Origin of the sequence: Microbacterium candidum (assembly GCF_030315975.1) — a bacterium.
Lineage (GTDB): Bacteria > Actinomycetota > Actinomycetes > Actinomycetales > Microbacteriaceae > Microbacterium > Microbacterium candidum.
In genome coordinates this window covers 1087097-1140969 of sequence record NZ_JASXSZ010000001.1, presented here as the reverse complement: position 1 = coordinate 1140969, position 53873 = coordinate 1087097, and the positions used below count along the sequence as shown (strand labels likewise).

The window sequence follows — 53873 nt, the reverse complement described above, 5'->3', positions numbered from 1 at the left end:
GGGCGGGGCGCCGGGCCCGCCCCCCACTTATCGTGGTGGGGGCGCCCCCCCCCCGCCCCCCCCACTTCCGACATGAAGCAGGACGGGTGGGGACGGAATGAGCCGACCGCCGACGATGAACGACGTCGCCCAGGAGGCGGGCGTCGCGCTCAAGACGGTCTCACGCTACGTCAACGGCGAGAAGAACATCAACCCGGAGCTCGCCAAGCGCATCCGTGACGCGATCGCCCTACTCGGCTACCGGAGGAACCTTGCCGCCGCGAGCCTCCGTCCCGGCCGGTCGAGCCGGATGATAGGCCTGGTCATCAGTGACCTCGCCAACCCCTACTACTCGACCATCGCGCGCGCCATCGAGACAACCGCGGCGGCCGCGGGCTACCTGCTCATTACCGCGAGCTCGGAGGAGAGCGCGGAGAACCACGACCGCCTCATCGACCGGTTCATCGGGCAGCAGGTCGATGGGCTCATAGTCGTCCCACCTGCACGGCCCGGTCGGTCGTGGGCGGACGTCACTCCGCCGGTCCCCCCGCTCGTGGTCATCGACCGCCCTGCCGACGCCACCTGGAGCGACACGATCCTGGCCGACAACGCCGGCGGCGCTCACGCTGCGACGGCCGCGCTCACGGCAGCGGGCGCTGGGCGGATCGCGTTCGTCGGCGACACGCTCGCGCTGTACACGATGTCGGAGCGTCTCCGAGGCTATCGCCTGGCGCTTGAGGATGCCGGAATCGCGTTCGACGAAGACCTGGTCGTCACCGGCGCGCACAGCGCGGACGAGGCGGCGAGTATTGTCTCGCGCCTGCTGCGCGAGCAGCGGCCGGACGCGATCTTCGCGGCCAACAACCGGGCGAGCATCGGGTCGGTCCTCGCGTTCCGCGACGCCGGTACAGCGCTCCCGCTGATCGGCTTCGACGACTTCGAGTCGGCACGCCTCGGCACGCCCGCCGTGTCTGTCGCGACACCGCGAATCGAGGAGATGGGCCGCCTCGCGGCCGAGCGCCTTCTCGCGCGCATCGACGGCGACACGAGCCCCTCGACGACGACGGTGTTGCCCGTCGAGCTCATCTTGCGCGGTTCGGAACGGGAGACGCCGACGAGCTGACGCCGCCGTCTCCCGTCACCCCTTGACCGCGCCCCCGAGCACGCCGCTGACCAGGTAGCGCTGCAGAAAGATGTACGCGGCCACGAGCGGTCCGGCGACGATCATCGTTGCCGCCGCGAGTAGTCCCCAGTGGCTCGTGTACTGACCTTGGAACGCGTACAGGCCCAAAGTGACCGGCGCCTTGTCCGGATCCGGGAGCAGCACCGTCGCGAGGATAATCTCGTTCCAGACGCTGATCGCCTGCAGGATGAACACCGTCACGAGCGCAGGGCGCGCCATCGGGATGACAAACGTCGTCAAGTAGCGGAGGTATCCGACGCCATCGAGGGCGGCTGCCTCATCGATCTCAATCGGGATCGACTTCGCGTAACCGCGCAGCAGGATCGGACCGATCCCCACGGCTACGGACATGATGAGTACGTATCCGATCCGCGTGTCGTAGAGCCCGGTCCGCAGCAGGAGCTGGAACTGGGTGATGATCGCGTTCGGAAGGAACAGGATGAGCACCAGCATCACGTTCCACACGCCGGGCCGCTTCATGTAGCCGCGCGCCAGCGGGAACCCAATGAAAAGGGAGACAACGGTGCCGATCACGGCGGCGCCGCCCGCGTAGATCACACTGTTGATCATGTAGGCGCCGAAGTTTCCCTGGTTCCACGCGTCGGGGAAGTTCGCCCAGTTCGGCACAGTGACGAGCCCGTTCGGGTTAGCGAAGAACTGGGCGTCGTCCTTTAGCGCGGTATTCAGGAGGTAGAGCAGCGGGAACAGGTAGAGGATCGCGACAAGGAGTGCGAGAAGGTAGTTGATCGCGCGGCCCGCGGCCGGTCTGCGAGTCCGACGCGGGCCGTCGGCCACGCCTCGCGTCCCGCGGACGGTCCGACGCGGGCCGTCGGCCACGCCACGGGTCCCGCGGACGGTCCGACGCGGACTGGCGGCCACGCCGCGTTCGTCACCTCTCGTCAGAGTCTCTTGGGTGCGGACGGCGGTCACAGCGTGTTCTCCCTTCTGCGGAGGTACCACATGACCGCGAGAGAGATGATTCCCACGATCACGAACTGGACGACCGAGATGGCCGCTGCGTAGCCCTGACTGCCGCTGACCCCGCCGCCGAACCCCTGGGCGAAGATTGCGAGCGACAGCAGCTGGGTTGCCGGGTTGCTTGGGCCGGTCAGGACGTACGCGAGCTGGTAGCTCTGCAGCGCTCCGATGATCGACAGCAGCACGTTCGCGGTGACCGACGGCGCGAGCAGCGGGAAGGTGACGTGGCGGAGCTTCTGCCACGGGGTCGCACCGTCGATGCTCGCCACCTCGTACAGGTCAGAGGGGATCGCCTGGAGACCGGCGAGATAGATCACCATCGCCACGCCGATGCCCGACCAGATCTGCACGCCGATGACAAGGGTCAGTGCCAGATGGGGGTCTCCGAAGAAGGCCGACGAGGATCCGAAGAGCTTCCAGACGGAGGCCGCCGGGCCGCCACTCGGGTTGAAGACGAGAGACCAGATCAGCCCGATGACGGTGACGCCGAGCACCGTCGGCATGAACACGAGCGCCCGATAGAAGTTGGTGCCGCGCAGTCGCTGGTTGAACAGCAGAGCGAACGCCAGCGCGAGGACATTGATGATGACCGTGGTCGAGAGCGCGTAGACGAGGGTGTTCCCCAGCGCGTTGAGGTTATAGCCGAGGTGCGCTGCCGAGAAGAAGGTGATGTAGTTCTGGATCCCGACCCAATTGATGGGAAAGTTCGGGAGGCCGCTGATGTCGGTAAAGCTGATGGCGATGACGGCGATCGCCGGCACGAAGGCGAAGACGATGATCAGCGCCTGCGCCGTACCAAAGGTCGCCAGCAGTGCCCCTCGTCGGCCGAAGGGGTAGGAGTTGGACATTGATCCTCGAATCATGTGGTCCGTCCGGGAGCCATGCTCCCGGACGGACACGTGGGGGAAACCTAGAACGCGGCCGACCAGTCCTTCTGCGCCGCTGCAGCGGCCTTGTCTGGCGTGTCGGTTCCGAGGGGGGCCACGCCGACGTAGTTGAACGGGAACTTCGCCGCGGGTCCCGCGTTGGCGTTTGCCGTCCAGATGTTGTCCCAGGCGAGGCTGAACGACTTCGTGTAGTCCTTGATCGAGCCGAGGAACGGGGTCGACGCGATGCCCGGCTGCGCAGGAGCGAATCCAGCGTCCGCGATGAAGAGCTTGTAGTTCTCAGGCTGCGAGAAGAAGTCGAGGTAGGCGAGGGCTGCGGTCTTGTTCTTCGACGCGGCGGTCGCCGACAGTCGGATCTCCACCTTGCCGCCCAACGTCGCGTTGTCCGCCGCGTTGTCGCTCGTCGGGATCGGGAAGTACCCGTACGAGAACTTGCCCGCGACCGCGGCGTCGATCGTCGTCTGGTTCCAGGTGCCGTCCGGCGTCATGGCGACCGATCCGTTGGCGAACAGGCTAGGAACATCACTGTAGGCGACCCCCGCGAAGTTCTGCTCGGCGTATCCGTACATTGTGTCGACCTTGCTGAGGACATCCACAAGCTTGGGGTCGGTGAGCTTCGCCTTCTGCTTCCAGAGCTGCTCGGCGAGATCAGCCTTGTCAGACTGAGTCGGATACGCGCCCTGCACGGCAGCGAGCATCGTCAGACCCGCCGGCCAGCTGTCCTTGCCGCCGATTCCGAGCGGGGCCACCCCTGCACCTTTCAGCTTGTCGCAGAGCGCGACGAATTCGGACCACGTCGTGGGAACCTGCAAGCCGTACTTCGCGAAGATGTCCTTGTTGTAGAACGCGCCGGTGTAGTAGCTGAGGCCCGTCGGTACGCTGTAGTCCTTGCCCTTGTATTTCAGGGCATCGATTACGGTCGGGGTCCAGTTCTTCATGAAGCTCTCGTTCGACAGATCGACGAAGGTGCCGGCGTCGGCCGCCTTGGCGTCGAACGATTCCGAGCTCGCCGGGACGTAGGACGGGATTTCGATGGGGCTCGCCACGAGGACGTCGACGTTGCCGGCCGACAGGCGGGAGGACTCGACCGACGCCCAGTTGTTCGTGGGTACCGAGGTGAAGACGATCTTGGCGTCGGGGTACTTCTTCTGGAAGGCGGCGTTGACGGCCTTGAAGCCCGCGTCCGAACCCGCGGCGCTGGGAACCAGAACGTTGAGGGTACCGCTCACCTTCCCGCTCGAGTCGCCGCTCGCGGATGCCGAGCCCGAACAGCCTGCCAAAGCGATGAGCGCTCCCGCGATGGCCATGGCCACGGCGCCGCGCGCCACCGCCCGGCGTGTCGTCGTGATTGCCTTCATGATGCAACTCCTTTGTCACGTTCCGCTCGGAGCCTCCCGAGCGGTGGGGTCGGGTTCCGTCTCGGGAAAGAACGGAACAACGTTGTTTCATCTTATCTTGCCGCCTGCGGAAGAATACTGTCAAGCTCTCTGGACAACGTTGTTCGCAGTCCGTAGTGTTCAACCCTGTCCCCGCTGACCGGCCCCGCCGCAGCGACTCACCTGTCTGGAGGATGTCGATGGAACGACTGTCATCGGAAGGCCTGCGCGCGAGCTACGAGGCTGCCCTCGAGCATTCCGACCCGCTCACCGATCGGATCTCGACCGACCAGTTCTCGCGGCACTACACGCAGCGCCCCGCGTGGGCGATCGGGCCGTTCGCCCGCGACGAGTCGCTGACTTTCCGCCCGCGTGATCAGTGGTCTGACCCGACGGGTATCGGCTGGACGTCGAGTTCCGTCTTCAACCCCTCCCTGATCCTCGACGGCGACGCGTTGCACATGTTCTACCGCGCCTCCCCGCGCAAGGAGTCCACTGCCAGCAGGATCGGCCTTGCGACGTACACCGCCGAGGGCGGCTGGATCGACTCTCCGACCAACCCCGTCGTCTACCCAACTGCGGACGATGAGCTCCTCAGCTGCGAGGATCCCAAGGTCTACCGCACCGAGAACGAGTACGTCCTCTTCTACAACGGAATCTGGCAGGCAGCGGGCAGCATTCAAGCAGAACGCTACCCATCCCCGGGCTACCCGATCGCCTCCCTCGGCTGCGACGTGAAGGTGGCGACGTCTACCGACCTGGTGCACTGGGAGAAGCGCGGCCTCGCCGTCCCCTACGAGGTGTCCCGGCTCTGGGCGAAGGGCGCCGTCATTCCTCGCGACCTCACCGGCCGGGCGGTCCGGGTGGGCGGCCAGTACCTCATGTATCTGTCGGAGGGTTGCGGCGGGAGCCCGTACATCGGCCGATCGGACGACCTCGTGAACTGGACGTTCACGGAGCAGCCTTACCTCGATCTGACTGCGGTCGGCGGATCGCTGCTGGAGGTCTCCTGCGCCGTGACCGGGCACGACGACTCCGGCAGCATCGTCCTCGACTTCTTCTACCGCGACGCCTCCGGGGAGTTCGCGGCCGCCCAAGCCCTGTACAACGTCGACGAGCCGTTCCGGCAACTGGCGTTGAACCGCGGCGGCTCCCTCTCCTGGGGTGGTCTCGTCCGCTACGACGGCGACATCCTGTTCGCTCAGGGCTGGGACGCGCCCTCCGGGACGCGCGAGATGTACCTCTACCGCCAGGTGACGGCGTGAGCGCGGAGCACGCCGACACGGTCGATCTCGCCGGAGAGTGGACTGTGCGCGGATGGCGCCAGAACGACTGGCTGCTCGGCCTCACGCCCGAGCGGGCCAAGGTGTCCACCGCCGACATCGGTCCGATCCGGGCTCCGGTCCCCGGTTCCGTCCGCGGCGCTCTCGTGCGCGCCGGCATCGCTCCCGGCCCTTATCGCGGAACGGATTCGCGCGCCTCGGAGTGGATCGAGAACCGGCATTGGACCTTCGAGCGTGCCATCCCCGCGGAGTCCCTGAAGGACCTGCTCGCCGGCCCCGACGATCGGATCGTTCTTGAGGCCGATATGTTCGACGGCGAGGGGGTCGTCCTCATCGGTGAGACCGTGGTGGGTGAGTTCGCGGATGCGTTCGTCAGGCAGCGCTTCGACATCACCGACAGCCTCGATCGCGACGGCGACTTGCTCACGATCGTGTTCACCCGTGTTCCGGACGCTCTCGGCCAGAACGGTTGGACCTCCCGTATTCGCGACTGGAAGCCGCGCTTCTCGTTCGGCTGGGACTGGACGCCGCGGACCGTGCAGATCGGCATCGCTGACGGCATCCGGCTCCGGGTGGGTCCCGACTGGCGCCTCGACGAGGCCGTCGTGAATGCCGCCGTGAATGGCACGGGTGATGGAACGGTGGCGGTGGATCTGCGTCGCTGCACGCTCACGGCCGGCGCAACGTTTGAGGTTTCAGTGATCGACGTTTCCGGCACTGTCGTCGCGTCCGAGTCGGCAGCGACGGGCGACCGGCACACGCTGTCCGTTCCCCGTCCCCGGTTGTGGCAGGTGCGTCCGACCGCGGAGCAGGCCCTGTACACCGTCCGCGTCGACGTTTTCGCCGAAGGCCGAACGCAGACGACGACCCGGCAGGTGGGCTTCCGGACCCTGGAGTGGCGGCGGAATCCCGGCGCCGCGGCCGACGCGGAACCCTGGCTGTGTGCCGTCAACGGCCGGGAGATCTTCCTAGCGGGCGTCAACTGGGTCCCATTGCGCGCGGACCACGCCGATGTGAGCGACACCGAGGTTCGCGCCCGGGTCCTGACGTACTGTGATCTTGGGTTCAACCTGATCCGGGTGTGGGGCGGCGCGCGCGCCGAACGTGCGGCGTTCTACGACGAGTGCGACAGGCTCGGCATGCTGGTATGGCAGGACCTCCCGCTCAGCTCGTCCGGGCTTGACAACGAGCCGCCCTCCGACGCGTCGATCATGGACGAGTTCCGCCGGATCGCCGCCGACTACGTTACGACGCTCGGCCATCACCCCGCACTCGCACTGTGGTGCGGCGGCAACGAGCTTACGCGCGTGACCGCGCCCGCCGTTCCTGGGTCGCCCTTGACGATCGAGCACCCCACGCTTCGGGCGGCCGGCGATGTGTGCGCCGATCTCGCTCCTGGAACTCGCTACACGGCGACGACGCCGTCCGGCCCTCGCTTCGAGGCCTCCGCCTCCGAGTTCGGTCAGGGCCTCCACCATGACGTCCACGGGCCGTGGGAGTTCGGCGGTGATGAGAATGAATGGGATGCGTACTGGGCGGCCGACGACGCGCTGTTCCGGTCGGAAGTCGGGGTGGCCGGTGCGAGCGGCGCAGACCTGCTCGATGCCTTCGGACTGCTGCCCCATGGCGTGGACGACGCCCAGCTCCGCGCAGTGTGGACGCACTCGTCCGGCTGGTGGCTCGCGGGCTTCGATGCCCGCGACAGTGACGTGCCCGTCGAGCAGTGGCTGCACGCGAGTGCGCAGCGGCAGGCGAGAATGCTCAGCTGCGCCTTCGAACATGCGCTCCGACGTTTCCCCACCACGGGCGGGTTCATGCTGTGGATGGGGCATGACACGTTCCCGTGCGCTGTCAGCCTCGCTGTCATCGACTTCTGGGGGCGTCCGAAGCCGGCTGCGCTGGCGATCGGAGGCCTGCTCGATCAGTTTGGCGCGGCCCTGTCGTCCGCGCCGCACTGATCGCGCTCATTTCGCTGCGGGGACGGCGACGGGTGCGCTCACTGCGTGCCCCGGCATACGGTCGCGCTCGCTCGCGGTCACGGCGACGCTGACTTCGTGCCCGGCATCCTTCTGCTGAACGTTGTAGGTCCGACCGCGGGCCCCCGGGATCTCCTGGCCGTCGCGGAGCCACTGGTACGAGAAGCTCGCGCCGGCCGGCGTCCAGCTGCCAGGGTCGGCGATGAGGACCGACCGCAGCGCCGCATTGCCACCGATTGTCGGTGCGACCGTTGGGATCGGCGACATCCGCGCGGCGATCTGCTGGGGGCTCCCGGTGGTCAGGGTGCCGTCCGAGGCATCCCTCAGCACCGTCACCTTCCTTCCGTCCAGGAGCGCGTAGGTCGCCGTCGCCTGCGCGGGATAGAGGATCACCGCGTCGAGTCCCGCGTCTGCTCCCGGCGGGACGGTCACCGTGAGGGTGGTCGCGCCAGCCGCCAGCGATGCCCTCCCGAGGTTCACGATCGATACCGTTCCCGCGCCAGCCGGCACCGTCGCCGCCGCGCGGAACGCGCCGCCGATGGCGATCGTGGCGGTTGCAGCCTTCGGCTGGCCCACCTCGCTCAGGAAGACCGAGTACTCGCCTGCCGAAGTCACAGCGACCGAGAAGGTGCGGCTGGAGCCTGCCGGGGCGAGCGCGTAGGCCGACCCAGAGAGGCTCGTTGAGCCGTAGCGGACCTCCGGGGTGCCGAGCCGGAACAGGTTCGCCAGCGTGACGGTCGAGTATCCCTCGTAGGCGTTGGGGTTCGTCGATGTGCTCGAGAACTCGACACGTACGGAGATCGTTCCCGCGGGAACCGTCGCCACCGGAGTGGTGTTAACCGACCCGCTTCCCGAGTACCAGGTGCGGGCGTTGTAACGGAATCCGCTGTCGTCGGCCAGGAGCGTGGAGGCACCGGACGCGTCTACTGCGAGCACTCGTGCGCGCAGGGTGGTTTGGAACTGCACCAGAGCGGCGAAGTTGAGTCGGAGGGCGTCTCCGACCTGCGGTTGACCTGCACCGCCCACGGGAAGGTCGAGGCTCAGAGACCCGCCGTCGAAGATGCGGACGTTGTTGTAGCCGACGCCCTTCACGAAGATCGCATGCGTGCCCTGCCACAGTCGGTACACGGGTTGCTGCTGGGTCAGCGGCAGTGCGTCCGCATAGATCGCCTTCTCGTCCGTGCCGGAGGTGGCGCTCTGACTCACCAGCGCCTGAGCCGGATCGTTCAGCGCGCCGCCCGGCAGCTCGAGCGCCGCGTCGGAAGGCCGACCTTGGCGGTAGAGGTCCTCGAACTGGATGGTTTGCGTGGTGTGCTCAGCGGTCTTGGCCGAGGTCATCAGTGCTGCCGCCTCCGGCACGCGCTTGAGCCGGAGGATGGCGCGAAGTGCCTCATCCACCGACTCGGCTCCACTGTTGTTGTTGAGCCCGCCGACGGTGATCCCGTCGAAGGCGAGGCCGAGGGCCTGGTCGAACATCGGAACGCCGATCGCATTCTGGCCCGTCCACCACGTGGCGGCCATCCCGGCCATATCGGCATACTTCTTCAGCCCGGTCACCGAGTAAAGGGTGAGGTAGTTCTCCACGTAGCTGGCGGTGGCGTAGTTGATCGCGGGCAGCCCCGACTTGTTCGGGTTCACCGAGAAGGAGCGCCCGGAGATCAATAGGTCCGACAGGTAGCTGTCCGCCTCCAGCTCGGCCTTCTTCACCAGCGTCTTGTCACCGGAGAGCTGGCCGGCGAGCGCGAGGGCCTTCGCCTGAATGCTGCCCCACTCGTCCCACTGGCCGCCGGTGTTCGTGACCGCGCCGAGGGGATACGTCGTGAAGTCGCCGGATTGGTATGTGCCGATGCCCTTCCCGAGCCGGCCGGCGAGCGCGACGGCCTGTGCCCTGGCAGCGCCTGCGAGGCTCGGGGCGTGGGCGGCGAGCGCCGACACGGCGATCGACGACAGCCACACGTCGTTGCCCGGCAGCGCGGGCGCCGCCGTGCCCCTCGCTCCGGCGATCGGCGCAACGACCTCGCCGAGCCGCTTGAGGCTCAGCGTGAGGTGTGAGGTGAGCTGCGCGTTCAGACTTGTATCACCTTTCTGGATGAGCGGGAGCGCAGTGGCCATGGCCTCGTAGCCTCGCGCCGCCCAGTAGCTGAAGCTGGTCGACGACGATTGGCTGTCGCGCTTGTAGATGACGCCTGCGGCGTCGCGGTCGACGAAGTTGTCGAAGTCGCCGTTGGGGGCCTGCATCCACATGACGAATGCAAGCGCAAGCTTCAACTGCTGGTAGCTGTGCTCGTCCCGGTAGGTGCGGTAGTGCTCGGCCCAGACGAGGGCTGCCCGCGCGACGTCGTCGAGTGCGGCGATGCCCTCCTGCGGGTCCGAGATCCAGGTGTAGCCGCGGCTGAGGTCTGCCGGGTCGACTGGTGCGGAGTAGAGGTGCACGATCAGCATCGGGGTGCCTTCGACGGTGACGTGCTCGCTGAGAAAGTCGAGATGCGCCAGGTTGCCGTAGACCTCGCTGCGGTCGTCGAGGATGAAGCGGGTGAAGTAGGAGACGTCGGCCAGCGTCACCTGCCCGTCGCCGTCGTAGTCGAGCGCGGGGTCGGTGGTGCCAGCTTTGACCTGGGCGGTCAGCCAGGCGGCGTCAGCTGCGTTCACCGCGCCGTCACCGTTCATGTCGTCGTTCCTGGGCGCGCGGGTTGCTCTGGTCTGCACGGAGGCCAGGCGCAGCGGCGCAGCGGCCGTGTTCGTCAGGGCGACGGTGACTGCCGTCGCGCCGAGCGGTACGACACCGGCGCCGACCGCGCTGCTGGTCAAGGTCTGCCAGGTGCCGCGGGAGGTTGGAGACGGCAGGGCGGCGGACGCGATCGCCGTCTCCCCCGAACTCACGGATCCGACCGCACGGGCGACCGTGTCCTCGGGCGAGACGAACGCGCGGAAGGACAAGGTGGGAATGTCTCCGGGAAGCGGGCTGTCCGCGCCGGCCCCGACGGGTAGCGACTGGCTGATGCCCGCACCCGGAGCCAGCATCACGCTGCGCAGGGCGGTCGCGCCGCTGCCGGACCAGTTGCCACTTCCAAGCACCGCGGAGAAGTCGCCGTTCGGGATAGCGTAATCGACCTGTTCACCGGCGCCGCGTATGCCCCACGCGTGCACGGCGTGGAACTCGATGGGCGCGGCGGTGTCGTTGTGCAGTTCGATGTAGAGAGCGCCGGCTCCCGCGCCGATGCGCCCGCCGTTGGAGACGAAACTCGTCTCGGCGGTGATACGGGTGCCGCGCGCGAGCCCGGTCAGGTCGCTCCGCTCGGCGAGAATCGAGCTGCCGTCGGTGAGCCGCACGAGTACGTCGGACTGCGTGGTCACGCCCGAATCGAGAGTCACGTCGACGGAGGCGTACACCACATCACCAGCCTGCGGAGCGCTCCCGGCGCCGACCGGGATGCCTTCCCAAAGCACGCCGCCCGGCGCAAGCAGGACCGAGTTCTCAGCGGTGACCGTTCCTGTCACCGACCAAGGGTCCCCGAAGTCGCCACCGGCGAGAGGGTAGGTGACCGTAGCACCCGCCGCGGTGGACGCCGCCGCGGGCACGGCTTTCACCGCTGGGACGCCCAGCGTACCCAGGACGACACCGAGGATCACCGCCCCCGTCATCCCCGCCCGGATTGGGCTCTTCCCTGCATCGGCCCACGTGGGTCGCACCATCGTAGCCATCCTCATCGATCGTTATCGCCATCCGTCCGGACTGAACAACAGAGTAAGACAACGTTGTTTAGCCGCGCAAGAGTAGCCGGCAGCCTCACTCCTTGGGATTCCTGGGCATCTGTGCAACAGTTGAGGTGCCAGGTAAAAACAACGTTGTCTGATCGGATCTTCACTCAGGAATAGGCGGCTGCATGCCCTCCCGTATTGCCTCTGTCCTGCCCGAAGCGGCTCTGCCGGCGGGCATCTCGGTTCTGGATCGTGCGATCGACCGGTTCTCCCGTGCCCACGACGCATCGCATTACCTCCTCATCCCCTCAGCCGTCGTTCAGCCGGCCTCCGCCGAGGAGGTGAGCGAGGTCTTCCGCGCGTGCTCCAATCAGCAGATCCCGATCACGCTCCGCTCGGGCGGGACGAGTCTGAGCGGGCAGGGCGTCAGCGACTCGGTACTTCTGGACACGCGCCAGAAGTTCCAGAGGATGTCAGTGTCGACCGACGGAACGTCGGTGACCGTCGAACCCGGCTTGACGATCCGTCAGGTCAACGCCCGGCTTGCCCGCTTCCGCCGCCGGCTCGGTCCCGACCCGGCAAGCGAGATCGCGTGCACGGTCGGCGGTGTGATCGCGAACAACTCCAGTGGTATGGCGTGCGGCATCGAGCAGAACACCTACCGGACCTTGCGCTCGCTGGTCGTTACTCTGGCCGACGGGACCACGATCGACACGGGCAGGCCGGGCGCAGACGACACGCTCTGTCAGCGCGAGCCCGGACTGCACGCTGGGCTCCGGGAACTGCGGGATTCGATCCTGCGCAGGCCCGATCTGGTGGCGGAGATCAAGCGCCAGTACTCCATGAAGAACACCATGGGCTACGGGCTCAACTCGCTCCTCGATTTCGAGCGGCCGATCGACATCCTCACCCACCTACTCATCGGCAGCGAAGGAACGCTCGGATTCGTTTCCGAGGCCACCTTCGAGACCGTCCCGGTCTCGCCGTCAATCGCCACCGGCCTCCTCGTCTTTCGCGATCTGCGGTCGGCAACCGCCGCCCTGCCCCACCTAGTCGCGGCGGGCCTTGCGACAATCGAACTGATGGACGCCACCTCCCTTCGGGTGGCGCAGTCGCTGAGTGATGTCCCGGCCGAGATCTCAGCCATCCGGATCCGCGACCAGGCCGCCCTCCTCATTGAGCACCACGCCGCGGACGACTCGGACCTGAATCGCAAGACAGCCACGTTCGGGGAACTCCTCCCGAGCCTCGAGCTTGCCTCGCCGTTCGAGTTCGTCACCGACGCGGCGGCCAGGGCTTCACTCTGGCGCGTCAGGAAGGGACTGTACACAGCGGTCGCCGGAGCACGCCCGTCCGGCACCACGGCGCTGCTCGAGGACGTGGCTGTTCCGGTCGAACGGCTGCTCGAGACGTGCGAACGACTGAATGTGCTATTCGCGGCGCACGGCTACACGGACACGGTGATCTTCGGGCACGCCAAGGACGGCAACATCCATTTCATGATCGGCGAACGCTTCGACGACCCCGACTGCGTCGCCCGCTACGAACGGTTCACGGCCGACCTGGTTGACCTCATCCTGGAGCAAAGAGGAACACTCAAGGCCGAGCACGGGACCGGACGCATCATGGCGCCGTTCGTCCGCCAGCAGTTCGGCGACGAGCTCTACGAGGTCATGTGGCGAATCAAACGCCTGTTCGACCCGCAGGGCATCCTCAATCCGGGTGTGCTGCTGTCCGACGACCCTTCCTCTTACCTCCAGAACCTCAAGTCGAGCGGTACCGTCGAGCCGGAGGTCGACCGCTGTGTCGAATGCGGATACTGTGAGCCGACCTGCCCAAGCAAGAACCTCACACTCACGCCGCGCCAGCGCATCGTCCTCCGGCGAGAGATGCGCGCGGCAGAAGACCGCGGCGACAGTGAGCTGTTGGCCGACCTGGCAGGCGACTACGACTACGACGGCGTGCAGACCTGCGCTGTCGACGGCATGTGCGCCGTGGCCTGCCCGGTCGACATCAACACCGGCGACCTTGTCCGGCGGCTCCGCGCGGAGACTGCTAACCGGTTCGCCGGTGCTGCTTGGGGACTCGCCGCCCACTATTGGGGACCCGTCACGCGGATGGGAGGCGCAGCGCTCAGCGCGGCCGACCGGCTCCCGCACCCCCTGGTGGCGAAGGTCACCGACCTCGGACGAGCTGCGCTCGGCGCAGACCAGGTGCCGCGATACTCCGACGACCTGCCACGGGGCGGGCGCGCCCGAAACCCCGGCCTCCGCGTTCCAGACCCGCAGGCCGTCTTCTTCGCAGCGTGCATCGGCACAATGTTCGGTCCGGGAGGCGACGGCGTCGGCAGTAGTGAGGCATTCAGGCTGCTCGCTCACCGAGCCGGCGTCACAATCGTCGAGCCCGAAGGCGTAGCGGACATGTGTTGTGGGACGCCCTGGAAGTCGAAAGGACACACGGTCGGCTATATGACTATGTCCGACCGTGTGCTGCCGTCCCTCCTGTTAGCGAGCAACGGCGGAAGGCTGCCGATCGTGTGCGACGCTGCCTCCTGTACGGAAGGACTGGAGACCATGGTGGAGCGCGCTCGCGCCGCCGGCCCCGAATACGCATCGCTGCGATTCGTTGACTCGGTGGAGTTCACGAACACGACCCTCCTCCCGAACCTGTCCGTGAACTCACCGCTAGCGTCCGTCGCTCTCCACCGCACGTGTTCGACCACGACACTTGGGGTGAGCGGCCATCTGGTGGGCATTGCTAAGGCAATCAGCGAGGATGTTTACGAACCCGTCGACTGGGGATGCTGCGCTTTCGCCGGCGACCGAGGAATGCTCCACCCCGAGCTGACCGCATCTGCGACAGAGCGCGAGGCAACTGAAGTCAACGCTCGTGAGTATGAGGCGTACGCATCGGCGAACAGGACGTGCGAACTGGGCATGTCGCGAGCAACAGGGCGTACCTATGTGCACATTCTCGAACTGCTCGAACAGGCGACAAGGGCAAGCGCAGGCAAACCTGCACTGTGAGGCGGCGGCTCTGACTTGGTTGAGCTCACCATCACAATCGCCCAGCAGGGCATGGTCGTTCGTGGACGAAGGCGCCGTCCGCGCCTACTGATCCCAACGCGGGACTGGGATCGGCCAGTTCAGCGGGGTTCGCGGATACCCGAGAAGACCGAGGGACGACGTCCCTCGGTCTTCTTTACGCGAACTTACGCGGCTGAGCAACCTGAGCACCCGTCATCGATAGACCTGAGCACATCGCCAAGGCATGCGCGATTCGGAATACCCCAGACCGTGCCATGAATCTGGTCTAACGTGTCTCAGCGCGCGTGAACATCGTCGAATAACGCTGAATGGCGGAGACGGAGGGATTTGAACCCTCGGTCCCCTTACGGGGACTCCACCTTAGCAGGGTGAAATCGGCGATCCCGGCCTCCATAGGCCGGAGGCTCGCCTTACCGCGGAATCATGCGGCATTTCTGACATGATCAGATGATTTCCCCTCCGATGGTGGCCGCTCGTGACGCACTCCATGCACTCGGGACTCGCCGAGAATCGGCGTCCTCACGATGCTCGGGGACACCTGGGGGACACCTGGCCGAACGCACGCCGAACTGGTCAGTAGAGCCTCGATCGGGCGGCGTCGGCGAAGCGCGGGACGCCAGCGCGGGTGAGCGCGAGGAGATAGTCATCGATCTGCATCGTGGGCGAGGCGTATCCGTCGACGAGCTCAACGAGGGCGCGAAGCGTTGGAGCGTGGTGGAGATCGAGTTGGTCGAGGAGGAAGTCGTCCGGGTGCACCACTTCGACATCGAACCCCCTTGTAGACTCCGGCGGGAAGTCCTTCAGGTTGAACGTCACGAGCACTTCCGCGCCTCCGCGGACCGCGGCCGCGAGGACGTGTCGGTCTTTCGCATCACACGTCATCGTCGGGACAAGTGAGGCGTAGCCGTCGACCATGGCATCCGGGAAGTAGCTGACCATGGTCGCGATGCGCTTGTCGATCAGAGCCGCATTCTCACCGGCTTCGATGAGGTTCTTCCGCAGCTCGTTGAGTATGTCCGTAGACCACAGCGGTCGATACAGCCCGCGGTCGGCCAGCTCGAGAATGAAATCGTTGAGCAACGCGCCGTACAGCACGTTCGTGCCGAAGAGTGCGGGAAAGCTCACTCGTCAGCAAACTCCGTTAGCCGCTTCAACCCAACCGGCGATCCGACCTGGACCTTCGCATCGAGGTTCGCATGCGCAAGATCGCGGAGCGCGGCACGACGCGCGGCCCGGAACCTCTCCTGATACTCCACGAGATCCTCCAGCCGGACCCGCCGGTGACGACCCGGCTTATCGAACGGGATCTCCCCTGACTCCAGCAGGCGCACCAAAGTCGGGCGACTGATCCCTAGAAAATCCGCCGCCTGCTGAGTGGTCATCGTCATCCCCTGCGGGATGACCGTGATCCCCTCCCCTGCCGCGAGTGCATTCGCGACCAGATCGAGGATCCGGAAGATCTCATCAGGGATGGGACGCGCCTGACCACCCGGATCCACCAGGGCAGCCTTGCTCGCCCCTTTCGCGAGATACGCCTCAAGCTCCCGCATCAGCTCAGCGAAGTCGAGAAGCTCCTCCCGCGCGGCGGCCTCCGGGAGGTACGTCTGGGCCTTGCGCACGCCACGCGGCACATCAGTCGGAGTGCTCATGCAACTAGGGTACTCGTGGAAACGAAAAAAACGAACAGATTGTCGTCGTGCCGCCACGCAGCATGTCCCGATGTGTCTGGAAGCGCCGCCTGTCGTAGGGGTCGGAGGCCCCGCTAGCTTGATGTACATGGCGGACTTTGACCTCGAAGCGATGACGCTTTCCGACCTTCTCGCACTGCATGGCAGCGTCCAACGCGAGATTCACCGTCGAGGTGTGTCACGCACCGCCGGCAGCATCGAGGGTGAGGTCGGCGAGCGGCTGGCCCTAATGGTCTACGGTGGCACCCTTCCGACAGCCGGTACGCGGGCGTATGACCTTGTCGATGCCGAAGGCCGCAAGATTCAAGTGAAGACGCGCACCTTGCCACGAGGGCACGACCGGATGTTTCAGTTTCACAGCCTCGACTTCGACATCGCGGTCTGCATCCGATTCGAGCGTGGGACGGGACATCTCGACTGGGCACGCGAGTTCGCGGTGGCAGAGCTTTGCGAGTTGGTCTCTCCGCACAGCGCAGGCCCTCGTCTGGCCATGGGGCGGGCACAGGCGAACGGCCACGATGTCACGCCTGGGTTCCGCGCAGCATGGGATGCGCTCGCGCACGCAGGGAGCCTTTCATGACGCCGGCGTTCTGGAGAGGCGTGTGGTGGCTACCCTCGACGCCTGAGACGCAGTCACCAGGTCAACTGAGGGTCGACGCCGATGGGACCTGTCGTCTCGAAATCGTCGGTTCTTTGAACCTGGGTGCGGTGGGGCAAGCCGCCGATGACGCGACCCGACCGAGAGGTGATCGCGTCCCGGAGATCCACGGGATGTCCAAGGGAAAACCGATCACATTGCTCGATTGCTTCACGACGGCCAGTGATGGGTTCTCCGCGAGCACGCGCTCCTACCAAGACATTCACGTGCAGGAGGCGCTCATCGGCGCGCATGTCGCGCGCGACGAGCCGGCGTTCGCGGCGGCCATCGTCGAGATAGAGAATCTGACGAGTTGGCTTGCCCATCCCAACATCATCGAGAGGAGTGACGATGGCGAGGGACAGCATGCCACCACCAGCCGGCCACCGGATCTCTCGTGTGTGATCGACGGTTGGACGATCACCGCCCGGGGGCTGGCGCAGCCGTTCCGCGCGAACCATAAGCACTCCCGTCTCGTGGTCGAAGGTGAAGTGTCGACCTACCTGGTGCTGGCTCCTCCGGAACCGGTCGCGGCTCGCGAGTTCCACGGCTTGGTGCACGAGATCTCCGACCTCATCACACTCGCCGCGGGTGAAGCCTCCGATCAGATCAGCTTGACTCTGATCCACCGGGAACCAACGATCATGCCCGAACGGGATGGGAGCACCTTCGAGATGGACACGCAGGTCGAGTCGTTCGGCGCGCGAATCCACACGGCGATGCCGGAAGAGGCCTCTCCTATGGACTGGCGGCTTCTCTTCAGCTGCAGGGACCATACCTTCCAAGATCTCGTCGTCGATTGGCTTCGTGTTCGTAGACGAGCGCCCGACGCGTGCAACGTCTACTTCGGACTTCGCTACGCGCGCCCGCGGTACACAGAGACACGCCTGCTCCTCACAGCGATCACCGCTGAAGCTCTCCACAAGGGTCTTGTAGACGCGACAGCATTGTCCGATGCGGACATCGAACAGACTCGCCTTGCGAGGCTCCGCGACGAGCAGCGCGAGGTTGCCAAGAAGCTGGGCAAGACCCCGACATTCCGTGAACGTGCGATCGGCCTCGCTGCCAAGCCAGACGCCGACGCTGTTCGCGAACTCATCCCGGACATCGAGGCGTGGGCAGATCGTCTGAAGGATGCCCGGAACAACCTTGCTCACACAGGGAACGAGACTACTGACGACGACATCTTCTACCTCGAGTGGGTGACGTCGTCGTTGCTCGCGCTAGTACTCATGGCTGAGCTCGGATTGTCGCCCGAGACACAACGCCGGGCGGTGCGGGACATCCTCAGCCCGCCTCGGTAGACCCTGGCTCGGCGAAGGATGGGCACCGCCGAGTGAACCGCCTCGCGCACGTCCAAGGAACCTGATTGCGTACGTCGGAGCAGAGGAACGTACAGCACGCCTGGGTGCGGTTCGCCGACCACGAGGCGCTAATGGACTGCGTAGCTGGATCGCGCCGCTCCCAGCGACGTGCGGCCGATCGTTCGTCGTGCGTGCCTCCGATGCACAATTCGACGCTTGAGCAACTCGCCCACAGCCAAGCTTGTGCGTGAGTGTCGATGAACCGCCGGTCAGTCGTTGGTCACGTTGCCGACGCCGCCATCGGGTACCTGCACGGGAGGCTTTGGCGGCCGAACGAAGTTCGTCGGCTGCTGGCCGTGTTCAATCACCCGGTCGGGGTCCGGAACCATGTGCTGAATCCGAGGGTTCTTCTCTTCAGCCATCGCAATCTTCTTTCTCTTGGTCGGCTCTCGCGGGATTTGTCCAGAACACCATGTCGTCGTTGTTGATCATCAGGAACACGCCTGACCCTGGGATAGGACCTTCACCATCGAAGTTGCCGTCGTTGGTCATGCGGAACTGGTGAGCGATGTAGATGCTCCTGGGCTCAGGGTACGTGGTCACGAAGGACCCCTTGGTGAACCAACCGCCGACCCATTCCCCGTTGCTCCGTTTGACCTTCACCCACGCCTGGTGATTCTGCTCACTGGCGTGATCCCATGCGCTCGGCACGGAGTTGTATCCGTGCTTGGACTGCGGCAGACGCACCCACCCGAAGCCGCGCTTCACGTCCCCTCGAGCGTCTTCCGCCCAGTTCGGGAACACCCAGTCGATGCGACGCCGGTGCATGACGATGCTGACAACGGTCGGGACGGCGACATAGAAGACGAGGACAGTTAGACCGAGAAGGCGTGGGTTTGCGATCGCCACGGCATCCGCGTCTGCACCGGGCCCCACTCCGCTGAATAGCCAACCTCCGAGGAGAAGCAGATAAACGGCCGTGAGCGCCACAGAGAAAACCGCTCCACGAGCGATGGTTAGGCCAACATCCCTGTCTGTCGCGGACTCACCGCGAGCCCACCTGCCAACCCCCGCGTAGATGAATCCGGGTAGAGCGAGCACAATGAACGCAGCAATTGCAAGACTTCCCTCAGGAATCCCCACGTCGCTCTTTCCGCTGTTATCAGTAGGTACGGCTACGGTAAGGATGTCCATCGCGTGAGACGCAAGACAGCGCATTCGACCAGCTCCGCGATCGCGCCGAGAGATCTCACCCGCAATACCGTCCTGCTCCGTATGCGGTGGTTGTCATCAAGACGTCGCAACACAATCAGCCTCGGTGACCTGGGACGCTCCGCTCTTGACGGGCCTGAGTCGCGACCTCCGACGAACGTGGGTCATCCGGGAGGACACCACCTGTGAAGAGGTGGTGCACCCCGTGGCGGTCGGCACCGCGAGTTCTGCGCACTCACGCGCCAGAACGAGCCTGTCACCCCAGGGATGTACCGTCGCCACCAGCTCCAGGTGTCCCCCGGCGGTCCCCCAGGGGGACACCTGGAAGACCAAAAGAGGCAGGCATCTCGCAAGACTAGCCCGCCGCATCAACGCGAAAACCCCCGGCTAACCGGGGGTTTTTCTGCGGAGACGGAGGGATTTGAACCCCGCCGTGGGCGTTACGGCGAGAGTCGATTATGTGCGTTTCGATTGATTCAGCGCTGTTCGCCGCTCTCCTCGATGCCGTTCGGCGACGCTCGGCGATCTTCATTTGTTCGCAAATTCTTCGCACGCCAGCGAGTGATGTGCGCGCTCTACGACCCAGTTCGGCCCTTTCAATTGCCCGGCACGCGGTTGGTCTGCGCGTACGCAACGATCCTCGCACGGTAGCCCGCGACGTAGTCGACCAGCCGATAGTGGAACGACTCGATGCGATGTCTGCGGCACGGGATCACCGTCTCAACCCTCAACGCGGGACCACGCGCCGGGATCCTTGGCGATATCGCGAAGCACCGCTTCGAGCCGGAGACTAGGTTCCCGACCAGCGAACGGGCACTCCGGCTCGTCCGCGCGTAGGCGATTCTTGCGCGGGGCGTCGACTCGCATGATCGAGACGATCCGACCACCCCGCATGAAGCGCGCCTTCAACGCCCCGGGTTGGGTTGAAGTGGATTTCTGGACCGGCACCCCTCGCCCGTCGGGGTCAGTGCGTCCCGGTGAGTGCTCGCCGCCGCGAGAGCACGGCGGGGCTGCGGCGCTGCGAAACGTCCCACGCGTTGTTGTCGCGCAGAGGCGGCGGGAGGAGCCCTGGGGCGCACGTGGTAGGCGACGCCTCCTGGAAGCGCGTGATGGCCGCGGTGCCGACACTCGTGGCATCCGTAGTCGCCGCCCGCAAACGGTCCGCCATGCTGCATCGCGCTGGTGACCGACAGTCCCGTTGTGCTCCGAATAACTGCGTGGTTCCGGTGCCTGTCGTCGGTCGCGTGGTAGCAAGGGCTATGGCGCAGATCACCGCGACCAAGCGCACGACGCTCTATCGGATGCTGGCGGGTAGCACGCTGGAGACGGCGCTGACGGAAGCGCGCAGGGAATCGAATGATGACTTCACGGTCACTGACCTCCAGATCGAGCACCGACCTGCCCGGCTTGTCACAGGCTCGATCACGACCAGCGCGAAGTGGTCGACGGATCTGAAGCTCCTCACCGGTCAGTCGGTGTCGCTGTCGAACAGCTCCCCCGGCGCGGCGCTCCTTATCCAGGACACCGGCGACGTGATCTGGGCACTCACGTGGGGAACTGGGTTCCACTTCCTTGACTCCGAGCAGATCGACTTCGGGTTTGGCTCGGGGATCGTCGCCCGCTCAGCGCTCCCTGCGGAGGTGAAGTCGCTCACGAAGACGATCCTCGACCACCGTGCTCGGGTCGATCGGAGCTCGATGCCGAACGGCAGCACGATCCGCGACCTCGGCGTTGACGGATACGGTGAAGTCGTTAGCCGGATCGAGGCGAAGGCACGCATCGCGGAGCTCGCGGTCGGTGACAAGGTCATCCAGCTGCGTGCCGCGGATTCGCTGAACGTGCCGCTCGCGAAGTCCCCGGCCCGGCTTATGGGCGACCTCGGCGTGCTGGAAGACCTCTCGCGTCGACCGGTCCTCCCCGGCCTGGAGAGCCTCGAACAGCTCATCGCCCTCAAGCCGCAGGACAGCCGGGTTCCGGCCCTAGATCAGAAGCTCGTGGACGCGCTGCTCTCCACCGATCCGCATCGACTGGGCGTGTCGTGGCCCCACGAGCGGCTCGATGCGCATGGCCCGGTGATGAGCGTCAAGGTGACCGGATTCGGCGATCGGCAGCGGCGGGTATCGGAACAAGCTCCGGAGATCGGGGACGTGCTCGGGTGGTTCGCCGACGTCCCACGCGAAGAGATCCTGGACCGGCTGAAGATGGTGCGCGTCGAACTGCACAGCGATGCAGACCCGCAGAGCCACACCCTGGCGGCGACGCCGGTCCCGCTGCGTCGCTGGCTGGCTTTCGAGGTCGAGGAGGGCAACCAGCGGTTCTGCCTCCACGACGGCAGCTGGTACCGGATGGACGACCAGTACCTCGCCCGGATCGACGAGCGCGTCAAGGAGATCCTCGCGGAGCCGGCATCGCTGCAACTGCCCCCGTGGGGGCCAGAACCTGAAGCCGACTACAACAAGGAGGCCGCGAGGGTGCTGTCGGGCTACTGCCTGGACCGGAAGTTGATTGCCACGCCCCTGCACTCGCGCGGCGGGATCGAGCCGTGCGACGTGTTCGTCCCACCGGGCGTCCTGATCCACGTCAAGCGTGGCCGAAGCTCCGCCGACCTCAGCCACCTCCTCGCGCAAGGGCTGGTCTCGACCGACGCGCTGGCACGCGACGAGAACGCCCGTGCTGCGTGGCGCGCCAGGATCGACGAGGAAAGCGAAGGCGCCGTCAACAAGGCCGAATTGAAGGAAGTGATCCTCGCGATCGGCAGCGACAAGCCGGTCACCGTCGACACGCTGTTCACCTTCACGAAGGTGAACCTACTTAAGCAGTTCGATGCGCTCCGCTACCTCGGCGTGCAGGTCCATATCGCCACGGTCCCTCCCCGGCCGGCTGCATCATGACTCGGAGGGATCCGATCATCTCGATCCTCTCGAGGCGCGACGCCACCACCGGTTGTTCGATTCCAGTGGCTTTGTCGGTCGAGCGGCTCGAGTTTCCGCGAGATTTCACGGTTAGCTCCAAAGGCCCGGCGGCAAACCAATGCCGCACAACGTGTCACCAGTAGAAGCGCATGCGTCGCCGTTCCGGGATACTTGGGCTCTCCGTCCGCCGCGAAGGCCTCGCCGGTGGTCAAGAGCCTCTGGTCAGGAGGTACTGGACAGTGTCTCGGATGGTCGCCTCCACATCGCGAGTGGTCCAACCCAGGTCCTCACGTGCCTTCGCGCTGTCCGCGAAGTGGGTGCGCCCTAGCTCGGGGCGGATGCTCGCCAACTGCGGGTTCACGAGGGCCAGTGCCCGGATGACCGTGTTGGGCATGCGCCGCGTCGGCACGTTGGAGGCAGCGTCGGGGAAATCGCGCCGGACGATCTCTGCGACCCCCGAGTACCAGAGGAAGGTGCCCGACGCGAGGAGCCGCTGGCCCGCTGCCGCAGCGTTCTCCAACGCTCGGATGTGCAGCTCCGCGACGTCGCGGACGTCGACGATGTTCCAGCCGATGCGCGGTATTGCCGGCAACGCGCCGCTGACGAGGCGCCGCATGATGTCGATCGTGCCGGGCGCGGTCCGCGCTCCGATGGGTGGCCCCTGCATGAATGTCGGCAGGATCGCAGTCACCTCCATCCCGGTCGCCGCCGCGATGCTCCACGCGTCGCGCTCCGCGAGGATCTTCGAATCGGGGTACCGGTGATCGCGAGTGCCGACAGGCTCGGAACGAATGTCCTCGGTGGCGATCGTCGCCGAGTCCTGCGGCATCGCAGTCAACGCGGAGGACGTGACGACCACGCGTCGCGTCCCGGCATCCGCAGCCGCGATGAGCACGCGACGCGTGCCCTCGCGAGCGGTCGCAACGAGGTCCGCCTTCGCGTCGAGCGGGATCGGTGACGCCGGGTGAACAACGAACTCCGTGCCGGCTGCGGCCGCCGCCCAGCCCTCGTCCGCGAGAAGGTCCGCCGTGACGATCTCAAGCGCGGCCAGCCTGTCGGGTCCGACTCGCTCCCCGATCGACGTGAGCAGGAGCGACGCCTTGCCGACATCTCGAACGGTGGTCCGCACTCGATAGCCGCGCTCCAGTAGTCCGGCGATGACCCACCCCGCAAGGTAGCCGGTTCCCCCCCCGTGACGAGGACCCTCCGTGATTCCGTTGCGCTCATGTTGTTGCTCCTTCTATTCAATGAGTAACTCACTGAGTTTAGGGGCTATCGTAAACGCATGGCAAGAATGCAGGATGCCGTTGCCCGGCAGGGTTCGGCGGAAGCCGCGGAGCGGAAGTCGGAGATCATCAGCCTGCTCCTCGATGCTGCAGACGCATCGAGGACGATCGTGTCGGCGGCACTGCTCGAGTACGGCGTACCGGCCTCGGTGGGCGACGCACTCCGCATGATCGCGACGGCGACCGCGCCTCTCACGCCGCGAGAGATCGCGGCCCGACTCGGACGCGATCCCTCCACGCTCAGCCTCACGACAGACAAACTCGTCGAGGCCGGACTGGTCGAACGCTCATCGCATCCCACCGACGGCCGCAAGAGGACACTCATGCTCACAGACAACGGTGCCGAGCTCTGGCACACCCTCACGGAGCGCGTGCACGCCTCGGGAATGCTGAACGGATTGGACCCGGACGAACAGGCAGTTCTGCTCGTCCACCTCCGAAGGCTGCGCCTTCGCTGACTCAGCTCGCCTCACGCGGAACAAGACTCACGTACAGCTCGTGCACGCGATCCATCCCGTCCGCCTGATACCCGACGTCGAGCTTGAATGAGCCGACGACACGACCGTGATCGAGCGCCCAGGACTCGATGCCTCCGAATGAGTCGGCGATTGCCGACCGAGGACCAACATGGGTGAGATGGGCATACTCCCCCGCAGGGACGATCGTGTGCACGAACCCGTCGAGGTGATCTTCGAGGTCGACCAGTATCCCCACGACCTCGTGGTAGCGCCCATTGATGTAGGTGCTCGCCTCCGCGAAAGTCCCCTCGAGATCGGCGAACGCGGCCGCCCAGGCTTCGGGCACGGCAAACGCTAAATGCTCGAACGGTGCGAGCACGGGAATTCCGGCGACGACGAACGCCGGCCTCTCGAGTGTGGTGATCACAGCCTTCCCTTCTTCGGCGGGGTTCGGTATCGGTCAAAGATCCGCCCGCGTGATCTGTTCATGGCGGGTGCGTAGCACCCGCCATGAACAGACGCTAGGTACGCGTTACCGTGCAGATCGCGCCGTTGAGAACGAATCCGGTCGGCGTGCCGTTTCCTCCGGTCGAGGCGCCGCTCATGCCGAACGACGCGCTTCCCCCGGCGGGGATGGCGGCGTTCCACGACGGGCTGGTCGCGGTGACTGTCTCACCCGATTGCGTGGCGATTGCGTTCCACGCCGAGTTGAGGGTCTGGGTCCCGGGGAACGTGAATGTCAAAGACCATCCGTTGATCGCCGCGGATGAGGAGTTCACGATCGTGACGTTCGCGTTGAACGAGCTTCCCCAGTCGTCGAGGTGGTACTGAACACTGCATCCCCCGGGTGTCGACGTGGGAGTCGGCGTGGGAGGCGCGCTCTGCGTCGGCGTGGGGGACGCTGTCGGCGTGGCCGTGGGGGTTGGCGTCGCCGTCGGCGTCGGCGTAGCCGTCGGCGTGGCGGTCGGCGTCGGCGTGGATGTCGGCGTCGGCGTGGGCGTGCTCGTCGCCGTCGTCCCGCTCATCGCCGCCATGTGCTGGGCATGCGTCGCGAAGACCGAGAGGATCGAGTCCCCGTGAAGGATGCCGTACGTGCCGTCTTTGCCTGTGTTCTCATACCACCAGAAGGCGCTCGCATCGCCCTGGTTCTGTTCGATGGCCGAGTAGATCGCGGGCCAATACGTTGAGCGATGCGAGGAGTCGACGTTGAACTCGCCGAGGAACATCGGCTTCCCGACGACATTGTGCGCGTCGGAGATGTACTTCGCTACGAGCGCCGCGGTCTGATCGACGGACAGATTCGCCCAGTATTCCGTCGGGTAGATGTGCGCCGAGCAGAAATCGACGTAGGCGTTCGCGCACGTCGCGACGAACGGGACGCCGTTGTCGCTGCCGTATCCATACTCCGTTCCCTGACCCTCGATGCCCGTCGTGATCATGTGGTTCGGGTCGATCGCCTTGATGTGCGCGCCGACCGTGCTCACCCAGGCGTTGAAGGCAGTCCCCGTGGTGTTGTCGTTCGGGGTCTGGTTCTGATGGCGTGGTTCGTTCATCAGCTCCCAGGCGAAGATGGCCGGGTCGTTCTTGTACGCCACTCCGGTGTAGTGGTTGACGCGGTTGAGGGCATAGTCCACCTCGTAGAGGTAGTCGCTGAGGCAGCCGGCGCACTTCGAGGGGTCGAAGAACTGGCCGTTCGCCGGATCACCACTGGACATTCCGTTCCAGCTCAGAATCTGACCGATCCCCCCGTACGCCGACCAGTAGTTCTCGAAGGTCGGGATGACGCGGATGCCGTGCTGCGATGCCGAGTACAGGATGTAGTCGAACTCGGCCCACTGCTGCTCGTTCATGACGCCGCGGGTCGGCTCGAATCCATGCCAGCTCTCGTGCGAGAACATCCAGGTACGGACCAGGTTCACGCCGTCCGCCTGCATGTTCGCGAACTGCTGGTCGATCGCAGCCTTGTCCATGTACTGCGTCTCGGTGTCACCCGATCCAGAGCCGTAGGTGAACAGGTCGTACGAGTTGGCGCCGGCGAAATACGACACCTTTCCGGCGGTACAGAAGTGGATGCCACAGCGCGTGACAAACGTCGACGTGTCCGCATTCGCGGCACGCGGAATCGCCACCCAGAAGGCGACGATCAACGCGACGATGACGGCGATGCCGATCGTTCTGCGCCGCGTGAGCCGCGGATATGACTGGATCTTCATCCCTACCCTCTCTCTTCTTCGAGTTGGTCGGTTCATGCCGTGATAAAGGGAGCTTCTGCGCTCCCGCGACCGACCATGGGCGACGGTATTGAATAAAGCGCTTTAGCGCAAGAGCCTCCGGCTTCTTCCCCACCCGCCCAATGCCCCATTAAAGGCAGCCTCGAAATCCGCAAATGGGCGTGCGGATGCCACGTCCGGGCGATCGTCGCCGGGACGTGGCATCCGCCGTCTCAGTTGATGGTCAGGTTGTCGATGGCGAACGATCCCGCGTTCAGGTAGATGAGCACGTCGTGCACATCGGTGAGCGTGGAGGTGTCGCATCCGAAGGAGTCGATGGCCACGGTCTCATGCTGGCGGTCCGTGCCTGCAGGCACCCACGTCCACGGCGTCTGGCACCACGTCCAGCCCGAGCCGCTGCGCACGGCGACCGAGAAGGACGTGCCGGCCGCCTGCGTGGTCAGGTCGAACTGGATCGACGCGCGCGTGGTGAGATCCAGAGTCGGGCTGTCTGCGGGCGAGTCGAACCATGCACCGTTCGAAGCGATCTGCAGAGCCTGCGAGCCGTTCGTCGCGCCCGTCGCGCCGACGCTCAACGTGCCGGGATCGGACTGCCAGTTCGCGGGCGCCCAGCCGGCGAGCCCGTCCTCCCACGAGGCGAGGAGCACAGGGTCGCCGGGCCGCGGCCGCACGGTCACGGTCAGGTTCGCGGACGCCGTCCGCACGGCGTTGCCCACCGAGTACGAGAAGACCGCCTTGCCGGTGAAGCCGGCGGTCGGCGTGAACCGAACCGTGCCGCCCGTCGTGATCGCGAGTGATCCGCCCGGGGCGGTCGTCGATGTCTGGCGGCCTGGCGCGGACGGGTCGAGATCGAGGGTGCTCGCCTGAACGGGAAGCGTGAACGACACGTCGTTCGCGAGGAGGTCGACGTCCGCGGAGGTGTCCCTCTCGACCGTGGCGGCGTCGTTGTCGGCGATGACATCGAGGAGGGTCTTCGCGGCCGCGAGCCCTCCGGACACGAGCTTCGACTGGTCGGACATCAGAGTGCACACCGGGCTCGGGCAGTAGACCGTGTAGCCGTCGTAGTCGGAGTAGAGCGTGCCGTCATCCTGACGGGACGCCAACATCCAATACAGCGATCCGTCAACACCGGTCTGCCGGATGGTCTTCAGCCAATTGAAGTAGACAGGCATGCGCGTGGCCTTGTCGGCGATGCCGTACTCGCCGAGGTAGACCGGCTTGCCGATCTTCCGCGCAGCGGCCGCATGCGCAGCGATCCAGCCGTCGCCCCACGCTGCCGTGGTCTTCCAGCTGTCCGGGTAGAGGTGCATCGACATGAGGTCGATGTTCTTCAGTGACGCGAGGGCGACCGTATCGATGCCGTCCGCACCGTCCTGACCGAAGCCGGGACCGTAGCCGGACTGCCCGTACTGCGCGTCGAGGGTCCACTGGCTCTGCGGAAGATCGAAGAAGCCTTCGTCCCCCGCCGACAGCAGGTGGTTCCGGTCGATCGACTTCACATACGTGCTCATCTCGTCGGCCCATCCGGTGATAGTCGACGTGTTGCACGTGCCGTTCGGATACTTCCCCGCGCTGGTGCAGCGCGGCTCGTTCGCGAGCTCCCACGCCATGATCGTCGGGTCATCCTTGTACTTCACGCCCGTGATCGAGTTCGTGCGGTTCAGGAGGGTGGAGATCCAGGTCTTGAACCACGTCTTGATCGTCGCGTTGGTGTAGAAGTCGGCGTGGGTGGAGGTGCCGAGGCCCGCGGTCTGACCCCACTGGACGTACTGGTCCATGCCGCCGAAGTTGTTCCAGTTGTTGGTGAACGGGATGACCAGGCGGATGCCGCGCTTTCCGGCCTCCGCGATCGCGAAGTCGAGCTTCTGCAGGCCATCAGCGCTGCCGTTGACGACCGGCTTGCCCGCCGCGGAATCCCACGCCTGATACCAGACGCCCTCGAAGCTGCCCTGCACGGAGTTCGTGCCATCGGGGTTCTGGAAATCCTGGAATCCCCAGGTGCGGATCGTGTTCAGCCCCGCAGCTTTCGCGTCGTCCAGCACGTTGTCGACCATCGTGGACGACTTGTACCCCAGGTAGTAGTTGTTCGTCCCGGCGAACTCGTACGGCTTTCCGTCGAGCGTCAGGTGCGAGCCCTGCGCCTTCACGAACGACGCCGCGGGGGCAGGGCGTGGCGACTGCGCGGCTTGTGCTGGCGCCGAGACGGCGACCAGTCCGACGGCGGCAACGGCGATCGCCGTCGCCAACGCGGCAAGGCGCCGCGATTTCATGCTTGTCATCTTCGACCTCCATGGGGGGCTGGTCGGCGGTCGCCGATCCAGGTGCCGCGGTCGCGACGGGCGGAGCGCGGGCTCAGACCGTCGCGACCGAGACGAGTGTGTGCAGCGGATGCTGCGCGGCCAGGGTGTGCAGCGCCTGCGCGCCGTCGAGGCCTGTGCCGTGGGGCGCTTCGAATACCACCCCGGGGATCGCCTCCGCGAGCAGATCTTCGAAGCGGGACCGGATGAGATCGGAACGGAACACGCCGCCGATCGCGCTCACGCGGGCGGTGTCGTTGCCGGTGCGATCCGTGGCCTCGGCCGCCGTGTCAGCGACGGGGCCCTCGCCTACGCGGCGCAGGGCCGTCGCCGCGGACTGCGCGAGTTCACGCGCTGCGGCGAGGCAGATCCGCGCGGAGACGGAATCATGGCCTGCGAGGGCGACGACCTCCTGGGAGAACGATGCGACGACACGCACGCGGTCGGGGTCGCCCTGCAGCTGGACATACGCGTCAGCGAGGTCGGGCCACCGATCCTGGACGATCGCGGTCAGCGCGGTCTGCGCGCCGCGCCCGTCGTACGCGCGCATGACGGCGTCCAGGGCCTCCCGGCCGATCCAGTATCCGCTTCCCGCATCGCCCATGATGTTGCCCCATCCGTCGACGCGCGCCACGGCATCACGGCCGACACCGAGGGTCACCACCCCTGTCCCGGCGGCGACAACCGCACCGCGCTCGTTGCCGAGGGTGCCGAGGAACGAGGTCACTGAATCGTGGGCGAGCAGCACATCACGGGCGCCCGTCGCGTGCACGAGCCTGAGCAGACGGCGCGCATCCGCATCGGCGGAGGTGAGGCCGGAGACGCCGGCGGCGACAGAGTCCGGTGTCAGATGCGTCTCCTCCGCTGCGCGGCGGACCGTCTCGGCGAGTTGCGGCAACAGCGGCTCGTGGGTACGCACGCCGGGCTGGATCAGCTCTATCGGAGCCGCACCGGGCGTCGTCACACGCACCTTGGTGCCGGTCTGCCCGGCGTCGAGGGCGAAGAGGGTGCTGGCGGACGTCATGCGGCACCCGCCGCCCACGCCGCGTACTGCTCGGCCATGACCCGCGCCGCCGGCTTGCCATAGGGACAGTAGTCGTCGTTCGCCATCGCACCGGTTTCGTCGTAGAGGTCTGCCGGCCAATCCCACAGCATGAGGCCACCCACCCAAGGCCGGGCGCGCACCGCTGCGAACATCGCGCGATAGTAGGTCTCCTGCTCGGCTCCCGATGGCTCGCCGACGAGGTTCCAGTCGTTCGGCAGCCGGGCCGATCCCTCGCGCGAGGGGCATCCGGCCTCCATGAAGAAGAACGGCTTTCCCGAGGCTTCCACGACGCGTTCGATGCGATCGAGTTGTGTATCCCACGCGCCGATCGGGTAGTAGCCGCTCGAGGACACGATGTCCACCGCGTCCCACCACGTGACGTGGTCTTCCTGATATTTGTCGCAGTTGTACGTGATCGGGCCTGAGTAGACATCACGCACCTTCCGGATGAGCTCACGCCAGTGCGTTTCCTGGCCGTCGGAGCGCACCATCTCACAGCCGATGCAGAACATCTCGCAGCTCTCCGCCTCGGCGATGGCCGCCGCATTGAGGATGAAGCGCGTGTAGGACGCGAACCATTGGGTCCAGCTCGGCTCGCCCGGCACGTCCCAATCGAAGAACCCGATGAAGGCACGCCAGGTGCCGTCGGCGACGTTGACTACGGGCTTGAGACACACTTTCATCCCGCGCTCGTGCGCACCGCGGATCGCCCACACGATCTCGTCCTCGGTGACCGTCGGCGGCTGGTCGAACGGGATCTCCGTGGAGAACGGCGTCGCCTGCTCGGCCGCATAGGCGATCGCGGTCCACGTCACGGCATGCTCGGCCATCCGGTCGAGGGATGCCTCCGCCACGGGCGTCGCCCACGTGCCGCGGGTGCCCACCCAACCCCAGGTCATGCCGCAGACGGGTTCGCGCAACAGATCGATGGCGCTCATGCAGTCGTCACCAGCTGGTTGCCCGACCGCAGCACCTCGGGCCGGGCGACGTCCGTTGCGGCCAGCTCCTCGACGCCCGTCACACGGAACGTGTGGGACTCCCCCGGGAGGAGCGTCACGAGCCCGGAGTCGACGCGCGCGTCGGGTGCAACTCTGTCGATGAGCAGGGTGAGATCGCGGACGAGCCCGTCAGCGACCACCGTCACGTCGAACCCCTCGGCGGCAGGGACGACGACCACTGCCGTCTGCTGAGCCGGAAGCGCGCTGTCGCGGGGATCGGTGAAGAACCACTCTCCGCGCGCCCCGCCGAGTTCGGCCACGATCAGTTCGCACGACGCATCGACCGGAGCGGCGAGATCGACGGGAACCGTGACGGACGAGCGGGGGGATGCATCGACGACCGCCATCTGCGTCTCGAGAACCAAGCCGTCGTACGAGCGACGCGTGATCGTGAGCTGCCCGGCCCACGACGCGTCCGTGTCATTGCCGACCACGACGCGAAGCGCACCATCGGATGGCTGGATCGTCACGACGCGTGACGCGAAGGCGTTTCGGATGGCATGCAACAGGGGCTTCTCACGCCCGTAGCCGTCGATCGCCGCCCAGGAGGTGACCGGCCAGCAGTCGTTCAGCTGCCACACCACCGCTCCCGCGTTGTACGGGGCGAGCGACCGGAACCAGGACAGCGCGGTACCCACAGCGTTGGCCTGGTTCAGCTGCATGGCCCAGTGCCAGTTCTCCATGTCGTCAGGGATGCGGTAATGGGCGACGAGACCGGTGGCGAGCTTGGCATTGCCGTCGATCGCCTTCTGATGCACGATCATCCCGGGCGAGTCGGGCGTCATCGGGTCATCGCTGAGGGCCTGCGTGAGCGTCGTCCATGCCGGCGGGCCCTGCCAGCCGAATTCGGCGACGAAACGGGGCCGGTGGTCGCGGTAGGTCGCCCAGTCGAGCCGATTCCACTGCTCCCACAAGTGCGTGGTCCCATGGAGTTCGTCAGCCGGATGCTGGCCGCCCGGGCTGAACGGGCTTCCCGGGGCATAAGGAACCTGGGGCGCCAGCGCGCCGATCACCGCGGGGAACAGCTCGTAGTAGTAGTACGCGCCCCACGTCTTGCCGTCGAGCAGCGCCTTCCAGTTCCAGTCCTCGTAGCCCCAGAGGTTCTCGTTGTTCCCGGTGAACAGGGCAAGGGAGGCGTGATGCGCGATGCGCGCGACGTTCTCCCGCGCCTCTGCTTCGACCTCGCCGCGCAGCGGTTCTTCTTCGCTGTAAGCGGCGCAGGCGAACAGGAAATCCTGCCAGGTCAACAGGCCCAGCTCGTCGCACAGGTCGTAGAAGTCGTCCGTCTCGTAGATACCTCCCCCCCACACACGGATGAGGTTGAGGTTGGCTGCCTTCGCCTGCTCGAGGCGTTGCGCGTACCGGGCGCGGTCGATACGGGAGGGGAAGGCGTCATCGGGGATCCAGTTGACGCCCTTGACGTAGATCGGACGGTCGTTCACCACGAGTTCGAAGGGCGTGCCGGAGGCATCCGGTGCTGTGTTCCAGTGGAGCGTCCGGAAGCCCACGCGGCGTCGCGCCACGTCCTCGCCGAGCGAGACCGTGACGTCGTACAGCGGCTGGGCGCCATGACCGGTGGGCCACCACAGGTCGACCTTGTCGAGAGCGACAGTCAACGTTCCCTGATCCGCCTCCGCAGGGATCGTGATGTCGGCGCGCACGCCCGCTGCGTCGAGCGAGACGGATGCCGGGAAGGGGTCCGTGTCGTCCCGCTCGATGCGGACGGCGGCATCCACGCGTCCGCCCGTACCTTCGGGCGTCGCAACGACACGAGCCTCGGCCAGACGCACGCCCGACCAGGACTCCAGTCGCACGGCCCGCCAGACACCCGAGGTGGTCGTCGAGATGCCCCAGTCCCAGCCGAAGCTGCATGCCGATTTGCGGATCGAGTTGAAGGGGCTCGGGTAAGGGCGCGGCCGCGCGCCCAGCACGACGCTCTGGGTGTCGGCAGCGCGCACAGGGCTGCGGAACGCCACGGTGAGAACGTTGGCACCGACCTGCAGATGTCGCCGCACGTCGATCCGGTACGAACGGTGCTGGTTGGCGACCTCCGCCACCGTTGCCCCGTTCAGCAACACGGTCGCGACCGTGTCGAGGCCGTCGAAGACGAGGTCGTGCCGGGAGTGCGCGACGAGCTCCAGCGCGGTCAGGTCGAATACCGTCTCGTACGTCCAGTCGACGAGACCGATCCACGCAAGGAGCGACTCGTTGTCGTCGAGGTACGGATCGGGGATGATCCCCGCACGCAGGAGATCGAGGTGGACCACGCCAGGGACTTCTGCGGGGATCGCCGCCTCCAGCCGGGCGGCGAACGGCTGGGGAAGTTTGCCGCCAGCGGCACGTACGGTCCATCCGGTGGAGAGCGCGCGACCGGTGAGTGCCGGTGGGGCCGTGTTGATGATGGTGTCTGTCACTTGACTGCTCCTGCGACCAGGCCCTTGTAGATCCATCGCTGGAGGAACAGGAACGCGATCAGGGTCGGGATGATGACGAGGATGGTGCCCGCGGTGATGATCTCCCAGTGCGCCCCGAACGGTCCCTTGAACCGGTACAGCGAGGTGGAGATCATCCCCTCGGAGGGGAGATAGAGGGCGGGCAGGTAGTACTCGTTGTAGATCGCGATGCCCTTGATGATGATCACGGTCGCGATCGCCGGCTTCAGCAGCGGCAGAACGACGCGCCAATAGATCGTCCAGCGGTTGGCGCCGTCGATCATTGCCGCCTCGTCGAGGGACGTCGGGATCGAGGACATGAACTGCATGAAGATGTAGATCGAGACGATGTCGGTACCTGCGAACAGCAGCACGAGCGAGGCCTTCGTGTCGAAGAGCCCGATCCCGGCGATGATCTGGAAGGTCGCGACCTGGCTCGTGACGCTCGGGATGAGGGTGGCGATCAGGAACAGGGCCATCACGAGGCCGCGCCCGCGGAACTGGAACCGGTCGATCGCGTAGGCGGCCATGGTGCCGACGAGAATCGTGATCGCCAGGGAGATCACGAGCACGATCGTCGTGTTCACGAAGCCCTCGAGCATGCCACCTTGCCGGAACGCGATAGCGAAGTTCTCGAAGTTGAACCAATTGCTCGGAAGCGAGAGCGGCCCCGTGGTGGCGTACTCCTTGGGCGTCTTGAAGCTGGCGAACAGCACCACCGACAGCGGGACCAGGACAAGGAGGCAGGCGACGATGAGGGAGACGTATTTGACGAGTCCCCAGAACGCGCGCATCAGGACAGCTCCACTTTCTCGTCGGGGAAGACTCTTCGTTGGATCCAGGTCACGACGAGCACGATCGCCAGCAGGACCACGGCCATCGCTGAGGCGAGCCCGACCGCGTGGTACTGGAAGGCGGTCTGGAGGGTCTGGATGACGAACGTTGCGGTGCCGTTCGCTCCTCCGGTCATGATGAGGGGGATCTCGTACACCGACAGGCTGCCGGCGACGGCGAGGATGAAGGAGAGTCCGATGATCCGGCGGATGCCGGGGAAGATGAGCGACCAGAACTGCTGCCAGCGGTTCGCACCGTCCAGCTCGGCGGCCTCGTAGATCTCACCCGGGATCGATTGGATGGCGCCGAGGAAGAGCACGAAGTTCAGTCCGGTGAAACGCCACACCGACGTCGCGGTGAGCGAGAGATTCGCGATGGAGGCATCCCCGAGCCACTGTGGCGGGTGTTGCACACCGACCCAGGAGAGCACGGTGTCGAGCGTGCCGCCCGGCTGGAACAGGTAGAGGAAGACGAAGCCGATCGCGACGCCGTTGATGAGGTAGGGGAAGAAGATCACCCCGCGGAAGAAGCTCGAGAACCGCGTCTTGAAGCTCAGCAGCGCGGCGAAGTAGAGAGCGATCGCCATCTGCACGAACGAGCCCAAGAAGTAGTACAGGCTGACGAGGAACACGCCGAATACCGCAGGGTCAGTGAAGACCTCGACGTAGTTGTCGAAGCCGACGAATGTCTGCCGCGGGCTGATCCCGTTCCACTTGAGGAAGCTGTACCAGACCATGTTTACGGCCGGCAGGTAGGTCAGGAGAAGGAGCAGACCGACCGCCAGCAGGATGAAGAGGTACGGCGTGACGGCCGAGAGGAAACCGCGGCCGGCGGGGCCGCTCCCCCCGCGGCGTCGGCGACGCCTGCGGGGGGAGGCAGCCGGGCCGTGGAGACCGACGTCGGCTGCGCCGTGGAGAGGACCGGAGACTCCGATCGGGTCGGGACCCGTCGCGGTGACGGACATGTTCGCTCCTTGGAGACTCCGGTCCACTCGGACCGAGGGGGGGTTCGGGTATTACTTGGCGAGCTGCGCGACGGCAGCGCCCCACTGCTGGTTGAGCTGGGCGAAGAACGACGCCTTGTCGCCGGACGCCTGTCCACGCGCGGTGTCGATGAGCTTCTGGCGGTAGATGTTGCCCCAGATGTCGACCTTCGACGCGTCAGCGACGTTGTTCAGCAGACCGGCCTCGCTCGACGGCGCGGGCACGTTCTCGAAGAGTTCGACACCGGCCGTCTTGAGGGACGACAGGTTGGCGGGAAGCTCCTTGACAGCCTTCGACGGCGAGATCATGCCCTGCGAGAGCGCGAAGTCGCTGTCGTTCACGAGCCACTCGACCCATGCGCGGGCGGCAGCCTGGTTCTTCGAGTGGACGTTGATCGCCATGCGCTTGTCGCCGCCGATCTTCGAGTACTGCTTGCCGTCGATGTTCGTGGGGAACGCCATGAACGCGATGTCCTTCGGATCCGCCCCTGCGGCGGTCGCGGCAGCCTGGAACTGCGAGACGGCCCACGAGCCGAGGACCATCGTCGCGATCTTGCCGGTCGCGAAGTCGCTCTTGGACTGCTCCCAGTTCGTGGTCAGCGGGTCGGACTCGCTCAGACCGTCGTGAACGATGTCATAGAGCAGGCCGTCCCCGATGGCCGCGGGCTTGCCCGAGTCCCACGGGCTCTTGTCCTTGGCGAGCTTGTTCTCGAACTGACCGCTTCCGGCGATGCCCGCCCACTGGTCGGTCCACTGCCCGGCGAGCGGCCAGCCGTCCTTGTAGTTCGTGTAGTACGGCGTCGCGGTGGTCTTCTCCTTGATCAGCTTCAGGTCGCTGAGGAAGTCGTTCGGCGTGGTCGGCAGCTTGGTGATGCCGGCCTTGTCCCACACGGCCTTGTTGTACAGGACACCGGCCGCGTTGCCACCGATCGCGAGACCGTAGACCTTGCCGTCCACGGCCTTGTCCGCGACGAAGCGGTAGTTCTTCTCCACGTCGGACAGCGATCCGAACGGCTGGAAGAAGTCTGCGAACTGGTCCGTGCCGACCGCGTCCGGGATCAGGAGCGCGTCTCCGTACCCGTTCGGCGTCGACATGAGCGTCTTGACGTCGTCCTCGTAGTTCGTGTGCGCCTCGACAGTCACCTTGACGTCGGGGTACTTCTGGTTGAACTCCTTGACGTAGCGGTCCCACGTGCCGTCGGTCTTCAGGTCCGTACGGTTGGTGAGGAACTTGATCGAGCCGGAGGGCTTGCCCGACGAGCTGCTGGTGTCGCCCGAACTTCCCGAGCAGCCCGCGAGGGCCAGCGCCGAGATCGCTGCGACCGCAGCAAGGCCGATCAATGCCTTGCGTGTTGCCATGTGATTACTCCCTTGTAGATGTGCCCCGCATCCAGGCGGGGCGTCCCGCCGTTGGGGTTCGATCGAGAACGCTAATCGGGATCCACCGAAAAGTAAAGCGCTTTATGTCAAGCTTGTCCAATCGTGTCCGACAGGAGAGGTGCTGACAAATTATGCTTTTGATCTGGGTATTACCGGCTCTTATGACACATCCACCGCTGCGGATGTCTCTCAAATGTCCTGCGTGGTCATCCGCCTGCGGGTGCTTGGGCGACTAGGTTGGTCCGATCATGAGCGCACTACATCGAGCCACCCTTCAGGACGTCGCACGGCTCGCCAACGTGAGCCCCAAGACGGTCTCCCGAGTGTTCGCGCATCGCGAGCAGGTCGCTCCGGCGACTGTTGAGCGCGTCCTGTCTGCAGCCAAGCGGCTGCGATTCCGCCCGAACACCCTCGCCCGCACCCTCCGGCATGGTGGCGTCGCCACGACGGTCGGACTTCTGATGGGCGACCTGGGCAATCCGTTCTATTACACGATCGCCGCGGGTGTCGAACGTGCACTCGCCGACCGAGGACTCACCCTGATCGTCGCGACGACGGATGACTCCGAAGAGGGCGAAGAGCGTGTCGCCGATACCCTGCTCGCCCAACGAGTGGGCGCGCTGCTTCTCATTCCTGTCGGTCCGGACCAGTCCTATCTCGAGGGTGAGCGCCAGCTCGGCACCGCGGTGGTGGCGATCGATCGCCCCGCGCGCAATCTCGTCGCCGACTCCGTCGTCTTGCGCAATCGCGAGGGGGCGAAGGAGGCCACCCGCTCACTCATCGCACACGGTCATCGACGCATCGCCTACCTGTGCAATCCCGCATCCGTGTACACGCAGATGGAGCGATGCGCCGGCTACCGTGACGCCCTTACGAGCGCCGGGATCCCTGCAGACGGCCGCTACGAGAGTCTCGTCGACGACATGACGGTGCCGGCCGAAGAGACCGCGCGCGCGATGCTCGCCCAGCCCGACCCCCCTACGGCGATCGTTGCGGGAAACAACCGCATGTGCATCGGCGTGCTTCGCGTCATCCGTGAACTCGCAAACCCACCCGCCCTCATCGGATTCGACGACTTCGACACCGCCGACATCCTGGGCGTGAGCGTTGTCAGCCATGACCCCGCAGAAATGGGACGGCGCGCCGCGGAGCTCGCGATCGATCGGATGTCTGATCTCGGCGGTTTCACGACGCAGCTCGAGGTACCGACACACCTTGTCTTGCGCGGCAGCGGCGAGCGGCCCCCCGCTTGAGTGGGATGCTCACTCCGGCGCGGGCCCGGTCGATGCGCGGACCTGGATGCTGGGTGTCGAGTCCAGGTGCGGCGCAGGCGCGGCCCCCTCGATGACGTCGAACAGTCGACGTGTCGCGTGCGCGCCGAACGCCACTACGTCGTGGCTGAGCGCGGTGAGCGTCGGAAACGTATGGGCGCACAGCACGGAGTCGTCCCAGGCGATCATCGACACGTCCTCCGGCACTGAGAGACCGCGCTCCAGCGCGACTGACAGCCCTGCAACGGCCATGATGTCGTTGTCGAAAATGAACGCCGTGGGCCGGTCCGGGGAGTCCAGCGCCGAGCGCGTCGCGGCCGCCCCGCTCTCGGCGGAGTAGTCGGTCCGCATCAGCACCGGCTGCAGACCCCGTGCGCGCATCTCCGCAGCGAACGCGTCGTCGCGGATGCGGGTATGCGCGAGCGCGGCAAGGCCTGATACGCGAGCGATGCGCCGGTGACCCAGCCCCGCGAGGTACCGCACGGCCTCCCGCATCGAGGTGGCGTCATCCGTCCACACCGTGGTGAGACCCGGGGCGACCGACGGGTCGCCCACGGCAACGGCGGGAAGCGAACCGTCCAACGCGAACAGTCCGACGCGCGGGTCGTCAACGCGCAGATCGACGAGCAAGACCCCGTCCACTCGATGCGAACGGCCCCACCCGCGCAAGGTCGCCAGCTCACGGTCGCCGTCGGGGACGACTTGCAGGAGCAGTCCATATCCGCGCCGCGACAGCTCGGTCTCCATGCCCGCAAGGAACTGCATGTAGAACGACTCGACGCCGAGATTGTGCGGATCCCGCGCCAGCACGAGGCCGACGGTATCGGTCTTCGCCTCGGCGAGCGACCTCGCAGCACTGGCAGGAGCCCATCCCAGTTCGTCGGCGACGGCGAGCACGCGCTCCCGCGTCTTCTCCGAGACTCCCTTCCGGCCGTTCAGGGCAAAGGACACGGCGCCGATCGACACACCGGCCCGTTCAGCGATGTCCGTGATCGTGACGCGCCCGGTAGATCGGCGATGCGAAGTGCTCACCCCGGAATCATTTCACGAGCGTATTAACCACGCGCGCTAAAGCGGTTAAGCTATCTCCGCCGCACACCACGACCTGAAGGCCAACGTGTTTCTCGAACTCACCAACACCCCCCGCGACTACGCGTGGGGTTCCGCGACAGGGATCGCGGCCTTCCTCGGCCGACCCGCGCAAGGCGGCCCGGAGGCCGAACTCTGGTTCGGCACACATCCCGGATCCCCCGCTCGCATTGTCCGGACCGTGCCGCCCACGTCGGGCGTCGCGACCCTCGCCCAGTGGGTGGCCGAGAACCCCGCCCAAGCATCGGGGAACGCACGCGACACCACCCTGCCGATCCTGCTGAAGATCCTCGCCGCGGACAGTCCGCTCTCCCTGCAGGTGCACCCGACGCCATCGCAGGCGGCCGCGGGCTTCGCCGCGGAAGAGGCCAGCGGTATCCCCCGCGATGACCCCGCGCGCAATTATCGCGACCCGTACTCGAAGCCGGAGATCATCGTCTCCGTGAGCGATCGCTTCGAGGCACTGTCGGGCTTTCGCCCAGCGCACGAAGTAGCGGAGTTGATGGCCGACCTCGACGTCAACTCCATCGACGACGCGCAGCCGCTTCGAACTCTTCTCGCCGACCCGACGCGCGTCATCGACGCCCTCACATGGCTCCTCAGCGGCGACCCCCGGGTATCCGCCTGCGTTGCCGGCATCACCGCGTTCGCAGAGACCCCCGTGGCAGCATCCACCCCCCTTGCATCAACCTATGCAACGATCACCGAGCTCGCAGCGCACTACCCTCAGGACGCCGGCGTCATCGTGGCCGCCCTCATGAACCGAGTGAGCCTGCGCCGCGGAGAGTGCCTCTATGCACCGGCCGGGGTCCTCCATGCCTACCTCAACGGCGTCGGGATCGAGCTCATGACCGCGAGCGACAATGTCGTCCGGGGCGGCCTCACCCCGAAACACATCGACACTCCGGAACTGACCCAGCTCCTCTCGAGCGCCCAGGGGCCGGCCCACCTTCTCGATCCGATCGGAATCGGCCCCGGGGCGACCTCGTACAGGCCTCCCGCCCCGTTCAAGCTCGACCTGTTCGAACCCGGTCGCGCTTCGATTGCCACCTCCGTACTCAGGCCTGCTATCGCCCTCGTGGACGGGGCTGAGATATGCCTCGAATCGGACGACGCCGCAATCACCCTCACTCGGGGTGGGGCTGCATTCATCCCCGCCAACACCGGCATCCTCCACATCAGCGGGCGCGGGCGCGTCTGGATCGCCAGCGCGCTCTGAGTGACGACGCGCGTGCGAGCAGTTTCGTCACGCCGCGATGAGCACCGCCTTGCTGGCGGCGGGGGCAGTCAGCGACAACGCCTCCTGTGGGATTCTCGCCCCCGCAACCAGCAGGTCGCTGACATCCCCAACGAGACATGGCTCACCAAGCCACATGGACAAGGCGACCGCAGACTGGCACTCGACCGCCATTCCTGGCCGACGAGCGCATCGCGACGCGGTTCCCGGCCGGCCTCTCGCGCGTGCTCGCCGCTCGCGTGATAGGTCCGTGCGCACTGACGCCGCGCGTTCGACTACTCCCCGAGCGCACCCACCTGGCGCCAGCCTGTCGATTCTTCCCGCGGGCCGGGTTGGCGGTTTCCCTTTCTGGCGAGCCAGAGAAGGAGGAGCAGGGGCAGGATGACGGCAATCACGTTCGAGCCTCGCCAGCCCAATGTGAGGAAGGCGGCGCTGGCTGCGAAGGATACGATCACCGCTGTCGCGCTGCCGACGCCTTCGGTGATGGCTTGTAGACGTCCCCCGCGTCCGGGCGGGTAGCAGGAAACCAGGTATGACGTTCCCGCGACGAAGAGAAAGTTCCAGCCCAGACCGTTCAGCCCGAGTGCGAGGAGCAGTTGTGCGAAGCTCTCGCCGGACATTCCGATGATTCCTCCACTCGCGAGGATGAGGGTGCCCAGGATGGCGATCGCGCGGCGTCCCCATCGCCCGAGTAGGAGCCCGGAGAACAGTGATGGGGCGAACATGCCGACCATGTGCCATTGGATTACCGCCGCGCTGGCCGTCGGCGGGTATTGCGCGTGGACGCTTTCGAGTGGACCGATGGCCATGACGAGCGTCATCACGGTTCCGGCGATAGCTAGCGTCGCGAGGGCCGTGATGAAGTCTCGTGGCCGTTCGACCTCGCGCAAGCGGAGCGGTGGCGCTGGGTGGTGCCTATGCGCGCTGTTCTTTCGTGGCCTTCGGTGCCGCCGCTCCACTGGAACGATGGCGGCGAGGATGGGAACGCTGGCGAAACTCAGGACGGCGACCACGAGATACGACCCTGTGTACAACGAGCCGAACATGCTCATTGTGCTGGTTGCCACCCACGGACCGGCGATGGCAGCGAGCAGCCCGCCAGCGAGAATGAGCGACATGGCCCTATCCCGTCGGCCGGCGCTGGCCAGGTCCGCTCCCATCAGGCGGATATATCCGCCCGTCGCGCGGTACGTCCCAACCAGCCCCGTCCCGGCGCACAAGAGCCAGAATCCTCCGCCGGAGACCGCCCACGCACACACCAACGCGCCGCCGGCGCCCATAACTGCTCCACCGATCATGACCGGCGTATATCCGATCCGTCCTGCGACGAGGCCCGCAAGCACGGCGCAGATTGCGCCGACGAGAGTCATGAACGCTAGCGGGAGCGTTGCCAAGGCTGGCGACGGCGCGAGGCTCAGTCCCACCAATGCCGTGAGGGTCAGGTCAACGCTCACCGTCGCGTAGTACAACGCCTGGCACCCGAGGAGTCCCCACGTCGACCACTCCGTCTGTCGGCGTCGGCTGGCCGGCCGCCGACTTCGTCGGACGGACCTATCGAGAGTGGGGCCAGGGCTCGTGGTCATGTTTCCTCGTCTTGTCGGCGGGTGGAAGTCCTGCTCACACCCTCACAGGGCACGGCAGATGCCACGAGTGGCAAGATTGCCAGCATGCACAAGGATTCAGCCACACCTCGACGTATCGCTGTCGTTGCACCCGAGCGAGTCGTGGCGTTCGACTTCACGATCCCGTTTGAGGTCTTCAGCCGTCCTGAGTTATGTGGGGCATTCGACGTGGTCGGATGCGCCGAGCGCCCAGGAGTTGTAACGACAACGACGAGCATCGGCCTCTGCGTTGACGCGGACCTGTCTGCCGTCGTCGAAGCTCACGCGGTCATCGTGCCGGGCTTCGACCTGGCGGCGCGTCAACCCGAGTCGCTGCTTCGAGCGCTGACCGCCGCGCACGAACGAGGAGCGCTCATAGCCTCCATCTGCACAGGCGCCTTCATCCTGGCTGCTGCGGGTTTGCTCGACGGGCGCACCGCAACCACCCACTGGCAGCGCACAGCACAGCTAGCGACGGAATACCCGAACGTCATCGTCGACCCCAACGTCCTCTATACAGAGCAGGACGGGGTCTTCACCAGCGCAGGCGTCACTGCCGGCGTTGACCTATGCCTCCACATGCTCGAGAGGGATCTCGGAGCACAGTCGGCGCTCGAGGTCGCCAGAAGTCTCGTCATGCCGCGACACCGAATGGGCGGCCAGGCGCAATACCGGCCAGCACCCCTCATAAGCGCGAGCGGACCGGTCGCCGCGGCGCTGCGGCGAGTTGCCGTGACCGTGGGCGAGGTACGGAGCGTGTCAGAACTCGCACGAAAGGCGAATGTCTCGGTGAGATCCCTACACCGGCACTGTCTCGAGCTGACCGGATATTCGCCAGGCGAGTGGCTTGCTCGCGAGAAGATCTCGCTCGCGTGCCGCCTGCTCGAGGACCCAACGCTCAGCGTCGACGAGGTAGCGATGCGAGCAGGCCTTGGTACCGCCTCCAACCTACGGCTCAGATTCGCATCCGTCCTGGGCGTCACGCCCACCGCATACCGTCGGGCTTTCGCTCCACTACCAGCCGGAACGGGATGACATTTTCCTTGCTCCAGACACCCTCGGTCTCCCGGAGGGGTGAGGATCCCCTAAAATCAATGTGAAGGCTAACGGCATTAGCCTTCGTGGCGCTGAACGATCGAGGAGCAGAGAATGGCACGTGGGAGTATCTTGACGCGGCAGACTACCGCTGTCTTCTGGTTCCTATCCGGCGCGTCTTTCGTCGTCTATCCTGTGGTCCGACCGTTCTCGGATGAGACAGGGTTGAGTGGTGCTGATGCGTTCGCATCGCCGTGGTGGCTCGTGGCACACCTCTGTGCGATCGCGGCGTTTTCGTGCTTGCTCGTCGCGGTGACGGGCACATATTCGACGGCGCCCGCACGCACCCGGGCGGCGCAGGTTGCGTGGGTGCTCCAAACACTCGGGATCTGCCTCATCCTGCCCTTCTACGGCGCTGAAGCGTACGGGCTCCACACGCTGGGACAGGCGGCAGTGTCCGTGGGCGAGCCGAACGCGACCTTCCTCATAGGGCTTGCGTCGGGAGTGCGAGGCGGGGCCGGGCTCCTGGTCTTTCTCGCTGGAGCTCTAGCACTGGGCGTGGGTGCAGTCCTTGGCGTGGGTGCAACCAAACCGATGACATTCCGCCGGTGGGGCGCCATCGTTCTCGGACTGGCCGAAATCCTCCTCGTGCCTCAATTCTTCGTAGACCAGCCGCTCAGGATCACGCACGGTGTGCTCTTCCTCCTCGGTGCGATTCTCTACGGAGTCGCGCTCAGACGGGAACAGCCCGCCCACGCGATGGAGCCTGTGCGAGCCTGGCCCCGCGTTCGGTCCGATCGGACTCCCCCGTCAACATAGGCGCACACGTCGACGCGTCGGCGTGCCCATCGTCGAAGGTAGCGACTCACTCGCCGTTCAATGCTGCCTTGCTGAGGCCTGTCGTGAACGGTCCGTCCAGCGGGTAGCCTGATCGCGCGACTGGCGTGGCCGGGTGTACCGGCAGGGAGCGCGTGACCGGTATCGACCGCCTGGGTACCCATCTACTTCGACGAGATGGGACGCGAATTGCGCTACGGAATGAATCCACACCAGGCGGCCGACCTGATTTCCGGCGGGCCGACAGTGTTGAACGGTGACGCCTCACTGATCAACTATCTCGATGCACTAAATGCGTTCGCGCTTGCGAGCGAAGCCGAAGCCCTGACGGGCCGCGCGGCCGCTGCCTCGTTCAAACATGTTTCACCCGCTGGTGCTGCGGTCGCGGGCCGCATCGACGAGACGACCGCTGAGACCTGCGGGGTCGCCGAGATGTCCGAGGACACACCGCTGTCCGCGTACCTACGCGCCCGCGACGCCGATCCGAAGTCGTCGTTCGGTGACGTGGTGGCGCTTTCACGGCCCGTGGACCTGCAAACCGCGATGTTCCTGCGGACAGTGATCTGTGATGCCGTGATAGCGCCCGGATTCGAGCCGGGTGCGCTCGCGCAGTTGCGCCGGAAGAAGTCGGGGCGGTTTCTGGTGTTCGAGGCGCACTCGATCGCGCAACTACCCGTGCGTGAGCGACGAGACGTGCTCGGGGTGACGATTGAGCAGGACCGTGACGCTGCAGACCTCGCCGCCGCGCTCCCGGCAGATCCTCCACTCGACGCCGGAACGCGCATGGACGCACTGCTCGGCATGGTCGTCTCCCGGTACACGCAGTCCAACTCGGTTGCGCTCATCAAGGACGGCACCACGATCGGTATCGGCGCTGGGCAGCAGAATCGCGTTGACTGTATCCGCCTGGCCGGAGCCAAGGCGCGCGTCTGGTGGCTACGCCGGCATCCGTGCGTGCGTGGCCTTCCCGAAGTACCGGGCATGCAGCGGCAGGACAGGTTGAACTGGCAGATGCGTTTCGCTGGCCGAGAAATGACCCGTGGTCAACTCGACGACTTCGGCCGGCAGTTCGGTTCGGAAGCCCGAGCCCTGTACGACGAAGCGGACTGGCGCGAAACCTGGTTGGAGGGTCTGAACGGTGTGACGCTCGTCTCAGACGGCTCCCTGCCGTTCAGAGACAACGTCGAACACGCTGCCGAAGCCGGCGTCGCGACGATTATTGAGCCCGGCGGCTCACTCCGTACCAACGATGTGGTGAACGCCGCGCTCGAGCACGGCATCACCCATGTGCAGACGGGCCTGCGGCTATTCCACCACTGATCCCTGCCATCCCGCCGACCCGCTGACGATCAGGGGTGGTGCCGACGAACGCCGCGGGAGGCGATGTAATCATGTGCGTACCGAGGTGTGTGCAGTCGCACCTCACCAACATCGGCAAGCTGCCGGCGAGCGGCACCACGTTCGCGACCCGATTCACCTCATTGATGTAGTGCAACGAGTTCATCTTGAACACTATGAGGTCGGTCGCGAAGAAGATTGCTCCCTCATTGTGGAACTGCTTGGCAGCCTCCTCGGGCGGCAGAACCGGGATTCGCTCCGCGCGTAGTGCCTCCGCACAGCTCTTGACCCGCCAAACCGGCTTTGTCCGCCGGTGCTCGGCACCGTTCAAGGGGGCGGCGAAGGCGTTGGAACCGTAGCAGGAGCCGTTGTCGGGCGATGATCCGCTCGCGTTTCATGATCCCGTGCTTGGTGAACCAGTCGACCAGCCCGGGTTAAGCACGCGATGGCGGTGGCCGCCTGATCGTTCCCGAGCGACTCGGCGTGCGCCAGGCGCGTCGGCCCGTCGATCGCGGAATGCAGGTAGGCGTACCTGGCGCGAGCCGCGCAGGATTTTGCGCGTACCCGGCCCGGGCCGCTTGGCTGTTGTTGCGTGGACGCGCCATCCGCCGCCGCCGGGGATGCGTACGTTCTTCACGTCCAGGTAGGCCACGTGCCCGGGATGCTTGGCGGTGATCGTCTTGACCTCGCGGCTCGTCTCCTTGCGGATCGATGAACGGCCGGCGGTTCAACCCCGGTTAAGCGAGGTAGCAGGTGATCGTGCGTCGACTGACTGCAATCCGTCGGCGCCCAACTCTAGGCGAGACGCCAACCGCTTCTCGCGGCGCAGCGGAGACCGACGAGAGAAATCCCGGGTGAGCGTGCGAACAATCTGCGAAAAGTTCAACCAGGACCCGCCGAGAATCGGTGTCCTCGCCATGCTCGGGGACACCTGGGGGACACCTGGCGCAACCAGCGGGGCCTGGCCTCAGCCCACGTCCACCACGAGGACGAAGGCGGCGAGACCACTGGAAGCGTTCCCACGAATGGCTCAAGTTGCTCGCGATCTCGTCGCACTCCGCCACGACCCAGCCGGACGTCACCGCGGAGCGGGTGCCGAATTGTATCCGACTCATCGGGCAGATGCGTGCGCCTCGAAGTCATCGGCCGAGATCCTCGACTCGATCCATCCTCGACACCCCTGAGGTGAACGGATTCCACGAGACCGAGTGCCACAGGTGGGGCGTGCCGCCTCTGCTCTCGTGTTCCGAGGGAAGCGCCGATACAGCTCCCGTCCGACTCGACAACGCACCAGCCATGAGCTCACGCGACGAGATGGACCTCGATCATTCTCTGGCACTTCACAGCTGTGCGAACTGGCTGAGCGGGTTCTCGATCGACCCGGCCACGTGCCGCAGGAAGCCCGCCGCATACCCGCCGTCGCAGACACGGTGATCGAACACGAGGGACAGCTGTGCGATACGGCGGGGGACGATCGCGCCGTCGACCACCCACGGCTTCTCGATCATGCGGCCGATGCCGAGGATCGCGACCTCGGGGTGGTTGATGATCGCTGCGGAGCCGTCGACGCCGAGGGAGCCGTAGTTGTTGAGCGTGAACGTCGATCCGCGCAGCCGCTCCGGGGCGGTCCGTCCCGCCCGGGCGGTCTCGGTCAGCGCGCGCAGCTGCGCATCGAGTTCGCGAACCGAAAGAGCGTCGGCACGAGGGATGTGGGGCACCATGAGCCCTCGATCGGTGTCCGCCGCGATGCCCAGGTTGATGCCGTCGAAGGTGATGAGCTCGTCCCGCGACGGGCCGAGCTGTGCGGCGAGGAGCGGGTACTCGGCGAGGGCCAGCAGGACGAAACGCGCGACGAGGGCGGTCAGCGACGGCGGGCGCTCGTCGCCGCGCGCCATCTGCGGACGCAGCTCCCACAGCATCGTGGCGTCGACGTCGACCCACACCGTCGCCTCGGGGATCTCGGCACGGCTCGCGCTCATCTTCGCGCTCACCGCCCGGCGCAGCATCGAGAACGGCTCGCGTCCGACGATCTGCAGGCCGTCGGGGACGGCGGCGCTGCCGGGGACGGCGGCGGTGCTCGCGACCGCGGCGGGAGCTCCGCCCGCTGCCCCGACCACGTCCGCACGCGTGATCACGCCGCCGGGACCCGTGCCGGTGATGGTCGTGACGTCGAGCCCGAGGTCGCGGGCCAGCCGCCGGATGAGCGGCGAGCGCACCGCGACCGCGTGCGCGCCGGACTGCGGCGCCGCCCCTGCCGTGGTCGCCGGGGCCGTCGCGGGCACCACAGCCGCCGCGGGCACCACAGCCGACGCCACAGCCGGCACGGCCGTCGTGGTGGCAGCGCTGCGCGAGGTCGCCGCCGCACGCGCCGAGCGCCGGCGTCGCGCCGGCGTCGAGTGCCCGGACGTGCCGTACCCGATCAGGACGTTGCCGGAGCCTGCACGCTCCTCCTCCCGGTAGGTCTCGATCTCCGTGGTGTCCTCGGCGCCTGCCGTCATGTCGGCGGACGCCGAGGAGTCTTCGGAGGGGACCGCATCCGCAGCGACTTCGAGGACGAGGTCCCCGACGGGAATGAGGTCGCCGGGCGTTCCGTGCAGGGCAGTGATCAGGCCTGCGAACGGCGTCGGGAGCTCGACGATGCTCTTGGCGGTCTCGACCTCGGCGATCGCCTGGTCGACCGTCACGAGGTCCCCGACGGTGACCAGCCACTGCACGAGGGCTGCTTCGGTGAGCCCCTCGCCCAGGTCGGGGAGACGGAACTGTTGGGTCTGCAACGTCATGGTCACGCGTCCTCCCAGTTGAGCGAGTCGATCGCGTCGAGCACCCGGTCGACGTCGGGCAGGAAGTAGCGCTCGAGTTTCGGCGGTGCGAACGGCACGTCGAACCCTGTGACGCGGCGCACCGGCGCGGCCAGGTACTGGAAGCAGTGCTCGCCCACACGGGCGGCGAGCTCGGAGGCAACGCTGGCGAACCCGGACGCTTCGGCGACGATGACCGCCCGGCCCGTCGTCCGCACCGCGGCGAAGATCGTCTCGTCGTCGCACGGGGTGAGCGTGCGGACGTCGACGACCTGGACGCTGCGCCCCTCGCTCTCGGCCACGGCCGCGGCATCCAGGGCGATCCCGACGGAAGTCCCGTACGAGATCAGAGTGACGTCGGTCCCCTGGCGGGCCACGGTGGCGCGACCGATCGAGGTCGTGCGGGTGACGTCGACCTCGCCCTTGCCCCAATACAGCTTCTTCGGCTCCAGGAACACGACGGGGTCGGGATGGGCGATCGCGGCGCGCAGCAGGCTGTAGGCGTCCTGCGGCGTCGAGGGGCACACGACGGTCAGGCCCGCCGTGTGTGCGTAGTAGGCCTCGGAGGAGTCGCAGTGGTGCTCGACGCCGCCGATCCCGCCGCCGAACGGCACGCGGATCACGATGGGCACGCGCACCGCGCCCCGCGTGCGGTTGCCGAGCTTCGCGGCATGGCTGACCACCTGCTCGAACGCCGGGTAGGCGAACGCGTCGAACTGCATCTCGACGACGGGGCGCATGCCGTTCATGGCCATGCCGATCGCCGTCCCGACGATCCCGGACTCGGCCAGCGGCGTGTCGAAGCAGCGGGTCTCGCCGAAGCGGGCGGTGAGGCCGTCCGTGACGCGGAACACGCCGCCGAGCGCCCCCACGTCCTCGCCGAACACGAGCACGCTGTCGTCGGCGGCCATCGCGTCGGCCAGTGCGCGGTTCAGCGCCGCGGCCATCGTCATCGTCTCGATGGGGGCGATCGTCGCCGCCTCCACGCGCATGTCCAGCATGGTCATCGTTCGATCCCCTCGTTCCGCTCCAGCTCATCCCGCAGCTGCTGCCATTGACGCTCCAGATGCGGGGGACGCTCCGCGAACACGTACCGGAACAGGTCCTCAGGGTCCGGCTCGACCTCGGTGTTCATCGCGGCCCGAAGCTGCGCGGCTGTCTCCTCCGCGGCATCCGCGATCTCCGCGTCCAGTTCCTCGTCGAGCAGTCCCACCGCCTGCAGGTGGGTGCGCACCCGGACGAGCGGATCGCGGGCCACCCACGCCGCGACTTCGTCGCGACCACGGTAGCGGGTGTCGTCGTCGGCGTTCGTGTGGGCCTGCATCCGGTACGTGTGGGCCTCGATGAGCGACGGCCCCTCTCCCGCCCTGGCACGATCCACCGCGTCCCCGACCACGCTCAGCACGGCTGCGACGTCGTTGCCGTCGACCCGCTGGCCGCGGATGCCGTACCCGATCGCCTTGTGCGCGAGCGACGCGGCCGCTGTCTGGCGGGACAGCGGAACGGAGATCGCGAACTCGTTGTTCTGCACGAGGAACACCACCGGGACTCGGAACACGGCGGCGAAGTTGAGCGCCTCGTGGAAGTCGCCCTCGCTGGTCGCACCGTCACCGCACAGCGCCATGACCACCGTGGGTTCGCCGCGGAGCTTCGCGGCGTGGGCGACGCCGACGGCGTGGAGCAGTTGAGTGGCCAGCGGCGTCGCCTGCGGCGCGACCCGATACCGTTGGGGGTCGTAGCCGGAGTGCCAGTCTCCACGCAGGAGCACGAGCGCCTCCGCCGGGCTCACTCCTCGCGTCATCACGGCCACCGAGTCGCGATAGGTCGGGAACAGCCAGTCCTGATCGCTCAGCACAAGCGATGCCGCCACCTGACAGGCCTCCTGGCCGTGCGACGACGGATACACCGCGAGACGCCCCTGGCGGACGAGGGCATAACACTGGTCGTTGACGCGACGACCCGTGACGAGCGCGCGATACGCGCCGAGCAGCGCCTCATCGTCGGGCCGTTCGTAGGCGTCGTCGGCGTGGACGACACCATCGGCATCGAGAAGGGATACCGGCTGCTCGCGGGGCAGCAGCGTCTCTGCGATCGCTGTCACGGGGGTCTCCTTGCATGTCACCACATCGTCGGGATGGACGAGACTTTCCTAGAATGCGACACGACAAGCCGGATTGGCGAACCGTGGGCCAAGTGCGAGACACTCTTATCAAATACCCCCGAACTTCGACGCGATCGTCTCCTCGTACACGAACAAAGGCGGCAGAACATGTCTCGAGACCTGGACGATGTCGACCGGGCCATCCTCGTCGCGCTGCGGCGCGACGCGCGCGCCTCAATCAACGAGGTCGCCCGCGAGGCGGCCGTGTCACGGGCGAACGCCTACGGACGCATCAAGCGCATGACGGATGCCGGCGTCATCGTCGGCTACCGGGTGCAGACAGACCCGGTGAGCGAAGGCTTCCACTCCTCCGCGTATGTGGCGCTCTGGGTCGACCAGGTTCAGTGGCAGGAGATCCGGGCGAGCCTTCTCGACATGCCCGAGGTCGAGCATGTCGCGCTCGTCGGCGGCGAGTTCGACGTCCTGGTGCTCGTGCGCGCACTCGACAACCGTGATCTGCGGCGCATCGTCCTCGAGCGCATCCAGTCGCTGTCGGGCGTCAACACGACGCGTACGTTCCTGGTCTTCGAGGATCACCCGTCAGGGGCGACGCCAACTCGGTAGTCGCTCCGCGTGAGCGGCTGAACGGTCGTCGCATACAGTTCGAACCGCGCGCGCTCCGGCTCGACGCGGAGACCCGTGAGCGTGTCCTGACGGAGCCGCACGAGCGCCGACGGACCGCACAGGAATGATTCGTCGACGCCCGGCGGCGGAATGTGTGGATGAAGGATCTCCCTCAGCCTGGCTTCGAGACCGGGATGCGGTCGGGGTGGATGGTGTCAGTGGCCGGTGAGGTCGAGGGCGGCTGTGACGATGGCCTCGGGTCCGATGCCGTGCAAGCGATAGAGCTCTTGCAGGGTGCCGGTCTGTCCGAACTCCGTCACCCCCAGATTGACGCTCGGCACCCCGCGGATGGCAGCGACGAACGCGAGGGTGTGCGGATGCCCGTCCAGCACCGTCACGACGGGGGTCACGCGCGAGGCGGGGAAGACCTGCTCGAGGAGGGCGGGATCTCCGTCGCCGCGCCCGCCGCGCGCTCGCGCGGCACGGTAGAGGCGGTCGGCGCTCGTGACGCAGACGACGTCCGCGTCGATTCCCTGGGCAGCGAGACGGTCCGCGGCGACGAGCACTTCGCGCATGAGCGCCCCCATTCCGACGAGCGTCACGGCGGGTCGTTCGACGCGACGCAGCGCGTAGGCCCCGCCCACGACCTGTCGTCGACGCCGCTCCCGCGCGGCCGGATCGGACGGCACAGCAGCGAGCGACTGGTCCAGAGAGCGGGAAGTGAGCCGGAAGTAGCTCGAAGATCCGCCGGGGCGGCCGAGCCGGGAGAGCGCCTCGAGCATGCACCATTCGAAGTCCTGCACGAACGCGGGCTCGAACGCGACGACCCCGGGCTGCTCGATGCCCACCGATGGTGTGATGATCGACTGGTGCGCGCCGCCTTCCGCCGCGAGGGTCACACCGGATGGGGTCCCCACGAGGATGGACTGGCCGCCTCCGTAGACGCCAAAGGACCACGGTTCGAGCGCTCGTGTGACGAACGGGTCGTAGAGGGTGCCGATGGGCAGGAGCGGTTCGCCCCAGCGGCTCCACGTCGCCCCCAGTTCGCCGAGGAGCGAGACGAGGTTCACCTCCGCGATGCCGAGCTCGATGTGCTGCCCGCTGGGCCGTTCGTCCCAATGGAGGATGGTCTCCGTGTCGTCGGCGAACCAGTCCCGCTTCTGGGTCGGAGACCACACCCCCGCCTTGTTGACCCACCCGCCGAGGTTCGTGCTGGATGCCACGTCTGGAGCGACGGTCACGACACGTCTCGCCGCGTCCGGGGCGAGGCGCGTGAGATCGAGAAGAAGGCGGCCGAGGGCCTGCTGGGTTGAGGCGTGCCCCGTGACCGCGCGGCCGAAGTCCTGCGGGATCCTCGGCGTGACGGATTCGATCGCGGGGGTCCGTCGCAGACGCCGCGCGACGTCGACGCAGAGGGCTGCCGCATCCGTCCCATCCGCGAACCGGCGCCACGGATCGGCGAGATTCTCCCCGAGCTCGTTCGCCAGCCGGGCGAGCTGATCGGGCTTGAGCAGAGCGGAATGGTTCTGCGGGTGGCCCGCCGTCGCCAGGCCGTTACCCTTGATCGTGTACGCGAAGATGACCGTAGGCCTCGTGTCGTCGATCGCGCGAAACGCGTCGACGAGGCTCGGGATGTCGTGTCCGGCGAGTCCGTGGATGACCTTCGTCACCTCCGCGTCGTCGAGACCGTCGAGGAGGTCGCGGATGGCGACAGCGCCCTCTCCCGCCCCGGGAAGGCGGTCGCGCAACTCGGATGCCGAGCAGCGCAGCAGCCGCTGATACTCCGGGTTCGACATCTCGTCGATGCGGCGCTCGAGGTGGTGCCCGCCGGGGCTCTCGAAGAGATCGGTGAGGAGTCGCCCATATTTCAGCGTGAGCACCTGCCAGCCCGCGGCGTGGAACATCGCCTGCAGACGCGTCGCCGAGATGTTCGGCACGACGCGGTCGAGGGACTGCCGATTGAAGTCGACGATCCAGACGAGTTCGCCGAGCTCACCCACGGTCTGGTCGAGGACGGCCTCCCAGACCGCACCCTCATCGAGCTCGGCATCCCCGACGAGGCTGTACTGGCGACCCGCGCTGCGCGGGGAGCCCGCCGTGTCGGCGGCGTAGCGCCGCGCGACAGCCCCCCACACCGGGGCGGTCGCGCCGATACCGACCGACCCGGTCGAATAGTCGACAGTGTCGGGGTCTTTCGTGCGACTGGGATAGCTCTGCAGTCCGTGCAAGCCCCGCAGCGTGCCCAGCTGCTCCGCGTCGAGCTCGCCCAGCAGGTAGTTGATCGCGTGCAGCACGGGCGAAGCGTGCGGCTTGACCGACACCCTGTCATCGGCGGTGAGCGTTGTGAACCACAGCGCCGTCATGATCGTCGCGATCGAGGCACTGGACGCCTGGTGCCCGCCGACCTTGAGCCCATCCGGGTCCTTGCGATCCGGGGCGTTGGCAGCGTCGATCATTGCCGTCGCGAGCCAGAGCACCTTGCGCTCGACCTCCACCAGAACGGCCTCGTCGAGCCCGGAGCCCTCGTCAACCCCATCGCACTGCGTCAACAACTCCTCCATCGACTCTCCTTCAGGGGCGGCCTCGCCCCTCCGTGCACTACCCCGGCGAATCCAGGATCAGGTGGCGTTTGCTTCCCGTTCGACGATCTGCCCTGCCTGCACGACCGTCTCGAGGTTCTCCGCGAACGCCGCGAGGTTCCACGCGTCGCCGCCGAGAACCAGGAGATCGGCGGCCTTCCCGGCTGTCACGGTGCCGATCTCGTCACTCAGGCGGAGCAGTTCCGCAGCGCCCGACGTCGCTGCCACAAGCGCCTCCTCCGGAGACATCCCGGCGTCGATGAGAAAGACGAGTTCGCGCGACGCCTGTCCGTGCGGGAACACTCCCGCGTCGGTGCCCATCGCGATACGCACGCCCGCCGCGTGCGCGCGGGCGATCGCTGCACGATGCACCTCGACCACCGATCGCGCCTTCACCTCCATCTCCGGCGTCACGCGCATCCCGGCGTCTATAGACTCGATGAGTGCCGCAGGCGCGAGCAGCGTCGGCACAAGCCACGCACCCGTCTCCAGGAACAGCTCGATGCATTCGTCGTCGAGAAAGATGCCGTGCTCGATCGAGCGCACTCCGGCCCGCAGCGCGTTCTTGATGCCGGCGGCGCCCTGCGCATGCGCGAGCACATCCTTGCCGGCTGCCCGCGCCTCCTCGACGCAGACGACGAGCTCGTCGAGCGAGAACTGCGAGTGGCGGGGGTCGTCGCGCGTCGACATGACCCCGCCGGTCGCGCACACCTTGATGGTGTCGGCGCCCGCGCGGAGCAACTCGCGAACGCGCTGGCGCATGCCCTCCACCCCGTCGACCACGCAATCGGGGCGACCGGGATGAGGAACCAAGAGCCGCTGGTGGTCGCCGTGAACATTCCAGCCGTCGACATGACCACCGGTCTGACTGAGCACCGAGATGGAGATGAGCGCCCTCGGGCCGGCGATCATACCCCGCTCAAGCGCCGTCTTGACTCCGAGGTCGATGCCGCCGGCATCCCGGATCGTCGTGATGCCGGACGCGAGGATCGTCCTGAGGTTCCGCTCCGCCTCGAAGAACTGCAGCGAGAAGGGCTGCTGCTGACTCGCGACGACGTCCATTCCATCGAACTGCGCATGCGCATGGGCGTCGATGAGACCGGGGATGATGAGCTTCCCGGTGACGTCGTGGATGTCGTCACCGGTGAGACCGGGGGCGACCTCGACGATCCGGCCGCCCTCGATCGCGACGTCCGCAAGGAGCGCCGGTGCGCCCGTGCCGTCGAAGACCTCGCCACCCGCGAAGACGGTGCGCGTCA

The 53873-nt window shown here is 66.4% G+C and carries 40 protein-coding genes and 1 riboswitch (2 of these 41 running past the window's edge); of the genes, 13 read left to right on the top strand and 27 right to left on the bottom strand.

What is annotated here, in order from left to right:
• Positions 1–97 precede the first annotated feature (97 nt).
• A complete protein-coding gene (locus QSV35_RS05265) occupies positions 98–1102 on the top strand; it encodes a LacI family DNA-binding transcriptional regulator (RefSeq protein ID WP_286287397.1) in 1005 nt (334 codons plus the stop codon).
• Between the two features lie 15 nt (positions 1103–1117).
• On the opposite strand, the gene QSV35_RS05260 is transcribed toward QSV35_RS05265, so the two are convergent.
• The 3 genes from QSV35_RS05260 to QSV35_RS05250 all read right to left on the bottom strand — a co-directional run bounded on the left by QSV35_RS05260 (position 1118) and on the right by QSV35_RS05250 (position 4385).
• Positions 1118–1957 (bottom strand): carbohydrate ABC transporter permease, encoded by an 840-nt coding sequence (locus QSV35_RS05260; RefSeq protein ID WP_286287395.1) that lies wholly within the window; start codon positions 1955–1957, stop codon positions 1118–1120.
• Positions 1958–2088: 131 nt separating this feature from the next.
• Complete coding sequence (locus tag QSV35_RS05255; RefSeq protein ID WP_286287392.1) at positions 2089–2988, bottom strand: carbohydrate ABC transporter permease; 900 nt, start codon at positions 2986–2988, stop codon at positions 2089–2091.
• Between the two features lie 62 nt (positions 2989–3050).
• Positions 3051–4385, bottom strand: a complete 1335-nt coding sequence (locus QSV35_RS05250; RefSeq protein ID WP_286287390.1) for an ABC transporter substrate-binding protein — start codon at positions 4383–4385, stop codon at positions 3051–3053.
• Between the two features lie 218 nt (positions 4386–4603).
• Here QSV35_RS05250 and QSV35_RS05245 point away from each other — a divergent pair, with 218 nt between their 5' ends.
• On the top strand, positions 4604–5668 hold the full coding sequence (locus QSV35_RS05245) for a glycoside hydrolase family 130 protein (protein ID WP_286287389.1): 1065 nt from the start codon (positions 4604–4606) through the stop codon (positions 5666–5668).
• Entirely contained in the window at positions 5665–7644 is a 1980-nt protein-coding gene (locus QSV35_RS05240; RefSeq protein ID WP_286287387.1) for a glycosyl hydrolase 2 galactose-binding domain-containing protein, read from the top strand. The genes QSV35_RS05245 and QSV35_RS05240 overlap by 4 nt, the downstream gene beginning before the upstream one ends.
• A gap of 6 nt (positions 7645–7650) precedes the next feature.
• On the opposite strand, the gene QSV35_RS05235 is transcribed toward QSV35_RS05240, so the two are convergent.
• Complete coding sequence (locus tag QSV35_RS05235) at positions 7651–11355, bottom strand: dockerin type I repeat-containing protein (RefSeq protein ID WP_286287385.1); 3705 nt, start codon at positions 11353–11355, stop codon at positions 7651–7653.
• 191 nt (positions 11356–11546) lie between these two features.
• Between QSV35_RS05235 and QSV35_RS05230 the strand changes: the two genes are divergently transcribed.
• Positions 11547–14387: an FAD-binding and (Fe-S)-binding domain-containing protein gene (locus QSV35_RS05230; RefSeq protein ID WP_286287383.1), complete on the top strand. Its 2841-nt coding sequence runs from the start codon at positions 11547–11549 to the stop codon at positions 14385–14387.
• A gap of 594 nt (positions 14388–14981) precedes the next feature.
• On the opposite strand, the gene QSV35_RS05225 is transcribed toward QSV35_RS05230, so the two are convergent.
• Together QSV35_RS05225 and QSV35_RS05220 are read right to left on the bottom strand one after the other, a co-directional pair.
• On the bottom strand, positions 14982–15533 hold the full coding sequence (locus QSV35_RS05225; protein ID WP_353618959.1) for a PIN domain-containing protein: 552 nt from the start codon (positions 15531–15533) through the stop codon (positions 14982–14984).
• Positions 15530–16057, bottom strand: coding sequence for a helix-turn-helix domain-containing protein (locus QSV35_RS05220; RefSeq protein WP_286287380.1), 528 nt, complete (start codon positions 16055–16057; stop codon positions 15530–15532). The genes QSV35_RS05225 and QSV35_RS05220 overlap by 4 nt, the downstream gene beginning before the upstream one ends.
• Positions 16058–16184: 127 nt before the next feature.
• Between QSV35_RS05220 and QSV35_RS05215 the strand changes: the two genes are divergently transcribed.
• Both QSV35_RS05215 and QSV35_RS05210 read left to right on the top strand, forming a co-directional pair.
• The gene (locus tag QSV35_RS05215; RefSeq protein ID WP_286287378.1) at positions 16185–16676 is read left to right on the top strand and encodes a DUF6998 domain-containing protein; all 492 of its coding nucleotides are present in this window, start codon (positions 16185–16187) and stop codon (positions 16674–16676) included.
• Positions 16673–18037, top strand: coding sequence for an ApeA N-terminal domain 1-containing protein (locus tag QSV35_RS05210; protein WP_286287375.1), 1365 nt, complete (start codon positions 16673–16675; stop codon positions 18035–18037). Before QSV35_RS05215 ends, QSV35_RS05210 begins: the two co-directional genes overlap by 4 nt.
• Positions 18038–18306: 269 nt before the next feature.
• On the opposite strand, the gene QSV35_RS05205 is transcribed toward QSV35_RS05210, so the two are convergent.
• From QSV35_RS05205 to QSV35_RS05195, 3 genes are all read right to left on the bottom strand, one after another.
• Positions 18307–18459: a hypothetical protein gene (locus QSV35_RS05205; RefSeq protein WP_286287373.1), complete on the bottom strand. Its 153-nt coding sequence runs from the start codon at positions 18457–18459 to the stop codon at positions 18307–18309.
• Positions 18452–19231, bottom strand: coding sequence for a DUF6338 family protein (locus QSV35_RS05200; protein ID WP_286287371.1), 780 nt, complete (start codon positions 19229–19231; stop codon positions 18452–18454). Before QSV35_RS05200 ends, QSV35_RS05205 begins: the two co-directional genes overlap by 8 nt.
• A 982-nt stretch (positions 19232–20213) precedes the next feature.
• Complete coding sequence (locus QSV35_RS05195; protein WP_286287369.1) at positions 20214–20417, bottom strand: hypothetical protein; 204 nt, start codon at positions 20415–20417, stop codon at positions 20214–20216.
• Positions 20418–20508: 91 nt separating this feature from the next.
• On the opposite strand from QSV35_RS05195, the gene QSV35_RS05190 reads away from it, so the two are divergent.
• Positions 20509–22140 carry a DUF6119 family protein gene (locus tag QSV35_RS05190; RefSeq protein WP_286287367.1) on the top strand — a complete coding sequence of 544 codons (1632 nt, stop codon included), beginning with the start codon at positions 20509–20511 and terminating at the stop codon, positions 22138–22140.
• A gap of 229 nt (positions 22141–22369) precedes the next feature.
• Here the strand turns inward: QSV35_RS05190 and QSV35_RS05185 are convergent, their stop codons facing one another.
• Complete coding sequence (locus QSV35_RS05185; RefSeq protein ID WP_286287823.1) at positions 22370–23374, bottom strand: NAD-dependent epimerase/dehydratase family protein; 1005 nt, start codon at positions 23372–23374, stop codon at positions 22370–22372.
• Positions 23375–23446: 72 nt separating this feature from the next.
• Between QSV35_RS05185 and QSV35_RS05180 the strand changes: the two genes are divergently transcribed.
• On the top strand, positions 23447–23905 hold the full coding sequence (locus QSV35_RS05180) for a MarR family winged helix-turn-helix transcriptional regulator (RefSeq protein ID WP_286287364.1): 459 nt from the start codon (positions 23447–23449) through the stop codon (positions 23903–23905).
• 1 nt (position 23906) lies between these two features.
• On the opposite strand, the gene QSV35_RS05175 is transcribed toward QSV35_RS05180, so the two are convergent.
• From QSV35_RS05175 to QSV35_RS05135, 9 genes are all read right to left on the bottom strand, one after another.
• Positions 23907–24332, bottom strand: a complete 426-nt coding sequence (locus QSV35_RS05175) for a GyrI-like domain-containing protein (RefSeq protein WP_286287362.1) — start codon at positions 24330–24332, stop codon at positions 23907–23909.
• 94 nt (positions 24333–24426) lie between these two features.
• Complete coding sequence (locus QSV35_RS05170; RefSeq protein WP_286287360.1) at positions 24427–26118, bottom strand: cellulose binding domain-containing protein; 1692 nt, start codon at positions 26116–26118, stop codon at positions 24427–24429.
• Between the two features lie 230 nt (positions 26119–26348).
• Complete coding sequence (locus tag QSV35_RS05165) at positions 26349–28415, bottom strand: cellulase family glycosylhydrolase (protein ID WP_286287358.1); 2067 nt, start codon at positions 28413–28415, stop codon at positions 26349–26351.
• Between the two features lie 73 nt (positions 28416–28488).
• Positions 28489–29457, bottom strand: coding sequence for an N-acetylglucosamine kinase (locus QSV35_RS05160; RefSeq protein ID WP_286287356.1), 969 nt, complete (start codon positions 29455–29457; stop codon positions 28489–28491).
• Complete coding sequence (locus QSV35_RS05155; RefSeq protein WP_286287354.1) at positions 29454–30416, bottom strand: glycoside hydrolase family 113; 963 nt, start codon at positions 30414–30416, stop codon at positions 29454–29456. Before QSV35_RS05155 ends, QSV35_RS05160 begins: the two co-directional genes overlap by 4 nt.
• Complete coding sequence (locus QSV35_RS05150; RefSeq protein ID WP_286287352.1) at positions 30413–32890, bottom strand: glycoside hydrolase family 2 protein; 2478 nt, start codon at positions 32888–32890, stop codon at positions 30413–30415. Before QSV35_RS05150 ends, QSV35_RS05155 begins: the two co-directional genes overlap by 4 nt.
• Positions 32887–33702: a carbohydrate ABC transporter permease gene (locus tag QSV35_RS05145; RefSeq protein WP_286287350.1), complete on the bottom strand. Its 816-nt coding sequence runs from the start codon at positions 33700–33702 to the stop codon at positions 32887–32889. Before QSV35_RS05145 ends, QSV35_RS05150 begins: the two co-directional genes overlap by 4 nt.
• Positions 33702–34706 carry a carbohydrate ABC transporter permease gene (locus QSV35_RS05140; protein ID WP_286287349.1) on the bottom strand — a complete coding sequence of 335 codons (1005 nt, stop codon included), beginning with the start codon at positions 34704–34706 and terminating at the stop codon, positions 33702–33704. Before QSV35_RS05140 ends, QSV35_RS05145 begins: the two co-directional genes overlap by 1 nt.
• 51 nt (positions 34707–34757) lie before the next feature.
• Positions 34758–36083, bottom strand: a complete 1326-nt coding sequence (locus tag QSV35_RS05135; RefSeq protein WP_286287346.1) for an ABC transporter substrate-binding protein — start codon at positions 36081–36083, stop codon at positions 34758–34760.
• Between the two features lie 269 nt (positions 36084–36352).
• Here QSV35_RS05135 and QSV35_RS05130 point away from each other — a divergent pair, with 269 nt between their 5' ends.
• On the top strand, positions 36353–37357 hold the full coding sequence (locus tag QSV35_RS05130; protein WP_286287344.1) for a LacI family DNA-binding transcriptional regulator: 1005 nt from the start codon (positions 36353–36355) through the stop codon (positions 37355–37357).
• 9 nt (positions 37358–37366) lie between these two features.
• Here QSV35_RS05130 and QSV35_RS05125 read toward each other — a convergent pair whose 3' ends face one another.
• Positions 37367–38407 (bottom strand): LacI family DNA-binding transcriptional regulator, encoded by a 1041-nt coding sequence (locus QSV35_RS05125; RefSeq protein ID WP_286287342.1) that lies wholly within the window; start codon positions 38405–38407, stop codon positions 37367–37369.
• An 85-nt stretch (positions 38408–38492) separates the two neighbouring features.
• On the opposite strand from QSV35_RS05125, the gene manA reads away from it, so the two are divergent.
• Positions 38493–39683 (top strand): mannose-6-phosphate isomerase, class I, encoded by a 1191-nt coding sequence (gene manA / locus QSV35_RS05120; RefSeq protein WP_286287341.1) that lies wholly within the window; start codon positions 38493–38495, stop codon positions 39681–39683.
• A 293-nt stretch (positions 39684–39976) separates the two neighbouring features.
• Here the strand turns inward: manA and QSV35_RS05115 are convergent, their stop codons facing one another.
• Positions 39977–41284 carry an MFS transporter gene (locus tag QSV35_RS05115; protein WP_286287339.1) on the bottom strand — a complete coding sequence of 436 codons (1308 nt, stop codon included), beginning with the start codon at positions 41282–41284 and terminating at the stop codon, positions 39977–39979.
• Between the two features lie 84 nt (positions 41285–41368).
• On the opposite strand from QSV35_RS05115, the gene QSV35_RS05110 reads away from it, so the two are divergent.
• Entirely contained in the window at positions 41369–42337 is a 969-nt protein-coding gene (locus tag QSV35_RS05110; protein WP_286287822.1) for a GlxA family transcriptional regulator, read from the top strand.
• Between the two features lie 925 nt (positions 42338–43262).
• Positions 43263–43339, top strand: a riboswitch (ZMP/ZTP riboswitch).
• 12 nt (positions 43340–43351) lie between these two features.
• Positions 43352–44494, top strand: a complete 1143-nt coding sequence (locus tag QSV35_RS05105) for a hypothetical protein (protein WP_286287337.1) — start codon at positions 43352–43354, stop codon at positions 44492–44494.
• Between the two features lie 1358 nt (positions 44495–45852).
• On the opposite strand, the gene QSV35_RS05100 is transcribed toward QSV35_RS05105, so the two are convergent.
• From QSV35_RS05100 to pdhA, 3 genes are read right to left on the bottom strand one after another with little or no spacing between them, the layout of a single operon-like run.
• Positions 45853–47292 (bottom strand): dihydrolipoamide acetyltransferase family protein, encoded by a 1440-nt coding sequence (locus QSV35_RS05100; protein ID WP_286287821.1) that lies wholly within the window; start codon positions 47290–47292, stop codon positions 45853–45855.
• Positions 47293–47294: 2 nt separating this feature from the next.
• On the bottom strand, positions 47295–48317 hold the full coding sequence (locus QSV35_RS05095; protein ID WP_286287336.1) for an alpha-ketoacid dehydrogenase subunit beta: 1023 nt from the start codon (positions 48315–48317) through the stop codon (positions 47295–47297).
• Positions 48314–49411 (bottom strand): pyruvate dehydrogenase (acetyl-transferring) E1 component subunit alpha, encoded by a 1098-nt coding sequence (pdhA, locus tag QSV35_RS05090; protein WP_286287334.1) that lies wholly within the window; start codon positions 49409–49411, stop codon positions 48314–48316. Before pdhA ends, QSV35_RS05095 begins: the two co-directional genes overlap by 4 nt.
• A gap of 168 nt (positions 49412–49579) precedes the next feature.
• Here pdhA and QSV35_RS05085 point away from each other — a divergent pair, with 168 nt between their 5' ends.
• Entirely contained in the window at positions 49580–50035 is a 456-nt protein-coding gene (locus QSV35_RS05085) for an Lrp/AsnC family transcriptional regulator (RefSeq protein WP_286287333.1), read from the top strand.
• 215 nt (positions 50036–50250) lie between these two features.
• On the opposite strand, the gene QSV35_RS05080 is transcribed toward QSV35_RS05085, so the two are convergent.
• The gene (locus tag QSV35_RS05080; protein WP_286287331.1) at positions 50251–52596 is read right to left on the bottom strand and encodes a transketolase-like TK C-terminal-containing protein; all 2346 of its coding nucleotides are present in this window, start codon (positions 52594–52596) and stop codon (positions 50251–50253) included.
• A gap of 57 nt (positions 52597–52653) precedes the next feature.
• On the bottom strand, positions 52654–53873 hold the 3' portion of the coding sequence (locus QSV35_RS05075) for a metal-dependent hydrolase family protein (protein WP_286287329.1). The gene runs 1 nt beyond the window's last position; only the last 1220 of its 1221 coding nucleotides appear in the window; only part of the start codon is in view: it crosses the right edge, with 2 bases visible at positions 53872–53873; its stop codon occupies positions 52654–52656.
• On the bottom strand, positions 53871–53873 hold the 3' end of the coding sequence (locus tag QSV35_RS05070) for a DUF917 domain-containing protein (RefSeq protein WP_286287327.1). The gene runs 1077 nt beyond the window's last position; the window shows 3 of its 1080 coding nt (coding positions 1078–1080); the start codon falls outside the window, past its right edge; the stop codon is at positions 53871–53873. The genes QSV35_RS05075 and QSV35_RS05070 overlap by 4 nt, the downstream gene beginning before the upstream one ends.

Bases quoted from the DNA above. Each gene is read 5' to 3' on its own strand.
- QSV35_RS05265 (WP_286287397.1), top strand. From the start codon at position 98: ATGAGCCGACCGCCGACGATGAACGACGTCGCCCAGGAGGCGGGCGTC.
- QSV35_RS05255 (WP_286287392.1), bottom strand. From the start codon at position 2,988: ATGTCCAACTCCTACCCCTTCGGCCGACGAGGGGCACTGCTGGCGACC.
- QSV35_RS05250 (WP_286287390.1), bottom strand. From the start codon at position 4,385: ATGAAGGCAATCACGACGACACGCCGGGCGGTGGCGCGCGGCGCCGTG.
- QSV35_RS05245 (WP_286287389.1), top strand. From the start codon at position 4,604: ATGGAACGACTGTCATCGGAAGGCCTGCGCGCGAGCTACGAGGCTGCC.
- QSV35_RS05235 (WP_286287385.1), bottom strand. From the start codon at position 11,355: ATGGTGCGACCCACGTGGGCCGATGCAGGGAAGAGCCCAATCCGGGCG.
- QSV35_RS05230 (WP_286287383.1), top strand. From the start codon at position 11,547: ATGCCCTCCCGTATTGCCTCTGTCCTGCCCGAAGCGGCTCTGCCGGCG.
- QSV35_RS05220 (WP_286287380.1), bottom strand. From the start codon at position 16,057: ATGAGCACTCCGACTGATGTGCCGCGTGGCGTGCGCAAGGCCCAGACG.
- QSV35_RS05215 (WP_286287378.1), top strand. From the start codon at position 16,185: ATGGCGGACTTTGACCTCGAAGCGATGACGCTTTCCGACCTTCTCGCA.
- QSV35_RS05210 (WP_286287375.1), top strand. From the start codon at position 16,673: ATGACGCCGGCGTTCTGGAGAGGCGTGTGGTGGCTACCCTCGACGCCT.
- QSV35_RS05205 (WP_286287373.1), bottom strand. From the start codon at position 18,459: ATGGCTGAAGAGAAGAACCCTCGGATTCAGCACATGGTTCCGGACCCC.
- QSV35_RS05200 (WP_286287371.1), bottom strand. From the start codon at position 19,231: ATGGACATCCTTACCGTAGCCGTACCTACTGATAACAGCGGAAAGAGC.
- QSV35_RS05195 (WP_286287369.1), bottom strand. From the start codon at position 20,417: ATGGCGGACCGTTTGCGGGCGGCGACTACGGATGCCACGAGTGTCGGC.
- QSV35_RS05190 (WP_286287367.1), top strand. From the start codon at position 20,509: ATGGCGCAGATCACCGCGACCAAGCGCACGACGCTCTATCGGATGCTG.
- QSV35_RS05180 (WP_286287364.1), top strand. From the start codon at position 23,447: ATGGCAAGAATGCAGGATGCCGTTGCCCGGCAGGGTTCGGCGGAAGCC.
- QSV35_RS05170 (WP_286287360.1), bottom strand. From the start codon at position 26,118: ATGAAGATCCAGTCATATCCGCGGCTCACGCGGCGCAGAACGATCGGC.
- QSV35_RS05165 (WP_286287358.1), bottom strand. From the start codon at position 28,415: ATGACAAGCATGAAATCGCGGCGCCTTGCCGCGTTGGCGACGGCGATC.
- QSV35_RS05160 (WP_286287356.1), bottom strand. From the start codon at position 29,457: ATGACGTCCGCCAGCACCCTCTTCGCCCTCGACGCCGGGCAGACCGGC.
- QSV35_RS05155 (WP_286287354.1), bottom strand. From the start codon at position 30,416: ATGAGCGCCATCGATCTGTTGCGCGAACCCGTCTGCGGCATGACCTGG.
- QSV35_RS05145 (WP_286287350.1), bottom strand. From the start codon at position 33,702: ATGCGCGCGTTCTGGGGACTCGTCAAATACGTCTCCCTCATCGTCGCC.
- QSV35_RS05140 (WP_286287349.1), bottom strand. From the start codon at position 34,706: ATGTCCGTCACCGCGACGGGTCCCGACCCGATCGGAGTCTCCGGTCCT.
- QSV35_RS05135 (WP_286287346.1), bottom strand. From the start codon at position 36,083: ATGGCAACACGCAAGGCATTGATCGGCCTTGCTGCGGTCGCAGCGATC.
- QSV35_RS05130 (WP_286287344.1), top strand. From the start codon at position 36,353: ATGAGCGCACTACATCGAGCCACCCTTCAGGACGTCGCACGGCTCGCC.
- QSV35_RS05115 (WP_286287339.1), bottom strand. From the start codon at position 41,284: ATGACCACGAGCCCTGGCCCCACTCTCGATAGGTCCGTCCGACGAAGT.
- QSV35_RS05110 (WP_286287822.1), top strand. From the start codon at position 41,369: ATGCACAAGGATTCAGCCACACCTCGACGTATCGCTGTCGTTGCACCC.
- QSV35_RS05105 (WP_286287337.1), top strand. From the start codon at position 43,352: ATGGGACGCGAATTGCGCTACGGAATGAATCCACACCAGGCGGCCGAC.
- QSV35_RS05100 (WP_286287821.1), bottom strand. From the start codon at position 47,292: ATGACGTTGCAGACCCAACAGTTCCGTCTCCCCGACCTGGGCGAGGGG.
- QSV35_RS05095 (WP_286287336.1), bottom strand. From the start codon at position 48,317: ATGACCATGCTGGACATGCGCGTGGAGGCGGCGACGATCGCCCCCATC.
- QSV35_RS05085 (WP_286287333.1), top strand. From the start codon at position 49,580: ATGTCTCGAGACCTGGACGATGTCGACCGGGCCATCCTCGTCGCGCTG.
- QSV35_RS05080 (WP_286287331.1), bottom strand. From the start codon at position 52,596: ATGGAGGAGTTGTTGACGCAGTGCGATGGGGTTGACGAGGGCTCCGGG.